Source organism: Bradyrhizobium sp. NDS-1 (assembly GCF_032918005.1).
In the GTDB taxonomy this organism is placed as follows: Bacteria; Pseudomonadota; Alphaproteobacteria; order Rhizobiales; family Xanthobacteraceae; genus Bradyrhizobium; species Bradyrhizobium tunisiense.
Window position 1 is genome coordinate 3,864,354 of record NZ_CP136628.1, and the last position, 57,671, is coordinate 3,922,024.

Below are 57,671 nucleotides of genomic sequence, written 5' to 3' on the forward strand. Positions count from 1 at the left end.
TCATTATCTGCGCGCCGAATTGCTCTACAAGCATCCGACCGGCCTCTATATCGGACCTAACGTCGAATGGGTGCCGAAGGCCTATTTCGTCGACAGCATGAATACGCTGACGACGGAGCCTTATGCATTGTTGGGACTGAAGGCCGGTTTTGACAACGGCGGTCCGTTCTCGGCCTACGTCGAGGGCCGCAACCTCACCAACCGAACCTATATTGCGAGCGCCAGCATCATCGATCGTGCGACTGCGGCGTCGACTTTGTTCGAACCCGGAACGGGGAGGGCAGTTTACACCGGAATGAGGTATCGATGGTGAGTGCTGCGGGTTCGCTGAGACAACCACGACCTTACGCGGTCGGTCAGATCAACCATGAGGAAACTAAAATGAGCAAGAGCCTGCAAACACTTTTCGCAATCGCCATTCTTCTGAACGGCAGCGCGGCCGCATTTGCCGACGACATCAAGGCCGGCGATCTCGTCATCTCGCAGGCATGGAGCCGCGCGACGCCGGGCGGCGCGAAGGTCGCCGGCGGTTATCTGACCATCGAGAACAAGGGCGCGGCAGCGGACAGGCTGGTCAGCGTGTCCGCCGATATCGCAGGCAAGGCCGAGATTCATGAGATGGCGATGGACAACGGCGTCATGAAGATGCGTGCGCTCGACAAGGGGCTCGCGATCGACCCCGGCAAGACGGTGAAGCTCGCGCCCGGGGGCAATCATTTAATGCTCCAGGAACTGAAAGGCGCGTTCAAGCAGGGCGACAAGGTGCCGGTGACGCTGCAATTCGAGAAGGCCGGCAAAGTCGCCGTCTCCCTCGATGTTCAGGGCGTCGGTGCGCAGGCGCCGGGTGGTGATGGACATTCAGGTCATATGGACATGAAGAAGATGCCGGATCATTCGGGAATGAAGATGAAATGAGACCGATCTGGGTTTTCGGGAGACTGAACATGAAGCGATCCTGCCTGTTCCTGATCACCGCGTTCGCCGCCTCGCCGGCGGCGGCGCATGTCTCGCTCGAGACCAAGCAAGCCGCGGTCGGCACGTCGTACAAGGCTGTGTTCACTGTGCCGCACGGTTGCTCGGGCTCGCCGACGGTGAAGATCCGCATTCAGATCCCGGAAGGGGTGATTGCGGTGAAGCCGATGCCGAAGGCGGGCTGGAATGTCGACGTCGTCGAGGGCAAATATGCCGGCGAATATGACTATCACGGCAACAAGCTGGCCTCCGGCGTCAAGGAGGTGGCTTGGTCCGGCGGCAAGCTGCCGGACAAGAACTATGACGAGTTCGTCATGCACACATTCCTGACCGACAAGCTCAAGCCGAACACGACGCTGTACTTCCCCGTCGTCCAGGAATGCGAAACCGGCATCAGCCGCTGGATCGAAATTCCGGCGGCGGGGGCAGGGCATTCGCATGAGGGCAAGTCGCCGGCGCCCGGCGTGAAATTGTTGCCAAAACCCTGATGCGCCTGCTCGCCGCGCTTGCGACGCTGCTCCTCGCTGCCGGCTTCGCCAGCGCGGCGTGGGCGCACGCCGCGCTGGTCTCGGTCGAGCCGGCGAGCGGCAGCATGCTCGATACTGCACCCAAGACGGTGGAGCTGCGCTTCAACGAGGCGGTGACGCCCGGCGCGATCCGGCTGATCGACGGTGCGGGCAGGACGCGGAACGATCCACGCGTCAGCGCATCGGGCGAGACGATTTCTGTCGCGATGCCGGCCGACTTGCCCGAGGGGACCGCGGTCGTCAGCTATCGCGTGATCTCGCAGGACGGCCATCCCATTACGGGATCGATGACCTTCTCGATCGGCATGCCGACGGCGACGAAACCGCCGGCCGCCGTGGATAACGGGTTGGCCGTGCTGATCTGGCTGACGCGGGTCGGCCTCTATGTCGGGCTGTTCGTCGGGGTCGGCGGCGTGTTCTTCGCGCGCTGGGTTGCGTGGTCGATGATCGGGATGGCTGTTCCGCGCCTTGCGCTCGGCCTCGGTTTTCCGAGCGCGGTAGCGTCCGTTGGCACGTTGGGGCTAGATCTCCTCGGGCTGCCCCCAGATGCTCTCTGGACGGCTGGTCCCTGGAAGGTCGCATTCGCGACCAGTGCGGGCCCTGCCTTGATGGTTGCCCTCGCGGCCATGCTGTCCGCATGGATGGCGCTGCGCAGCGCATGGTACGCGCGCGCTCTTGCGATGATCGCCTTCATCGGCGTCGGTCTGTCGCTCGCCATGACCGGGCATGCCGCAACGGCGCCGCCGGAGACGCTGACGCGGCCGGCGATCTTTCTCCATGGCCTCGGTGTTGCCTTCTGGATCGGCGCGCTGGCTCCACTCGTGGCGTTGGTGTCCAAGCCGACGACTGCGACGCTTCCGATCGTGAACCGCTTTTCCCGCATTGCCGCGCTCGCGGTCAGCGTGCTGGCCCTGACTGGCCTCGCACTCGCGATCGTGCAACTCGAAAAGCCGGGAGCGCTGGTCGCGACGAGTTATGGGCTGATCCTCTCGACCAAGCTCGTCCTGGTCACAGGATTGCTGGCGCTGGCCGCGCTCAATCGGTTCCGGCTGACTCCGGTTCTGGCCCGGAACGAGAACGGGACGCCCGCCCTCAAGCGATCGATCCTGCTCGAAAGCGTTGTCGCTCTCGCCATTCTCGCCGTGGTGGCCGGCTGGCGCTTCACGCCGCCGCCGCGGACGATCGTTCCGGAGGCACCGCTGGCGATCCACATCCACAGCGACAAGGCGATGTTCCAGGTCCTGGTCTCTCCGGGCAAGCCGGGGCTCGACGATTTCGTGCTCCAGCTCATGACCGGCGAGGGGATGTCGCTCAAGGCCAAGGAGGTGACGTTGACGCTGAGCCTGCCCGAACGCGGCATCGAGCCGATGGAGCGGAAGGCCACGCTGGGGCCGGACGGCTATTGGCATGCGCGCAAGGTGGAGCTTCCCTTTGCCGGCCGCTGGCGCGTGCGGATCGACGCGCTGGTGACCGACTTCGAGCAAATCACGCTCGAAGACGAACTCGACGTCCCATCGCCATGAGTCGCAGCTCAAGCTGAACCTGAAGCCCGACGGAGAAATGACAGGAATTCCGTTGCCTTAGCGGGTTTTCCTCATTCCCGGTCTTGTGTTTTCGCTCTCAATCCGGTTTCACTGCACCCGGTCACTGATTCCCAGAGTATTGCCATGCGGTTGTCGCGGTTCTTTCTGCCCATTTTGAAGGAAAATCCGAAAGAGGCGGAGATCGTCTCGCATCGGCTGATGCTGCGCGCGGGCATGATCCGGCAGGAGGCGGCCGGCATCTATGCCTGGCTGCCGCTCGGATTCCGCGTGCTGAAGAAGATCGAGCAGATCGTGCGCGAGGAGCAGGACCGCTCCGGCGCGCTGGAACTGTTGATGCCGACGCTCCAGCTTGCCGACCTCTGGCGCGAGAGTGGCCGCTACGACGCCTATGGCCCCGAGATGCTGCGCATCGCCGACCGCCACAAGCGCGAGCTGCTGTACGGGCCGACCAACGAGGAAATGATCACCGAGATCTTCCGCGCCTATGTGAAGTCCTACAAGAACCTGCCGCTCAATCTCTATCATATTCAATGGAAATTCCGCGACGAGCAGCGTCCGCGCTTCGGCGTGATGCGCGGCCGCGAGTTCCTGATGAAGGACGCCTATTCGTTCGACCTCAACGAGGCCGCCGCGCGCGTCGCCTACAACAAGATGTTCGTGGCTTACCTGCGCACGTTCGCGCGGATGGGGCTGAAGGCGATCCCGATGCGGGCCGAGACCGGCCCGATCGGCGGCGACCTCAGCCACGAGTTCATCGTGCTGGCCGAGACCGGCGAATCCGGCGTGTTCATCAATCGCGACGTGCTGGATCTGCCGGTGCCCGGCGAGGATGTCGATTATGAGAGCGACCTGACGCCGATCATCAAGCAATGGACGTCAGTCTATGCGGCGACGGAGGACGTGCACGACGCCGCGCGCTTCGAGCAGGAAGTGCCCGCAGATAAGCGGGTGAACACCCGCGGCATCGAGGTCGGCCAGATTTTCTATTTCGGCACGAAGTATTCCGAACCGATGAAGGCGCTGGTCGCCGGCCCCGATGGCGTCGACGTGCCGATCCATGGCGGCTCATACGGCGTCGGAGTCTCGCGCCTGCTCGGTGCCATCATCGAGGCCTGCCATGACGATGCCGGCATCAAATGGCCGGAGGCCGTTGCCCCGTTCCGCGTGTCGATTCTCAACCTCAAACAGGGGGATGCCGCGGTCGACGCAGCCTGCGAGAAGCTCTATGCCGAGCTCACCGCCAAGGGCGTCGACGTGCTCTATGACGACACCGACCAGCGCGCCGGCGCCAAGTTCGCCGCCGCCGACCTGATCGGGATCCCCTGGCAGATCATGATCGGCCCGAAGGGGCTCGCCGACGGCAAGGTCGAGATCAAGCGGCGAAGTGACGGCTCCCGCGAGACCATGTCGCCTGCCGACGCAGTCGCCCGGTTGGTCGGCTGAATAGTGTTCATCGCGCGATAGCGGGTCGGTAATCCGGCCACATTTGACCCCGAATCATGGGATTATCGAGCGATGGATGAGACCATGACCGAAACCGTGCAGACCGCGCCTTTTGCGCCATTCGAGTGGATGCTGTCGGGGCGCTATTTGCGGGCGCGCCGCAAGGAGGGATTCATCTCGGTCATCGCCGGATTCTCCTTTCTCGGCATCATGCTGGGCGTGGCGACACTGATCATCGTGATGGCCGTCATGAACGGCTTCCGCAAAGAGCTGCTCGACAAGATCCTGGGGCTGAACGGCCATATCCTGGTCCAGCCGTTGGAATCGCCGCTGACGGACTGGAAGGACGTCGCCGATCGCCTCAGTCAGGTCCAGGGCATCCGGCTCGCCGCGCCCGTGGTCGATGGCCAGGCGCTGGCATCGTCGCCCTGGAACGCCTCGGGCGTGCTGGTGCGCGGCATTCGCTCCGACGACCTCAACAACCTCACCTCGATCGCCAAGAACGTGAAGCAGGGCTCGCTTGAGGGCTTTGACGACGGGCAGGGCGTCGCGATCGGCCGGCGCCTCGCCGATCAGCTGTCGCTGCATGCCGGCGACAGCATCACGCTGGTGGCGCCGAAGGGCGCGGTCACGCCGATGGGCACGACGCCGCGCATCAAGCCGTACAAGATCGTTGCCGTGTTCGAGATCGGCATGTCCGAGTACGATCTCGGCTTCGTGTTCATGCCGCTCGCCGAAGCGCAGGCCTATTTCAACCGGAGCAACGACGTCACCTCGATCGAGGTGTTCACCGCCAACCCCGACAAGATCGACGCCTTCCGCAAGGCGGTGACGGAGGCCGCGGGGCGGCCGGTGTTCCTGGTGGATTGGCGACAGCGCAACTCGACCTTCTTCAACGCGCTCCAGGTCGAGCGCAACGTGATGTTCCTGATCCTGACCATGATCGTGCTGGTCGCGGCGCTGAACATCGTCTCCGGCCTGATCATGCTGGTGAAAGACAAGGGCAGCGACATCGCGATCCTGCGCACGATGGGCGCCTCGCAGGGATCGATCATGCGGATCTTCCTGATCACGGGCGCCTCGATCGGCGTCGTCGGCACGCTGGTCGGCTTCTTCGTCGGTCTCGTGATTTGCCTCAACATCGAATCGATCAGGCAATTCCTGTCCTGGCTGACCAGCACCGAGCTGTTCTCGCCGGAACTCTATTTCCTGTCGAAACTGCCTGCCGAGATCGACGTCGGCGAGACCACGGCCGTCGTCATCATGGCGCTGACGCTGTCGTTCCTGGCGACGCTGTATCCGTCGTGGCGCGCCGCACGCCTCGATCCCGTCGAAGCGCTCCGGTACGAGTGAGGGGCTGATGGATCAGCAGCAGGGGGCTGAAGATGTACCGGTCATTTATCTCCACGAGATAAAGCGGCAGTACTTGCAGGGCGAGGTGCCGCTGACGATCCTCGACGGCGCCAAGCTGGCGCTGTGGGCCGGTCAATCGGTCGCGCTGGTGGCGCCGTCCGGCTCGGGCAAATCGACCCTGTTGCACATCGCAGGGCTATTGGAAGCGCCCGATTCCGGCGAGGTCTATGTCTCGGGCGCGCCGACCTCGCAGCTGCCCGACATCGAGCGCACGCAGCTGCGCCGTACCGATATCGGCTTCGTCTACCAGTCGCACCGGCTGCTGCCGGAGTTCTCCGCGCTCGAGAACGTCATGATGCCGCAGATGATCCGCGGCCTCAAGAAGTCCGAGAGCGTCAAGCGCGCCAAGGAGATCCTTGGCTATCTCGGCCTCGGCGACCGCATCACCCATCGCCCCGCCGAGCTGTCAGGCGGCGAGCAGCAGCGCGTCGCGATCGCGCGTGCGGTTGCCAACGCGCCACGCGTGCTGTTCGCGGACGAGCCGACCGGCAATCTCGACCCGCACACCGCCGATCACGTCTTCCAGGCGCTGATGCAGCTCGTCAAGGCAACCAAGGTCTCGATGCTGATCGCGACTCACAACATGGAGCTCGCCGGCCGCATGGACCGGCGCGTCTCGCTGTCGAACGGCCAGGTGGTCGAGCTCGACTAGCAAAATGTGCGAAAACAACCCCATGCACAGTAGCCAAGTGCTTGGTTGGATTTAGGAAAAAATCGGCGACGGCGGCTCCGCCGCCGCCCGGATGCTCAAGGCTTGATCACCGTCATTTTGAACGGTCCGCCATTGGCGGCGGCATGGGCGACGGCCTCGTTGGCATGGTCGAGGTCGAAGGCCGTGGTCTCATATTCATCGAGCCGTAGCAGACCCGACCGCACCAGCGCGATCAGGCGGCTCGCGGCGTCCGGCGGATACATCCAGACGCCGTGGATGCTGATGCAGTTGCGCATGATCCAGGGGTAGGGCAGCTCGAGCCCCGGGCCGCCTGCCATGCCGACACCGCCCATCAGCACGACGCGTCCATAGGGGCGCACCGTCATGACCGCCGCCCGCACCACGTTGGTGCCGACCGAAGGCGGCATGATGTCGAACACGCAATCGATCGGCCCTGATGCGGCGCGCTTCATGCTTTCGCGGTCGTCGTGCTCATTGCCGGTGAGTTTCACCGGCTTCACGCGGGCGCCGAAGCGGCGGACGAGGTCGGCCAGGATCGTCTCGTTGCGGCCGGGGGCGACCACGCACGCCGCGCCCATCGCCAGCGCGACCGAGACGGCCGCGCTGCCGAAATTGCCGGTGGCCCCGCTCACCAGCACCGTCTCGCCTGCTTGCAGGTTGGCGGCGAGGAAGCCGCCGTAGGGCACCAGTAGCGTCCCAAGGGCACACCATTGCGTCGCTTGCTCCGATGTGATCGCGCCGAGGCGTTTGACGTTCTCGGTCGGCACGCGCATCTGCTCGGCGAAGGAGCCGTGGCGAAAATGCTGTTGCAGGAGCATGCCGCCGGGACCGGCGGCAGTCAGTCCTTGCAGCGCGATGTCGGGCGCAACGGCATCATCGCGCGAGCGCACCGTCGGGTCGCAGAACACCCAGTCGCCGATTGCGAGCCTGGTTGCGTCCGGGCCGATCGCGCGCACGCGGCCAATGCCGCCCGGACCCGGAATGATCGGCAAGTCGAGCGCGTAGTTGCGCTCTCCGCTGAAAACCTCGTTCATATAGGACAGCACGCGTGTGGCGACGACGTCGACGATGACCTCGCCGGTGCCGAGCACCGGTTCTGGGGCATTCTCGATCGCCAGCGGCGAACCGAAGGATTTGAGCACGGCAGCTTTCATGATGTTCACCTCAAAGTCGGGTGGAACCCATATGCGCTGGCTTGGAGGAGGCAAGAAGGCCTGGTATTATCCTAGTATTTCAGAGGCCCTCCATCGCGGGAGCGACAGCAATGGCAGATCCGCGCCGCGTCGAATTCGGCGATTTCCTCAGGTCCCGCCGGCAGAAGCTTTCGCCGAAGACGGTGGGGCTTCCGGCGGGCCGCCGGAGGCGCACCGCAGGGCTGCGGCGTGAGGAGGTCGCGCAACTCGCCGGCATCGGCGTCGACTGGTACATCCGCCTCGAGCAGGGCCGCACCGTCAGTCCGTCCGTCACCACCATCGACGCGCTGGCCCGCGCGCTCCGACTGAGCAAGACCGAGCACGCGCATCTGAAAGCGCTGGCTCGCGACGGGGCAAGAAGCCCGTTCACGCGCGAAATCGTGCCGCCGCCAATCCGGCGGATGATCGAGAGCCTGAAGCAGCCGGCCTATGTCACCGGCAGGCGCTGGGACGTATTGGCCTGGAACGACGCTGCCGATGATGTCTTCGCTTTCGGGCAATTGCCCGAGCAGGATCGCAATACGCTGTTGCTGGTCCTGACCAACAGGCAGACGCGAAAGTTCTACGGCGCGAGCTGGACCGACGTCGCCAAGAGCATGGTTGCGATGTTTCGCGCCACGCACGACGTTTGGGCCGGCGATCCCGCCTTCACGGAGCTGCTGACGCGGCTACGCCAGGGCAGTCCGGAATTCGTCAAATGGTGGGAAGCCCACGACATCCGCAGCACGATGTCCGGCCTCAAGACCATGAACCATCCGACCAGGGGCATGCTCCGGTTCGAGCACACCAGCTTCCAGGCCAACGACGACCCCGCGCTGAAGCTGGTGATCTACACGCCGGTGTCGGGCGTTGAGGCACCAAGCCGATAGTATTGGTCGGCCCGGCTGGGCGCCCGGGAACCCAAAAGCCATCATGCTGTTAACGACGGGCAGCTTGCGCTCGCCGCCTGCATCTGGATGTCGGGCAGCCTCGCGCTGCTCGATGCGTTATGTGGGTGAAGATCGTTTCATTGGCTCCTCGAGGAGACAGGAAGTGGCAGGGGAAGACCAATGACAACGGCGGCCGGGGAGACCTCGACCGATCGCAATGCCGTCCTGGCTGCACTTGGCGACTATATCCGAGAGATCAATAACCCTGACGATCTTGCCTACGCTGCGGCTGAGCTGCTTGGCCGGAGCCTGAGGGTCAGCAGGGCCGGCTACGGCACCGTCGATACGTCGGCCGAGACCATCACGATTGCGCGCGACTGGAATGCGCCGGGCATCAAGAGCCTGGCAGGGGTGCTTCGCTTCCGCGACTACGGCAGCTACATTGAAGACCTGAAGCGCGGCGAGACCGTCATCTGTGCCGATGCGGAGAAAGACCCTCGCGTCGGTGACCGTGCCCAGGCGCTCGAGGCCATCTCTGCGCGCGCGCTGGTCAACATGCCGATCTCCGAGCCCGACGGGGTCGTGGCGCTGCTGTACCTCAACAACGCTACGCCGCGAGAATGGAGCCCCGAGGAGCTCGAGCTCATCCACGACGTCGCCGAGCGCACACGGACCGCCGTCGAGCGGCGACGTGCCGAGGCGGCGGTGCGGGAGAACGAGGCGCGGCTGCTTTTTCTAGACGCCCTCAACAAGGAGACCGCGAGGACTCGTGATGCCGACGGGGTCATGGCGGTGACGACGAGGATGCTGGGTGAGCATCTCGGCGTCTCCAACTGCGCCTATGCCGACATGGATCCCGATCAGGACGGCTTCACCATTCGCGGTGATTGGGCTGCCCCAGGCGCGATGCATATTCTTGGGCACTACAGTCTGGCCGACTTCGGCGAGAAGGCGGTGCGAGAACTCGGCGCCGGCAGGCCCCTCATCATCAACGACAATTTGAAGGAGATCGCGCCCGAGGAGGCCGCAACCTTCCAGAATATCGGCATAGGCTCGACGATCTGCATGCCCCTGGTCAAGGAAGGGCAGCTCACTGCCCTGATGGCCATTCATCACCGCGGCCCGCATGGTTGGACGGCGCGCGAACTCGCCTTGCTCACCGAGGTCACCGAGCGATCATGGGCGCATATCGAGCGCGTCCGCTCGGAGCAGGCAGCCCGGGAAGCTGCCGAACGGCTGGTCCTGGCGAACAAGGCGGCCGGCATCGGCACCTGGGACTACGATCCGGTCAACGACGTCTTGCGGTGGGACAGTCGCTGCAAGGAGGTGTTCGGTCTCTCGCCGGACGCCGAGGTCAGCTACGAAGGGGCGTTCCTAAAGGGCATCCATCCCGACGACAGGCAGCGCGCCCACGAAGCCGTATCCGCCGCGCTCAGTCCTCATGCTCCGACGAGTTACAACATCGAATATCGCACCGTCGGTATCGAGGATGGCGTCGAACGCTGGATTGCGGCAACCGGCCAGGCCATCTTCACCAATGGTCAGGCTGTTCGTTTCATCGGGACGGTCCTGGACATCTCTGCGCAAAAGAAAACCGAGCGTCATCTCAGGATACTGAACGACACAGGTGCATCGGTCGCCCGCGAGCGCAACCTCGAAAAGATCGTGCAGATCGTGACGGATGCCGGCGTCGAGCTGACGGGCGCCCAGTTCGGGGCCTTCTTCTACAATGTTCTGACCTCGGATGGCGGCAGCTACATGCTGTATTCGCTGTCCGGCGTGCCGCGATCGGCCTTCGAGAACTTCCCGATGCCTCGCAATACGGCCGTGTTCGAGCCGACCTTCAAAGGCACGAGCGTGGTGAGGTCTGACGACATCCTGCAAGACCCGCGCTATGGCAAGAACACACCGCGAAAGGGCATGCCCGAGGGTCATCTTCCGGTTCGATCCTATCTCGCGGTCCCCGTGATCTCGCGGACGGGCGAGGTGCTTGGAGGGCTTTTCTTCGGTCATGCCGAGACGGCCATGTTCCAGCCCGAGCATGAAGCGGCGTTGCTCGGGATCGCCGGCCACGCCGCCACGGCCATCGACAACGCCCGGCTTCTGACCCGGCTCGAGACGCTCAATGCCGGGCTGGAGCAACGTGTCGCCGACGAGATCGCAGAGCGCATGAAGGCCGAGGAGCAATTGCGGCAATCCCAGAAGATGGAAGCCGTTGGGCAGTTGACCGGCGGGATCGCGCACGACTTCAACAACATGCTGGCCGTGATTCTCGGCAGCTTGAATCTCGCCAAGCGGCGGCTCGGCAAGGGAGAGGTCAACATCGACCGCTTCATCGAGGGCGCGATCGATGGCGCAAATCGCGCGGCCACGTTGACGCAAAGGCTGCTCGCGTTCTCGCGTCAACAGCCTCTGGCGCCCGAGGTCGTGGACCTCAACAAGATGGTCGGTGGGATGAGCGAGCTGCTGGAGCGCTCGCTCGGAGAGCTTGTTCGCCTCGAGGCCGTCCTGGCGGCCGGCCTTTGGCGCGTCAAGGCCGATCCGGCCCAGCTGGAAAGCGCTGTCATCAACCTTGCGGTCAATGCGCGCGACGCCATGCCGAAGGGCGGCCGGCTGACGATCGAGACGAGCAATGCTTCGATCGACCGGAAATACGCCCGCGAATATGCATTGTCGCCCGGGCAGTACGTTCTAATCGCCGTCACGGATAACGGCACTGGAATTCCGGCCGATGTGCTGGGGAAGGTGTTCGATCCGTTCTTCACGACCAAGGTCGTGGGCAAGGGCACTGGCCTCGGCCTCAGTCAGGTCTACGGCTTCGTGCGGCAGTCGGGTGGCCACGTCAAAATCTACTCGGAAGTCGACGTTGGCACGACGGTGAAGATCTATCTTCCACGCTTCGCGGGCGAGGAGGCGCCTTCAACGTCGTCGCAAGGCGTGACCCATCCTGGTGCAAGCCTTCAGAGCGAGACCATTCTCGTCGTAGAGGACGATGAGCGGGTTCGCAGCATCTCATCCGAAAGCCTGCGCGAGCTTGGCTATACGGTGGTCGAGGCCGCGAGCGCCAAGGAAGCGGTCAGGACGATCGAAAATGGCTTCGTTCCGGATCTGCTGTTTACCGACGTCGTCATGCCCGACATGACCGGCGCGGAACTTGCGGCCGAACTGTCGAAGCGATACCCGGATCTGAAGGTGCTGTTCACCACCGGCTATACGCGCAACGCGATCGTTCACAACGGCATGCTCGATGCCGGCAAGCATCTGCTTTCCAAGCCCTTCGCGATCGAAGACCTGGCCGCCAAGGTTCGCAATCTGCTCGACGAGGGTTGAAGACGTTTTGGGCGAGGCCCACGAGGAGGAAAGCGCGGTTTCTCGGCCGCGCCGCCGCGGCATGCAATGCGCCGGATGTCGACAGCAAGGCCAAGAGGAGCAGGATAGGGACGATCGTGGGATGTCGGACGCGCAGACGGAAGGTCTGCGCCGACGTTACGCCCGGCGGCTGTGCGCGCGACGATTCTGATAGGCGTAGGGGTCGTCGCTCTGTCCTGCGAAATACGGATTCGCGATGCAGGTCAGCGCGTCCCGATGCGGCTGCCCGACACTGTGCGTAAGCGTCGAACCTTGCTCGGACCCGGCCATCATCGCCAGTGAGGCGGAGCGGATGCCGAACACGCGCGCCGGTGCGCTTGTGCTCGACACGAGTCCAAATGTGGCAAGCGCGAGCGAAAATGTGGCGACAATGGGGATCTGCCTCGTCTAGGCATTTCAATTCTTCATCACGCGAACGTGCGCGCGACGTCGTTACGCGTATATGCACTTTATCTCGTCTCGCCTGGACGAGAACTACAGAAAACACTTGTTCCAAAGGGTTTCCAGCGCACGCTGAGAAATCTTCATTCATGAAGCGCGGGCCTTTGGAGCCAACTGTGTCGTCGAGGTTACAGCAATTCCGTCGATCGCTGTTATGACCACGGCACGGCCAGGGGGCCTAACGACGAAACTGGAACGGGACTCAAATGAAGAAGAATTTGTTGCTTGCCGCTGTGAGCCTTGTCGCGCTGAGCGCGACTGCGCCGGCGCTGGCTGCTGACCTCGCGGCGCGACCCTACACCAAGGCGCCTGCGATGGTCGCCGCGGTCTATGACTGGAGCGGCTTCTACATCGGTATCAACGGCGGCGGCGGTTCGTCGAGCGCGAAATGGGACCTGGTCGGTTTCGGCCGTGATGGTTCGCACGATGCGACCGGGGGCACCGTCGGTGGCCAGATCGGGTATCGCTGGCAGTCCGGCCAGTTCGTGTTCGGCTTGGAAGGCCAGGGCAACTGGGCCGACTTCTCCGGCAGCCATGTCGGCGCGATCTCCGGCTTCACCAACAACACCAAGATCGATTCGTTCGGTCTGATCACCGGTCAGGTCGGCTACGCCTGGAATAACGTGCTGCTCTACGTCAAGGGCGGTGCGGCTGTGGTCGGCACCAAGTACGACGCCTCTTTCGCGGGCGTGTCCCTGGCATCAGCCAACGACACCCGTTGGGGCGGCACGGTCGGCGCGGGCCTCGAGTTCGGTTTCGCCCCGAACTGGTCGGTTGGCGCCGAGTACAACCACATCTTCCTCGGTGGCAACGACCGCAACCTGACCGGCCCCATTGGTGTTTTGGCGGTCAACGTCAAGCAGGACGTCGACATGGGTCTCGTTCGCCTGAACTACAAGTTCGGCGGCCCGATGCTCGGCCGTTACTGATACCGATCGCTCTTTCAGCGTTCGTGGAAAGCCCCGGCCTTGCGCCGGGGCTTTTTTATTGTGTCAATTCCGCGAGTTAACCATTCCGTCGCGGGATGGTGGAGATCACTTGACTCCCGAGAACGAAATGAGAACAATGTTCTTCATACGTTCTAGCAAAGGAGCGAGATCATGTTCAAGATTTTCGTGGAAGAAGCGGCTGCCCTGGCCTCGATCACGCTGTTCGTGGGGATGATTGCGATCTGGGCCCAGGTCATACCGCAGCTTTGATTCCGCCCGTCTCGGGCAGGCGGTTTTGGAAACCTGTGCTCCTCCTTCGGTGGCCCTGGGGAAAAGCGGGAGGACGCGGTCAATCGGCCGCTGCGGCGTGGACTCTGACGCTGCGACACCTCACCATTGTGAGGCGAGTCGGCAGAGCAGGCAGATGGCGAGAGCATGATGCCTTGAAGAGCCGGCAACCGCTCCATCCCATCTGCAAGAGGCCGTCACGCGACCATGCCGAGCGCCGGATTTGTTCACCTTCACGTTCACTCGGCCTATTCGCTGCTCAAGGGCTCGATCAAGATCGCCAAGCTCGCCGAGCTTGCCAAGAAGGATCACCAACCGGCCCTGGCGCTGACGGACACCGACAATCTGTTCGGTGCGCTGGAGTTCTCCGACAAGATGGCGGGCTCCGGTATCCAGCCGATCGTCGGCTGCGAGCTGGCGGTCGATTTCGGTGATCAGGATCCGAACGCGCGCAACGCGATGGGGCCCTCGCGCGTGGTGCTGCTGGCGGCGCAGGAGCGCGGCTATCGCAGCCTGATGCGGCTGAACTCGCGCGCGTTCCTCGAATCGCCGGACAGCCATGCGCCCTTCGTCAAACTCGACTGGTTCGACGGGGAGACAGAAGGCCTGATCGCGCTGACGGGCGGACCGGACGGGCCGGTCTCGCTGGCGCTGGCCGGCGGCCATGCCGAACTCGCCGCGCAGCGCTGCGAGCGTCTGGCCGGCCTGTTCGGCGACCGCCTCTACATCGAATTGCAGCGCCACAACACCGACAAGGAGCGGCGTGTCGAAAGCGGCCTGATCGACATGGCCTACGCCAAGGGATTGCCGCTGGTTGCGACCAACGAGCCGTATTTCGCCTCGACCGACGATTACGAAGCGCATGACGCGCTGCTGTGCATCGCCGGCGGTCGGCTGATCGCCGAGACCGAGCGGGAGCAGCTCACGCCCGATCACCGTTTCAAGACCCGCGCCGAGATGGCGGTGCTGTTCGCCGACATTCCGGAGGCGCTGGCCTCGACGGTGGAGATCGCCGAGCGCTGCTCCTTCCGCCCCATGACGCGCAAGCCGATCCTGCCGTTCTTCACTGTCGGCGCCGCGCAGAGCTCGGACGCTGCAGCGGTCGAGTCGGCGGAATTGAAGCGCCAGGCGGAGGCGGGGCTTGCCAACCGCCTCAGCGTCCACGGCCTGTCCCAGGGCACCACGGAAGAAGACTACAACAAGCGCCTGGCGTTCGAGCTCGACGTCATCATGCGCATGAAATACGCGGGCTACTTCCTGATCGTGTCCGACTTCATCAAATGGGCGAAGAGCCAAGGCATTCCGGTCGGGCCGGGCCGCGGCTCCGGCGCAGGGTCGCTGGTCGCCTGGGCGCTGACCATCACCGACCTCGACCCGATCAAGTTCGGCCTGCTGTTCGAGCGCTTCCTCAATCCCGAGCGCGTCTCGATGCCGGACTTCGACATCGACTTCTGCCAGGATCGCCGCGGCGAAGTGATCAGTTACGTGCAGCAGCGCTACGGCCGCGACCAGGTCGCGCAGATCATCACCTTCGGGACGCTGCAGGCGCGCGGTGTGCTGCGCGACGTCGGCCGCGTCCTGCAAATGCCTTACGGGCAGGTCGACAAGCTCACAAAACTCGTGCCGCAGAATCCGGCCGCGCCGGTGACGCTGGCCGCCGCGATCGAGAGCGAGCCAAAGCTCCAGGCGTTTCGCGATGAAGATCCGGTGGTGGCACGCGCCTTCGACATCGCCCAGCGCCTGGAAGGCCTGACGCGCCACGCCTCGACCCATGCGGCCGGCATCGTGATCGGCGATCGTCCCCTGAGCGAGCTCGTGCCGCTCTACCGCGATCCCAAATCCGACATGCCGGTGACCCAGTTCAACATGAAATGGGTCGAGCCGGCCGGCCTCGTGAAGTTCGACTTCCTTGGCCTGAAGACGCTCACCGTGCTCGACGTCGCGTGCAAACTCTTGAAGCCGCGCAACATCCATGTCGATCTTGCGACGCTGCCGATCGACGATGCCGAGAGCTACCAGATGCTGGCCCGCGGCGAGGTGGTCGGCGTGTTCCAGGTTGAAAGCCAGGGCATGCGGCGCGCGCTGGTCGACATGCGCCCGGACCGTTTCGAGGACATCATCGCGCTGGTGGCGCTGTATCGGCCGGGCCCGATGGCGAACATCCCGACCTATTGCGCGCGCAAGCACGGCGACGAGGAGCCGGAATATCTGCATCCCGTGCTGGAGCCGATCCTGAAAGAGACCTTCGGCGTCATCATCTACCAGGAACAGGTGATGCAGATCGCGCAGGTGATGTCGGGCTACTCGCTCGGCGACGCCGACCTCCTGCGCCGCGCCATGGGCAAGAAGATCCGCGCCGAGATGGACAAGCAGCGCGACATCTTCGTCGCAGGCGCGGTCAAGAACGGCGTCCCGAAGGGACAGGCCGAGACCATCTTCGAGCTGCTCGCCAAGTTCGCGGACTACGGCTTCAACAAGAGCCACGCGGCGGCCTATGCGCTGGTGTCCTACCACACCGCCTACATGAAGGCGCATTATCCGGTGGAGTTCATCGCGGCGTCGATGACGCTCGATCTCAACAACACGGACAAGCTCTCCGAATTCCGCTCGGAGGCGCAGCGCCTCGGCATCAAGGTCGAGCCGCCGAACATCAACCGCTCCGGCGCGACATTCGAGGTCGGCGAGAAGACGATCTACTACGCGCTCGCAGCGCTCAAGGGCGTCGGCATCCAGGCGATCGAGCAGATCATCGAGGAGCGCACCAAGCGGGGATTGTTCACCTCGCTCGCCGACTTTGCCGCACGGGTCAATCCGCGCGCGATCAACAAGCGCATCATCGAAAGTCTCGCGGCCGCCGGCGCCTTCGACACGCTGGAGTCGAACCGCGCCCGCGTCTTCGCCGGCGCGGACTCGATCCTGGCCGCCTGCCAGCGCGCGCATCAAGCCGAAACCATCGGCCAGAACGACATGTTCGGGATGTCGGCGGATGCACCGACCATCATGCTGCCGCAGATCGAGCCGTGGCTGCCGGCCGAAAAGCTCCGCCGCGAATACGACGCCGTCGGCTTCTTCCTGTCGGGCCATCCGCTCGACGATTACGCCACCGTGCTGAAGCGGCTGCGGGTGCAGAGCTGGGCGGAATTCTCGCGCGCGGTGAAAACCGGCGCCACCGCCGGCAAGGTCGCGGCCACCGTGGTCTCGCGCATGGAGCGGCGCACAAAGACCGGCAACAAGATGGGCATCATGGGACTTTCGGATCCCACGGGCCATTTCGAGGCGGTGCTGTTCTCCGAAGGCCTCGCGCAATATCGCGACGTGCTGGAGCCGGGCGCCGCCGTGCTGCTGCAGCTCGGCGCCGAGCTCCAGGGCGAAGACGTCCGCGCCCGCGTGCTGCACGCCGAACCGCTGGATGATGCCGCCGCCAAGACGCAGAAGGGGCTGCGCATCTTCCTGCGCGACACCAAGCCGCTGGACTCGATCGCCAAGCGTCTGGCGAATCCCGACATCGCGGCATCGAACGGCGCCGCGCCAAAGATCGGCAGTCCGGCCATCGCGCCGCGCTCCAATGGCGACGGCGAGGTCTCGCTGGTGATGATGCTCGACCTCGAGACCGAGGTCGAGATGAAGCTGCCCGGCCGCTTCAAGGTCTCGCCGCAGATCGCCGGCGCGATCAAGGCGGTCGCGGGCGTAGTGGACGTGCAGCAGATCTGACGCTTGCGCGCATTGCCGCAAACCAAAGCTTAACTAACAAGGTCACGCATGGTTTCGAAGTCTGCCGGCTACAGCTATCAGTTGTTCCCGGCGGGAACCAAGGAAGACGAATCATGTGTGACAAATGCTCTGAAAATCTGGATCAATCGCTGGCGACGTCCCGGCGCTCGATGATGCTTCTTGCCGCCTCGGCGCTGGGCGCAGCGGCCTTTGGCGGGGGCGCATCGGCCAAGGAGGCGAAGGCGCCGCCGAAGCCCCAGAACGTGCTGTCGCCCGATGCGGCGCTCAAGCGGTTGATGGAGGGCAATTCGCGCTATGTGTCGGGTGTGTCGCGCCGGCACGATTTCAAGCACGAGCGCGAGGCACTGGTCGGCGGTCAGAATCCGTACGCGGCCGTGTTGAGCTGCGCCGATTCGCGTATCGCGCCAGAATATGCCTTCGACAGCGGACGCGGTGATCTGTTCGTGTGCCGCGTCGCCGGAAACTTTGCCGGCGATGAGACCGTTGCGAGCATGGAGTACACCGTCGCCGTGCTCGGCACGCCCCTGATCCTGGTGCTCGGCCATGACAATTGCGGCGCCGTCGACGCGACGATCAAGTCGCTGAAGGACGACAAGCCGCTGCCGGGGCACATCCCGACGCTGGTTTCCGCGATCGCGCCGTCGGTGAAGGCGGCGGCCCAGCAGAGCGGGAACGCGCTCGACAACGCCATTCGTCAGAACGTCCTCGACAACGTCGCCAAACTGAAGTCGGCCGCCCCGATCCTCAACGCAGCGGTCGAGCAGGGCAAGCTCAAGGTGCTCGGCGGCATCTATCGTTTGAGCACCGGGACCGTCGAGTTGCTTGCCCAGAGCTGAGCCCGACTCCCGGGCTACCGGAGCCAGGCGGCCGCGCCTCTGCCGTTGAAGGGCGGCCGCCAGGGCGGGACTTGAAGGAGCCTCGCGCAGTTTCCAGGCTGCGCCGAGGCTGGCTTGAGGGTGGCACAAGGCTGACCTCGGGCCGACGCCGGTCGCGGCGTGGCCACGCCAACGCCTCAATCCGCGCCTTTCGTTCAACCGCCGTTCAGGCGGCCGAGCGCCTCATGCGCGGTGGCACCTCAACTGGAATAATGGGCAAGTAAACCATGCGTGCGACGCTCAGGATCTTTATCTGCCTTTTCCTGCCGATCGTGATCGTTGCCGCCGGCGCGCCGGGACCAGTACGCGCCCAGCACCAGGAGAAGCGCATCGCGCTCGTGGTCGGCAACGGCGCCTACGCCAAGTCGCCGCTGGCGACGACCGCGAACGATGCCGGCCTGATCGCCCAGACGCTGCAGGCGGCGGGCTTCGACGTGGTCGGCGCGCGCGATCTCGACGGCGACACGCTGCGCAAGAGCTTTCGCGATTTCGTCCAAAAGGCGCAGGCGTCCGGACCTGGCACGGTCGCGATGGTCTATCTGGCCGGCTACGGCGTGCAGCTTGCCGGCGAGAACTATTTCATCCCGGTCGATTCCAACATCACCCGCGACACCGACATCCCGACCGAGGCCCTGCGCATCAGCGACTACGCGCGCCAGCTCGCCGCCATCCCGCTCAAGGCCAACATCGTCGTGCTCGACGCCGCCCGAGCGCAGCCCTTCATCGAGGGTGGCCAGCCGATCGCCAGCGGGCTGGCGCTGGTCGAACCCGACGCGAACATGCTGATCGCCTTCAACGCCGCGCCCGGCACGGCGGCGCCGGAGGAGGCGGGGCCCTACGGCATCTACGCCCAGTCGCTGGCGGAGATGATCCGCACCGGCGGCCTGCCGTTGGCCGAGGTATTCGATCGCGTCCGCCTGCGCGTCAACGAGGCCAGCAAGGGCGCGCAAGTGCCCTGGAACGAGCAGAAGATCACGGCCCCGTTTTCGTTCTTCGAACGTGGGCCGGACGCGCCGCCGGAGGCCGCGAACGACCAGGTCGCCGCGATCCGGAGTAAGCCGATCCGCGATCTCGGCGTGCAGGATGCCTATGCCGCCGCGCTCGAGCGCGACACGCTGCCGGCCTATGAGGAATTCCTCGCGGCCTATCCCGGTGATCCGCTCGCCAAGCGCGTCAGGGCGATCGCGGCGGCGCGCCGCGAGGCGATCACGTGGCGGCGGACCTACCGCACCGACACGCCGGAGGCCTATTGGTCGTATCTGCGCCGCTATCCGCGCGGGCCCCATGCGGCGGATGCGCGTCGGCGCCTGGCGATCCTCACCGCGCCGCCCGAGCCCCCGCCAACCTTCGCGATGATCGATTACGACGTGCCGCCACCGCCGGCGGAGGAGGTCTTCTATGTCGATCGCCCCGTGCTGTATTTCGGCGATCCTGATTTCGGCTTCGCGCCGCCACCGCCGCCGCCGGTCTATTATCTGCCGCCGCCGCCGCCGGATTTCGTCGTGCTGTCGCCGCCGCTGCCCGTGATCGGCCTGTTCGTGCTGCCGCAGCCAGTGTTCGTGCCGATCCCTGTGTTCGTCAGGCCGCCGGTGTATGTCGCGCCGCCGCCGAACAACATCATCTACCAGAACATCCACAACACCACGGTCATCAACACCGTGATCAATCGCCCGCCGCCTCCGCCGACGGGCGCGGGGCCCGCGCTCGGCAATCTGGCGCCGGCCGTCGCCGGCCGCGCCAACCCGGCGGGTCCGGCGGTGCCGCAGGCCGTCGTCCAGCGCGCTACCCTGATCCAGCAGGGCAAAGCGCCGATGCCGCCGAGCTCGACCATTCAGCCGACGGCAAGGCCCGGTATCGCGGCACCGGGGCCGGCCAATGTCGCTCCCGCCGCAATTGCGCAGCCGCCGGTCGGAGCCAAGCCGCCGCAGGCCAATACCTTGCCGGCGCCAAGCATTCCTGGCGCGCCACCGGCCGGGGCAGGGGCGGCGCCCGGCGCTGTCACGCCCGGCGGTACACCGAGCCCGACCGCCACGGCCCCGGCCGGCAATGCTGCCGTGACCCCGCAAGCACCGGCACCTGCCAAGCTGCCGCAGGCCGATAAGCTGCCGCAGGCTAATACGTTGCCGACGCCCGGCACCCCGGGGGGGCCGCCGCCTCCGGCAAGGCCAGGGGGCGGGCCCGGCGCTGCACCGTCGCAGGGCAAGCCCGTTGCGACGACCACGCCGCCCGCCGGCACGATCCCCCCGGCGCAGCCAAACGCTGCAACAACTCCGGCGCCTAACCAGCCGGTCCCGGGAGGTGCGCCGGCGCCATCCGCTGGGCTGCCCAGGCCCGGTGCATCGCCGCCATCCGCGACTGATCCCCGCGGCCGGCCGGGCGGCGCCCAGCCGGGCGTTTTGCCGTCCCCGAGCACGGCCGGTAGACCGGCGATCCCGACGCCGGTCAGGCCGGCGACGCCTCCACCGCCGCCCGTAGCAGCGCGGGAGCCTTCCAGGATTCAGGATCACCGGCCCGCTCCGCCACCGCAGGCGGCCAGGCCCGCCTCGCCCGCAGCGCCTCCGCAAGCTCTGGCCAGACCGACGCCGCCGCCACGCGTCGCACCACCTCCGCCGCCGCGTGCAGCGCCTCCGCCCGTAGCGGCGCGACCTGCAGCCCCGCCGCCTATGGCCCGGCCCGCACCGCCGCCTCCAATGGCGCGGCCGGCGCCACCACCGCCGCCGCCGATGGCGCGGCCTGCGCCGCCGCCACCTCCCGTGGCACGGCCGGCTCCGCCTCCCATGGCCGCCGCACCGCCGCGTATGGCAGCACCGCCGCCACAGCCAGCGCGACCGGCCGGACCGGCACCAAGGGGTTGCCCGCCCGGCCAGCCCAGGTGTTAGGCGATAGGTGTTAGGCGATGGGCGCTAGGCCATCGGTGCCAGCCATCGGGCGCCGGGAAGCGACCGAGGCTTTCAGGCGCCCGGATCGGCCGTTATTTCCTTGCTTCTGGCCGAAATGGCGCTATATAGCGCGCCATCTCACACGGAAACATGGCTCGCAAGGCCGTCCGGTGGCAACCGGGGCGAGGACGCTCCGTCTTGCTCACACGTTTCCGGAGGAACCAACCGGAGAATTAGAACGATGGCACTACCCGATTTCACTATGCGTCAGCTGCTCGAAGCTGGCGTGCACTTTGGTCACCAGTCTCACCGCTGGAATCCGAAAATGGCCCCCTTCATTTTCGGTGCTCGCAACAACATCCACATCGTCGACCTCGCGCAGACCGTGCCGATGCTGCACACGGCATTGCAGGCGGTCAGCGACACCGTCGCCAAGGGCGGCCGTATCCTGTTCGTCGGCACCAAGCGCCAGGCGCAGGATGGCGTCGCGGACGCTGCCAAGCGCTGCGCGCAGTATTTCGTCAATTCGCGCTGGCTCGGCGGCACGCTGACCAACTGGAAGACCATCTCGGCCTCGATCAAGCGCCTGCGTCACCTCGACGACGTGCTGGCCGGCGGCGATGCCAGCTCCTACACCAAGAAGGAACGCCTGACGCTTCAGCGCGAGCGCGACAAGCTCGACCGCTCGCTCGGCGGCATCAAGGACATGGGCGGTCTGCCTGACCTGATCTTCGTGATCGACACCAACAAGGAAGACATCGCGATCCAGGAGGCCCAGCGCCTCAACATCCCGGTCGCCGCGATCGTCGACACCAATTCGGACCCCAAGGGCATCACCTACGTGGTGCCGGGCAATGACGACGCCGGCCGCGCGATCGCGCTCTATTGCGACCTGATCGCGCGCGCGGCGATCGACGGCATCTCGCGCGCCCAGGGCGATTCGGGCATCGACATCGGTGCTTCGGCCAAGCCGATCGCCGAGGAGCTGCCGGCCGCTTCGTCGAGCGGCTTCCAGGGCCTTGCGGGTCCCCGCGGCACCGCCGACGACCTCAAGAAGCTCCCGGGCGTGTCGGGTACGATCGAGAAGAAGTTCAACGACCTCGGCATCTTCCATTACTGGCAGCTCGCCGAGCTCGATCACGACACCGCGCACAAGATCGGCGAAGAAGTCGGTCTGCCCAGCCGTGCGGATGCCTGGGTGGCCAAGGCCAAGGCGCTGACCGCGGAAGCGGAATAGTCAAAAAGAGCGATGGATTGGCCGGATAGGATCCGGCCACCGTTTCAGTTGACGCGAATCCCTGAGATGGACCGCGGCGAGGCGATCAGGCCGCGCCGCGGCGAACCGGCAGGCACAAAGGATTTTCAACGATGGCAACGATCACAGCTGCGATGGTCAAGGACCTGCGCGAGTCGACCGGCGCAGGCATGATGGACTGCAAGGCCGCGCTGACCGAGAACGACGGTAACATGGAAGCGGCGCAGGATTGGCTGCGCAAGAAGGGTTTGTCCAAGGCCGCCAAGAAGTCGGGCCGCGTCGCGGCCGAGGGTCTGATCGGCGCGCTCACCAAGGGCACCAAGGGCGTCGTGGTCGAGGTCAACTCCGAGACCGATTTCGTCGCGCGCAATGGTCAGTTCCAGGGCCTGGTCAAGATGATCGCCCAGGTCGCATTCGACGTCGGCGCCGATGTCGAGAAGATCAAGGCCGCCAAGGTCGGTGAGGTCACGGTCGAAGCCGCGATCAATGATGCGATCGCCACCATCGGCGAGAACATGACGCTGCGCCGCGCAGCTTCGCTCGAGGTGAGCCAGGGCGTCGTGGCCCATTACGTCCACGGTGCCGTCATCGACGGCGCCGGCAAGATGGGCGTGATCGTGGCGCTGGAATCGGCCGGCAAGGCCGACGAGCTCGCGGCCCTCGGCCGCCAGATCGCGATGCACGTCGCCGCCGCCAACCCGCTGGCGCTCGATCCGTCCGGCCTCGACCCGGCGGTCGTCAAGCGCGAGAAGGACGTGCTCGCCGACAAGTATCGCCAGCAGGGCAAGCCGGAGAACGTGATCGAGAAGATCGTCGAGTCCGGCCTCAAGACCTACTACAAGGAAGTCTGTCTGCTCGAGCAGGCCTTCATCCACGACACCGGCAAGTCGGTGGCGCAGGCGGTGAAGGAGGCCGAGGGCAAGGTCGGCGGCGCTGTGAAGATCGCGGGCTTTGTGCGCTATGCTCTCGGTGAGGGAATCGAGAAGCAGGAAAGCGACTTCGCAGCAGAGGTCGCCGCGGCCAGCGGCAAGAAGTAAGCGCCGGAACGTTCCTTCCGGCGTGCCGCCGGAAGCGGCGCCCGGACAAGGAAAGTGCTCATGACTGATCCGGTCTATCGTCGCGTCGTGATCAAGCTGTCCGGCGAATATCTCGCGGGACAGCAAGGGTTTGGCATCGATCAGCCGACCGTCGACCGGGTTGCGGACGATCTGATCGCGGCTCGCAAGCTCGGCACCGAGGTTGCGGTCGTGATCGGCGGCGGCAATATCGTGCGCGGCGTCGAGGTCTCGGCCCGCGGCGTGTCGCGCCCGACCGGCGACACCATGGGCATGCTCGCCACCATGATGAACTGCCTCGCGCTGGAAGCGGCGATCGAGCGCAAGGGCACGCCGGCGCGCACGCTGTCGGCCTTCGTCATGCCCGAGATTTCCGAGCTGTTCACCCGTACTGCGGCGCACAAATATCTCGCCGAGGGCCGCATCGTTCTGCTTGGCGGCGGCACCGGCAATCCGTTCTTCACCACCGATACGACCGCCGTGCTGCGCGCCGCCGAGATCGGCGCTCAGGCGGTGCTGAAGGCGACCAATGTCGACGGCGTCTACTCGGCGGATCCGAAGAAGGATCCGTCCGCGACGCGGTTCGACCGGCTGAGCCATTCGCAGGCGATCGAGGGCGGCTACAAGGTGATGGATGCGACCGCCTTCGCGCTTGCCCGCGAGACGTCGCTGCCTATCATCGTATTCTCGATCGCGGAGCCGGGGTCGATCGGCGCGATTCTGCGTGGCGGCGGCCACGGAACCATCGTCGCCGGCTGACGGCTCACGGGCGCGCCCTTCGGGAAGGGTGCCGAGCGGTCGCCGGGATTTTGAAGGAGAAACGTGATGCCCACGGGTAATTTCGACCTCAACGAAGTGAAGCGCCGCATGCAGGGCGCCGTCCAGTCCCTCAAACACGAACTCGGCGGTCTGCGGACGGGGCGCGCCTCCGCCTCGATGCTCGATCCGGTGCAGGTCGACGCTTACGGCACTCACATGCCGCTGAATCAGCTCGCCACCGTCAGCGTGCCGGAGCCGCGCCTGATCTCTGTGCAGGTCTGGGACAAGTCGATGGTCAAGGCGGTGGAGAAGGCGATCGTCGATTCCAATCTCGGCCTGTCGCCCGCGACCGAGGGCCAGGTGCTGCGTCTGCGCATCCCCGAGCTCAACGAGGAGCGACGCAAGGAGCTGGTGAAGGTCGCGCACAAATATGCGGAAGCCGCAAAGGTCGCCGCGCGCCACGTCCGCCGCGACGGTCTCGACGTCCTCAAGAAGCTCGAGAAGAATCACGAGATGTCGGAGGACGACCAGAAGCGCCACGCCGACGAGGTGCAGAAGGCGACCGACGGCACTATCGCCGAAATCGACCAGCTGCTGGCCGCCAAGGAAAAAGAAATCCTCACCGTTTAAGGCCGCCTTCATGTCCAACGCCGCCGCGCCCGCAACGGAAGGACCCGATCGGTCCGAGGCGCCCGCACATGTCGCCATCATCATGGATGGCAACGGGCGTTGGGCGGCCGCGCGCGGTCTGCCGCGTGCGGAGGGGCATCGCCGCGGTGTCGAGGCTCTGCGCCGCGTCGTGCGTGCCTCGCACGAGCTCGGCATCCGCTATCTCACCATCTTCTCCTTCTCTTCGGAGAACTGGTCGCGCCCGGCGAGCGAGATCGGCGATCTCTTCGGTCTGCTCCGCCGCTTCATCCGCAACGACCTGGCGAGCCTGCATCGTGACGGCGTCAAGGTCCGCATCATCGGCGAGCGCGAAGGGCTGGAGAGCGACATCTGCGCGCTTTTGAACGAGGCCGAAGAGCTGACACGCGACAACACGCGCCTCACGCTCGTCGTCGCCTTCAATTACGGCTCGCGGCACGAGATCGCGAAGGCGGCGCAGAAGCTCGCCCGTGAGGTCGCGGAAGGGAAGCGCGATCCTGATACGATCGACGCCGAGACGCTCGGGGCGCATCTCGATGCGCCCGATATTCCGGATCCCGATCTCATCATCCGCACCAGCGGCGAGCAGCGCCTGTCCAATTTCCTGATGTGGCAGGCCGCCTATAGCGAGCTCGTGTTCGTGCCGATCCACTGGCCCGATTTCGACAAGGCGGCGCTGGAAAGCGCGATCGCCGAATACGCCAGGCGCGAGCGCCGCTTCGGCGGTCTGGTCGCAAAGACCGCCTCGTGAGCGAACAAGATTCCGCACCGGCGGGCGCCAAGCCTGCCCCAAGCAATCTCGTGATGCGGGTCCTCGCAGCGCTGGTGCTGGCGCCGCTGACCGTTGCGATCGCTTATGCCGGCGGCTGGCTGTGGGCGCTGCTCGTCACTTTGGTCTCGATCGGACTGTTCGCAGAATGGCTGATGGTGGTGGGCGCGGGATCGGCCGCGCTGACCGGGGCAGGGACGGTGGTCATCGCGATGATGGGGGCCGCTGTCGCTTTTGGCGGGCTCAAGACCTCCCTCATCGTCGGCCTCGTCGGCGGCGCGGTCGTGACGCTGATCGCGCGCGGCAAGTTCATTTGGGCGGCGACCGGATTTGCTTATGCAGCGGCGGCGCTGCTCGCCTCGATCCTGCTGCGGAAGGATCTCGCCAACGGTTTCTCCGCATTGATGTTCGTGCTGCTCGTGGTGTGGGCGACCGATATCGGCGGCTATTTCGCCGGCCGCAGCATCGGTGGACCGAAGCTCTGGCCGCGCGTGAGCCCCAAGAAGACCTGGGCGGGCGCTCTCGGCGGCTTTGGCGCGAGCCTCCTGGTTGCGGTCGGCTTCGCCGCTTGCGGGCTCGGAAAGATGGCGCCATTGCTCCTCGTCAGCGCCATCCTCTCGGTGGTGTCGGCGCTGGGCGATCTGTTCGAATCCGCCGTGAAGCGGCGCTTCGGTGTCAAGGATTCCAGTCACTTAATTCCCGGCCATGGCGGGCTTATGGACCGTCTGGACGGCTTTGTCGCCGCCATCCTGGCGGCATGGATTATCGGCTTTCTCCGCCATGGTGTGCATAGCGCCGGAAGCGGTCTTATGGTTTGGTGAGGATATGAGCGCGGTCCCATTGCGTAATAACAGGCTTGCTGCGTCGTCCGTCCGCAGCGTCACGGTTCTCGGCGCCACCGGCTCGATCGGCGACAGCACGATGGATCTGCTGCGCGCCTCGCCAGAGCGCTACCGCGTCGAGGCGCTGACGGCGAACGGCAACGTCGAAGCGCTGGCAAAGCTTGCGAAGGAATTTTCCGCGCGTTACGTCGCTATCGCCGACACCTCCAAGCTCGCCGAGCTCAAGTCCGCACTGGCGGGAACGAGCACGGAATGCGGTGCCGGCGAAAGCGCGGTGATCGAGGCGGGCGCGCGTCCGGCCGATTGGGTCATGGCGGCCGTGAGCGGCGCCGCCGGATTGAAGCCGGCACTGGCTGCGGTCGATCGCGGCGCGCATGTGGCGCTCGCCAACAAGGAATGTCTGGTCTGCGCCGGTGATTTCTTCATGCAGCGCGCGGCCAAGGCGGGAGCCTGCATCCTGCCGGCCGATTCCGAGCACAACGCGCTGTTCCAGGCGCTCGCTTCAGGCAATCGCGACGAGCTCGTCCGCGTCATCATCACGGCCTCGGGCGGTCCGTTCCGCACCTGGAAGCCGGCGGATATCGAGCAGGCGACCCTCGCACAGGCCCTGAAGCATCCGAACTGGAGCATGGGCCAGAAGATCACGATCGATTCCGCCTCGATGATGAACAAGGGACTCGAGGTGATCGAGGCGTCCTATCTGTTCGCGCTCACGCCCGACGAGATCGATGTTCTCGTTCATCCGCAGTCGATCATCCACGGCATGGTCGAGTTTTCCGACTGCTCGGTGGTGGCCCAGCTCGGTGCGCCCGACATGCGCACCCCGATCGCGCACTGCCTCGGCTGGCCCGATCGCATCAAGGGGCCGGCGGCCAAGCTGGATCTCGCCAAGATCGGCCAGCTGACCTTCGAGGCCCCCGATTTCGAGCGCTTCCCCGGACTTCGGCTGGCTTACGATTCGCTCCGGACGGGGAAGGGGGCGACCACCGTCTATAACGCGGCCAACGAGGTTGCCGTCGCCGCGTTCATCGCCGGCAAGATCCGGTTCGGCGCGATTGCCCGGCTGGTGGAGGCGACACTGGACGACTGGATCCGCGGCGGGAACCCGGCGCCTCTGACCTCCGCCGACGATGCAATCTCTGTTGACCATGTTGCTCGAAATAGGGCTGCCGCCCTATTGCCTCAAATTGCCTTAAAGGCATCCTAGATGGTTCGCGGCCAGGGCCTTGCGGCGCTGGATGAGGGAATTCGATGATCGATTTTTTTGCTCATAGTTTCAATACGTTGAGCCATGGGGTCCTGGGCTACGCCATTCCCTTCCTGTTCGTCCTGACAATCGTCGTGTTCTTTCACGAGCTCGGCCACTTTCTGGTCGCGCGCTGGGCGGGCGTTCGCGTGTTAACTTTCTCGCTCGGTTTCGGACCCGAGCTGGTCGGTTTCAATGACCGCCACGGCACCCGCTGGAAGATCTCGGCCATTCCGCTCGGCGGCTACGTCAAGTTCTTCGGCGACGAGAGCGAGGCATCGACCCCGTCGGCCCAGACGCTCGAGGCCATGACGACCGAGGAGCGCGCCGGCAGCTTCCACCACAAGAAAGTCGGCCCGCGCGCCGCCATCGTCGCGGCCGGCCCGATCGCCAATTTCATTCTGGGTGCGCTGATCTTCGCGGGCATGGCGCTGTACTACGGCAAGCCGAGCACGATCGCGCGCGTTGACGGCGTCGTCGCCGACGGCGCTGCGGCCGCGGCCGGCTTCAAGGTCGGGGACGTCGTTGTTCAGATCGACGGCAAGCCGATCGAGAGCTTTGCGGACATGCAGCGAATCGTTGCGATGAATGCCGGTTCGGCGCTTGCCTTCCAGGTGAAGCGGGACGGTAGCATCGTCTCGCTGACGGCCACCCCGGCGCTGCTCGAGCGCAAGGATCCGTTCGGCAACAGCCACCGGCTCGGTGTGCTCGGCATCGAGCACAAGGCCCAGGCCGGCGAGGCCTCGACCGCGCCGGTCGGCGTCGGCGAGGCGCTCAAGATCGGCGTCGAGCAGGTCTGGTTCATCATCACCAGCACATTCAAGTTCCTGGGAGCGCTGTTCGTTGGTCAGGGCAATCCCAACGAGGTCAGCGGCGTCCTGGGAATCGCGAAGATGTCGGGGCAGGCGGCCAGCGCCGGGTTCCAGTTCGTGATCAATTTGTGCGCAGTGCTGTCGGTGTCGATCGGCCTGTTGAACCTATTCCCGATCCCGCTGCTCGATGGCGGTCACCTTATGTTCTATGCGGCCGAAGTGGCCCGCGGCCGGCCCCTGTCGGAGCGGACTCAGGAGATGGGGTTCCGAATCGGGCTCGGCCTGGTGCTGATGTTGATGGTGTTTGCGACCTACAACGACATCCTGCGGATGGCGGCATCCTGATGGAGGCTTTTTTGTGGCGTTGCTGTTGAGCAACGTCTTGGAATGAAATTGAAATCACGACGCTTTCGGCCGTTTGCGGCGTCGGCGAAATTGGCTACAAGCGGCCTCGACTTGGGGAATCTCCAGACCGGCGTTGGGGTTGGGTCTGGCTCGGAATGATAAGGGCGCGTTGCGCGATGAAGTTTGGACTGCGACTCCGGGGGGGCTTGCTCGCAACCCTGATCATGTTCGGCGCGCCGGTGGTTGCCCCGGTCGGGGCTGTTTTTGTGTCTTCGTCTGCGCTCGCTCAGACCGTTCAGTCGATTTCCGTCGAAGGAAATCGCCGCGTCGAGGTGGAGACGATCCGCTCCTACTTCAAGCCCGGTCCGGGCGGTCGCCTGGATCAAGGCGCCGTCGACGACGGCCTCAAGGCGTTGATCGAGACCGGCCTGTTCCAGGACGTCAGGATCAACCGCGGCGCCGGTGGCCAGATCATCGTCTCGGTGGTGGAAAACCCGGTGATCGGCCGGATCGCCTTCGAGGGCAACAAGAAGATCAAGGACGAACAGCTCACCGCTGAAGTCCAGTCCAAGGCGCGCGGCACCTTCTCCCGCGCCATGGTGCAGTCCGACACGCTGCGAATCGCCGAAATCTATCGCCGGTCGGGCCGCTACGACGTGCGCGTCACGCCCGAAATCATCGAGCAGCCGAACAACCGCGTCGATCTCATCTTCACGGTCGAGGAGGGCGTCAAGACCGGCGTCAAATCGATCGAGTTCGTCGGCAACGTTGCGTTCTCGTCCTATCGTCTCAGGGACATCATCAAGACGCGCGAAACGAACCTGCTGAGCTTCCTCGGCAGCGGCGACGTCTATGATCCCGATCGCGTCGAAGCCGACCGCGACCTGATCCGCCGCTTCTATCTCAAGCACGGTTTCGCCGACGTCCAGGTCGTGGCCGCGCTCACCGAATACGATCCCGAGAAGAAGGGCTTCAACGTCACCTTCAAGATCGAGGAAGGCTTTCAGTACCGCGTTGGCGCGGTCGAATTCCGCTCCAGCATTCCGAACTTCGATCCCAACTCGATGCGCGGCTATTCCCGCGTCAATGCCGGCTCTCTCTACAATGTCGAGTCGGTCGAGAAGTCGGTCGAGGAGATGCAGATCGAGGCCTCGCGGCGCGGCTATGCCTTCGCCGTGGTCCGGCCCGGTGGCGACCGCAACTTCGAGGCGCACACCGTCTCCGTCGTGTTCAACATCGACGAGGGCCCGCGCACCTATATCGAGCGCATCAATCTGCGCGGCAACACGCGCACGCGCGACTACGTGATCCGTCGCGAGTTCGACCTCTCCGAGGGCGATGCCTACAACCGCGCGCTGGTCGACCGTGCCGAGCGGCGCCTGAAGAACCTCGACTATTTCAAGAGCGTGAAGATCACGACGGAGCCCGGCTCGTCGACCGACCGCGTGATCCTGATCGTCGACATGGAAGAGAAATCGACCGGCGACTTCTCGGTCTCGGGCGGTTACTCCACGACGGACGGTGCGCTGGCCGAAGTCTCGGTTGCCGAGCGCAATCTGCTCGGCCGCGGCCTGTTCGCCAAGGCGGCCGTGACCTATGGCCAGTACGCACGCGGCTACTCGCTGTCGTTCGTCGAGCCGTATCTGCTCGACTACCGCGTCGCGCTCGGCCTCGACCTCTATCAGCGCCAGCAGCTGTCCAACAGCTACATCTCCTACGGCACCAAGACGATCGGCTTCTCGCCGCGCCTCGGCTTCTCCCTGCGTGAAGATCTGGCGCTGCAGCTGCGCTACTCGATCTACCAGCAGGAAATCACGCTGCCGGGCTATCTGGCGAACTGTAACAACGACCCGCTCTCCTCGGCGTTCAACCCGAGCCCGGCTTACGCCGCTGCCAATGGCATTAGTCTCGCCTCCACCAACGGCCTCGGCTGCTACAACGACGGCGAAGCCTCGCTGCCGGTGCGCAAGGAGCTTGCCAACGGCAAGACCCTGACCTCCGCGCTCGGCTACACGCTGACCTACAACACGCTCGACAACAACAAGAACCCCACCGATGGTCTGCTCGTCGACTTCCGTCAGGATTTCGCCGGCGTCGGCGGCGACGTCTCCTATCTGAAGTCGGTGATCGACGCGAAGTACTATACGCCGCTGGTGTCCGACATCGTCGGCCTCGTCCGCGTGCAGAGCGGCATGCTGAACAAGATCGGCACCGATCTGCGCATGCTCGACCACTTCCAGATGGGTCCGAATCTGGTTCGCGGTTTTGCCCCGAACGGCATCGGCCCGCGCGATCTGAACCCCTTCGGTAGCCAGGACGCGCTCGGCGGCACCAAGTACTGGGGCGCTTCGCTCGAACTGCAGATGCCGTTCTGGTTCCTGCCGAAGGAAGTGGGTCTGAAGGGCGCGGTGTATGCCGATGCCGGCGGTCTCTACGATTATAAGGGGCCGACGAGCTGGACCACGACCAACGAGGTCAATGCACCCGGCTGTATCCCCTCGAGCATCAATCCGTCCAGCACCGGAACCTGTACCGGCCTCGTCTACGACGACAGCAAGGTGGTTCGGTCCTCGGTCGGTGTCGGCCTGATCTGGCAGTCGCCGTTCGGTCCGCTGCGCTTCGACTACGCCGTGCCGCTCAGCAAGGGCAAGTACGACCGCACGCAGGAGTTCCGGTTCGGCGGCGGCACCACGTTCTAGTTCGATCAGCACGGCACGATCCGGATCGCTGGAGCCGGTTTCCGAAAGGGATCGTGCCATTCCAAGAGATGGGGCATGATGCGGCCTGACCGCTTCATGCCGAAGCCGGACCGCGACGGGGTGGAATGGCGCAGCCGATCTTCTTCACAAAGCCGCCTGCCTCAGCCCTGGCTGACATCGCTACGCTGATTCAGGCGCAGCTGGTCGATCCGGGCAGAGGCGGTAACGTCATCACAGGCCTTGCTTCGCTCGACGAAGCGGGGCCGATGCATTTGGCGTTCTTCGACAATTTGAAATACGCCGACGAGCTCAAGGCGACCAAGGCCGGCGCGTGCCTGGTGAGCCCGCGCTTCGAGGCCCAGGTGCCCGCGCATGTGGCTGTGCTGCGGGTGACGCAACCGTTCCGGGCCTTCGTCAGGCTCGCGCGGGAATGGCACGGCGATGCGCTCAGGCCGCAATCCTGGGTCGGCAATGACGGTATCGCACCGTCCGCGATCATCGATCCCACGGCCCGGCTCGAGGACGGCGTGATCGTCGATCCCCTGGCGGTGATCGGCCCGGATGTCGAGATCGGCAGCGGCACGGTGGTCGGCGCCGGGGCGGTGATCGGTCCCGGGGTCAAGATCGGCCGGGACTGCAATGTCGGTGCCCGTACCGCCATCCAGTGCGCGCTGATCGGCAACGACGTGCTGATCCATCCCGGCTGCTCGATCGGCCAGGACGGTTACGGTTTCATCTTCTTCGGCCCCGAGGGCCATCTGAAGGTGCCGCAGACCGGCCGCGTGCTGATCCAGAACAATGTGGAGGTCGGCGCCGGCACCACCATCGATCGCGGATCCTTGCGCGACACCGTGATCGGGGAGGGCACCAAAATCGACAATCAGGTCCAGATCGGCCACAATGTGACCATCGGCCGGAATTGCCTGCTGGCGGCTCAGATCGGTCTCGCCGGCAGCCTGACCATCGGCGACAACGTTGCGCTGGGAGCCAAGGTTGGCATCAACAACCACCTCAAGATCGGAGATGGGGCCCAGGTCACCGCGATGAGCGGCGTCAAGGACGACATCCCGGCTGGCGGACGCTGGGGTGGCTTCTTTGCCAAACCGACCAAGCAGTGGTTCAAGGAGATCATCGCGGTGGAGCGCCTGGTGCGCGACAGCAAGGCCGATGCGAAGGACGAGGGACGGGAATGACGGCGGAATCACCTGTTAAGTTCGAGCTGGTGGATATCAACGCCATCCTCCAGACCCTGCCGCACCGCTTTCCGATGCTGTTGATCGACCGCGTGATCAACATCCGCGCCGACTACAGCGGCATCGGCATCAAGAACGTCACCTTCAACGAGCCGGCCTTCCAGGGGCATTTCCCGGAGCGCCCGGTCTATCCCGGCGTCATGATGATCGAGGCGATGGCGCAGACCGCTGGCGTGATCGGCATCAAGTCGGTCGAAGGCACGGAGAAACCGCGGGCGGTTTATTTCCTCACCATCGACAAGTGCAAGTTCCGCAAGCCCGTGCTGCCCGGCGACACCATCGAGTACCACATGCGCTCGGTCGGCCGCCGCAAGGCCATGTGGTGGTTTCACGGCGATGCCAAGGTCAACGGGCAGGTGGTTGCGGAAGCCGATGTCGGCGCGATGCTGACGGACTGAGCTGGCGCGGGCCGGGGCTCACGCGTTGCAATCGTAGCGGCCGCCGGCCGCCTCGCGCCTAATATGCCGGTTGAAGAACTGGCCCATGGACGGCGCGCCCAGGAGGCGGTCGACCGTCTCGGCCGCGACGCCGCAATAGCGCGCATAGAAGCCGCCGGTCGCGACGACGAGGTCGTGCTGCGCGCGGTCGTAGCAGACACGTTGAAGCACCGTGCTGCGACTGATGTCGCGGCACTCGAATGTCGCGAGGTCGATCGGGCGGCGATCGCCGGTCTCGACCATCTCGGACACGATCGGTCCGGCTGCGAGCTGTACGAGCAGAAATGCCAGGGCCCTGACCACGCGTGCTGAAGCTCCACATGAAGGTGTTGAGGCGCCGGGAAGGCGCCTCATCCGAACCTTGAAACAGGCAGAGATGATACGTCACTGGACAGATCGGGCATAGTCGCGCTAACCACCGGAAAACTAAGCGACTTCAACACATAGTCAGCGCTTCCTAACGAGTAAGATTGGCTTGATGAGCACAATTGATCCCACCGCACGGGTCGCGGACGGCGCCGTGATCGGCGAGGGCACCGAGATCGGACCCTATTGCATCATCGGCCCGCATGTCGTGATCGGCGCGAACTGCAAGCTGATCGGGCATGTGCACATCACCGCGCAGACCACGATCGGCGACGATTGCACCATCTACCCGTTCGCCTCACTCGGCACGCCGCCGCAGTCGCTCAGCTACCGGGGCGAGCTGACACAGCTCAAGATCGGTTCGGGCTGCACCATCCGCGAATCCGTGACCATGAACGCGGGGACCGTCGCCGGCGGCGGGGTCACCACGGTTGGCGACCGCGGCTATTTCATGAATTGCAGCCATGTCGGCCACGATTGCCATGTCGGCAATGACGTCATCTTCGCGACGTCGGCAACGCTCGGCGGTCATTGCGAGATCGGCGACTTCGTCTTCATCGGCGGGCTGTCCGCCGTGCATCAGTTTACCCGTATCGGGCCGCAGGTCATGGTCGGCGGGGTGTGCGGCGTGCGCGACGACATCATCCCGTTTGGCCTCGCCAACGGCCAATATGCGGTGCTGGAGGGCCTCAACCTGATCGGGATGAAGCGGCGCAAGTTCACCAAGCAGCGGCTGGCGACCGTGCGCGGGTTCTACCAAAAGCTCTTCCACGGCCCCGGCACCTTCGCCGAGCGACTGGAGGCATCAAGGCCGCTCGCGGGCGAGGATCCGGCGATCGCCGAGATCCTCGACTTCATCGGCAAGGGTAAGCGCCCGCTCTGTCTTCCTGCCATCGCGAAGTGATGTCGAGATGGCCGCGGGCATGACATCGGCGGCTTCTGAGACGTCTTCGCCGGTCGGCATCGTCGCCGGCGGCGGCGCGATGCCGTTCGCGGTTGCGGACTCGCTTGCGACGCGCGGCATCACGCCGGTGCTGTTTCCGCTTCGGGGGGCCTGCGATCCGGCGCGGGTGGAGAAATTCCGCCACCGCTGGATTTCGGTCGGCCAGCTCGGCCGCGCGATGCGGCTGTTCCGCGAGGAGGGCTGCCGCGACCTGATCTTCATCGGCACGCTGGTGCGGCCCTCGTTGACCGAAATAAGGTTCGACGTCACGACGCTGCGCCTGCTCGGCAACGTCATCCGCGCCTTCCGCGGCGGCGACGATCATCTCTTGTCCGGTGTCGGCCGCATCCTTGAGCAGGGCGGCTTTCGCATGGTCGGCATCAAGGACGTCGCGCCCGATCTGCTGATGCCCGAGGGCTGCATCAGCCGCGCCTGGCCGAACGACAACAGCAAGACAGACATCGAGCGCGGCCGTGCGGTGCTGACCGCGCTCGGGCCGTTCGATATCGGCCAAGCCGCCGTTGTGATCGACGGACATGTCGTGGCGGTCGAGGACATCGAGGGCACCGACGCGCTGCTCGCGCGCGTCAGGCGGCTGCGCGAAGAGGGGCGCATCCGCGCCGCCGCGGGTCGCGGCGTGCTGGTGAAGGCGCCCAAGAGCGGCCAGGACCTGCGCTTCGATCTGCCGACGATCGGCCCGCGCACGCTCGAAGGTGTTGCCACCGCAGGTCTGGCCGGCATCGCCGTCATCGCCGGCAACACCATCGCCGCCGAGCCGCAGGCGATGATCGCGCTGGCCGACGCGAAATATCTCTTCGTCATTGGTCTGCCGGCGTGATGCAGTCGCGCGATCCCAAGCGCAAGATATTCCTGATCGCCACCGAGGAATCCGGCGACCGGCTCGGCAGTGCCTTGATGAAGGTGCTGCGCCAGCGCCTCGGCGACGGCGTCGAATTCGCAGGCGTCGGCGGCCGCACCATGGCGCGCGAGGGGATGGAATCGCTGTTTCCGATCGAAGAGCTCTCGATCGTCGGCTTCGCCGCGGTCGTGCAGCAATTGCCGAAGATCCTGCGGCTGATCCGCGAGACGGCCGACGCCGTGCTGGAGGCCGCGCCGGACACGCTCGTCATCATCGACAGTCCCGATTTCACCCATCGCGTCGCCCGCCGCGTGCGCGCGAAGAATCCCGCGATCCCCGTCGTCGACTATGTCTCGCCGCAGCTGTGGGCATGGCGGCCGGGACGGGCGCGGACCATGCTCGGCTATGTCGACCACGTCCTTGGTCTCCTGCCGTTCGAGCCGGAGGAATACCGCAAGCTCGGCGGACCGCCGTGCAGCTATGTCGGCCATCCCTTAGTCGAGCAATTGTCCTCGCTGCGGCCGAGCGCCGAGGAGCAGGCGCGCCGTAACAGCGAGCCGCCGGTGCTGCTGGTGCTGCCCGGCAGCCGTCGCAGCGAGGTCAGGCATCATCTCGAAGTGTTCGGTGCAACGCTCGGCCGCCTGAAGGCGGAGGGGCGCGCGTTCGAGCTGATGCTGCCGACCATGCCGCACCTCGAAGCCACCATCCGTGAGGGCATCGCGAGCTGGCCGGTCAAGCCGAGAATCGTGACCGGCGAGAACGAGAAGCGCGCCGCCTTCCGCATCGCTCATGCGGCGCTGGCCAAATCCGGCACTGTGACGCTGGAGCTCGCGCTATCTGGCATTCCGATGGTGACGGCCTACCGCGTCGGCGCCATCGAGGCCTTCATTCTGCGCCGCGCGATCCGCGTCTCCTCGGTGATCCTCGCCAATCTCGTGATCGGAAGGGACGTCATTCCGGAGTACTTGCAGGAGGAGTGCACGCCGGAGAAGCTGGCGCTCGCGCTTCATGACGTGCTGACGGATTCTCCGCTGCGGCGGCGACAGGTCGACGCCTTCGCCCAGCTCGATCAGATCATGTCGACCGGCAACAAGTCACCGAGCGTGCTGGCGGCCGATATTGTGCTCGCCACGATGCGGAAAGGCAGGGGCGTGAGCTAAGGCGTATCGTCAGTTCTATGCTTCTGAAACCGATGGAATTCGAATTGCGCCTGGTCACAAGCCAAGTGCGATCTCGGCCCATTGCAACATGCGGTCGCTATTGAGGAACGCCAGGACCGTCGGCTCCGCGAATGCGGGCGCGTCCGACCCGACCAAAGCCACCGCTGCCACCATGTCACAGCGCTGATTGAAAGCGAGTGAAAGTGCGGCTTTGCTATTCCCTTCGATGCGATAGGTCCGACTGCGGCCGCGCATCGGACCGACGATGATCTCGCGGCCCGCCCCGGTCGGCGTTGCCTTGCCGACCAGCGCAAGGTCGCCCATCTGGTCCAGGTCGGAATCGTCGGCGACGCCCGTGGCGCAATTGCAAAAGCCCAGCTTGGCGCGAACGTAGAGCTGGACCTCGGTGCCGCAATCAGCGGCCTTGCAGCGGAACGCCTTTCCTCTCCCCCAGGGATCTGCGCCGAAAGGCCAGTCGGTTTCCGTCCACACCGGGCGGACCTCACCGTACGCCGCTGTTGCGCGTGCCGGTTCGCCGGATCGCAAGATCCAGACCGCCGCAGCCGCGCAGAGCAGGGCGGTTGCTGCGCTGATCGCAACGAATTTGCTCGCCAGGCGCATGGAAGCCATCGCGGCACTTTTGCTAATTCTGAGCCATGAAGTTTCGTGCGGCCGCGAGGTCCGCTCGCGCAGGGTCGCCATCGCGGGCCATGTCCACGACTTTCCGGTAGTACTGGCGTGACTTCACGGCGTCCCCCGCCTTCGCGGCGGCGTGAGCGGCTCCGACCGTCGCGCCAAAGCGGTTCGGCTCCTTGCGCATGGTGCTTTCGAACGCAGCCAGTGCCTCATTGGCCTCGCCACGCTCGAGCAGCATGGTGCCGTAAAGCTCGCGTGCCGGGGCAAGCGGTCCTGGCGTCACGATGGATTTTTCGGTCTTATCTTCGGCATCGGCGGCCAGGCGCATCGCCTCCAACGCTTCCGCCTGCTTTCCTTGGGCATTGAGCTGCCAAGCTGTGGCCACCTGCCGCTGAATGTCGACGATCTCGGCCCAATAGGCGTCCTTGTCCTGCTGCAGCTTGTCCCGCAGCTCCGCCAGCTTGGCGATGTCCGCCGTTGCTGCGTCGGCATTGCCGGAACGCGCGGCGCCCATGGCGCGGGCGAAATAGGTGATCGCATCGACGTAGGCAAACCGGCTCGGCTCGACCTTCAGCGCGGCCGCGCCCTGCCAATCGCCGCGCTCGACCATGTAACGCGCCTGGCTGGCCGCTATCGCGTAGGGGCCGGCGCGGACGGCCGGCGCGTAGCCCGTGGTCGCAACCATGTCCGCAATGACGTCGCGGGCTCGGCTGTCCTGCGCCAGCTGGAGCAGGGCGTAGACCATATAGTCGTTGGCATGCAACTGCTCGCCGGCGTCCTTGCCCTCCTTGGCGGCCTTGGCGGAACGGCTATTGGCCTCGATGGATTCGTTCCAGTAGCCGACGCGCGTGAAGATGTGCGATGGCATATGCAAAGCGTGCGGCGCTGCGGGCGCGATCTCGGAATAGCGCTTCGCAGCATCGAGACCTTTCTCCGCGATCGCGGGATAGTCGTAGAGGTGGATCAAGTAGTGTGCCACGCCGGGGTGCCGCGGCTGCCGCTTGAAGATCGGCTCCAGAATGGCAGCGCCCTTGAGCTGGTTGGCATAGGTCTTGTCGTTTGGCGATGCCGTGACATTCAGTGTGATGGCGTAGGCGATCTGCGCCTCGTCATCATCGGGATAGCGCGCGGCGACGGCTTCGGCCGCCTTGAGATAGGCCTGCGCGCGTTGGCCAAACGTCGTCTTTTCGTCTCCCGAATAGAAGGCGAGCAACGCGTCGATATAGTCGCGTTCGCGTTCACTCTTGGCGCCGAGCGCCTTGGCCTTCTGCAGCGCGGCGGCGCCCTCAGTGAGGTTTTCCTTCGGCGCGGGAAAATGCGGGTTATAAAGCAGGCTCAAGGCAATGCCCCAATAGGCGATCGCGCATTCCGGATCGGCCTGCAACGTCTCCTGGAAAATCTCTTTCGCTGGTCGGTACCAGAACGAGTGCTGATAGCGCATGCCGCGGTCAAAGCGGCGCTGCGCGACCTCGTTGCAAGTGGTCCGGAAGTGCACCTTGCCAAACTGCTCTTCGGTCCCGTCCTCTGCGCGGGCTGCAGGCGTGGTTGGGATCGAGGCCAGGGTAGCGAGGACGAGAAGAGAGGCGGTTCTCAAGACGAGCGCGCGCATCGTGCCCTCCGTTTTCTCCAGAAAATTTGGCTGGACGGCGCCGATAAGGATCGGGCCGCCGAAGTTTCGTAATTCTGAAATTAGCGATGGCAATCTTGTCGTGGGGAGGATTTGCCCATTCGCGATGCGAGTCAACAGTAACTGGCAGCTTGTGTAGGGAAGCAAGCCTGTCAGACCCATCCGGCCGTAAGGCTCTCGGTCACCGAGGGGTGCCAGCGCAGAAGCAGCTATTTGTGGGGAGGCAGGGCGGGTGGGTCGCTCCGCAAAACGCGGATCACGTGATTGAATGCTGTCTCTCGTTTGGCCGCGAAGTAGGCAGGGGCGACGTCTCTTATTGGCTCAAGGGCGGCATGCATCGTCGTCAGCTTGACGTCTCCCTGGGAAAGCAACCCGGATGAGCAAGAAGTGCACGCCCCTACGCAACGCCGCCATCCACCCGAAAACACTGTCCAGTGATGCGCCGGCTTTCGTCGGAGGCGAGGAACAGCGCCATGTTGGCGATGTCCTCGGGCGTCACGGCATCGGGAACGGCCTGACGCGAGCGCATCTCGGCGATGACCCGATCGTCCGGATACCACAGCCGGCGCTGGCGCTCGGTGATCACCATGCCCGGCGCGATCGCGTTGACGCGAATGCGGTCGGGACCGACCGACCGCGCCAGCGAATTGGTGAAGCCGACGATCGCCGCTTTCGCCGCGGCGTAGACCGGCAGCGCCGGCGCGCCGCGCATCCAGGCGATCGAGGACATGTTGATGATCGAGCCGCCGCCGCGCGCCTGCATCTGCGGCACCACCGCTTGCGCGGCGAAGAAGACGTGCTTGAGATTGACGCCGATCATCCAGTCGAACTCGGCGGGTGTCACCTCCGCCAGCACCTGGCGCTGGTCGTTGGCGGCGTTGTTGACGAGCACCGCGGCGTCACCGAGCGATCGCTGGATCTCCGCCAAGCCGGCGCGCAACGCGTCGACGTCCAGCAGATCGCAGGGCACGAACAGCGGCGTGGTCTCGGTAGCTTCAGCCACCTCGTCAACCAGCGCTCTGCCCGCCGTCTGGTCGATATCGAGGAAAGCGACCCGGGCGCGCTGGGCGGCGAAGGCGCGCACGAAGGCGGCACCGATGCCGCTGGCGCCGCCGGTGATCAGCACCACGCGGTCGGCGAGGCCTGAATAGGTCGTCTTGGTCATGCGATCAGTCGCTCCGTCTCGGGGTCGAACAGGCAAACGCGGCGGGTGTCGAGCGCGAAAGAGGCGGACGCGCCGGGCACGGGCCGGATATCGGGCGAGATGCGCGCCATCGCCGGCTCACCTCCGAGCCGCAGCGAGACCATCGTCTCGGCACCGGTCGGCTCGACCATTTCCACGGGTGCCTCGACGAGGACGGGCGCGTCTGTCGAAAAGGCGCGGCTGCTCTCGGCAATGCATTCCGGCCTGATTCCGAACACCACCTCCCGCCCGACAAAGGACGCTGCACCGTCATAGTCCCTCAGGCGCAGACGGATCTCGTCCGGCCGGCCCGCGCCGATCACGACCACCAGCCCGTCATTTTCGGTCTCGAGCCGTGCCGGCATGGTGTTCATCGGCGGCGAGCCCATGAAGCGCGCGACGAACAGGTTGGCGGGATAACGGTACACGGTATCGGGGTCGGCGAATTGCTGCACGCTGCCTTGATGCATCACCGCAATTCGCGTCGCCATCGTCATCGCCTCGATCTGGTCGTGGGTGACGTAGACGATGGTGGCGCCGATGCGCTGGTGCAGTCGCTTGATCTCCATCCGCATCTCGACGCGCAGCTTGGCGTCGAGATTGGACAGCGGTTCGTCGAACAGGAAGAGCAGGGGATCGCGCACCAGCGCGCGCCCCATCGCCACGCGCTGGCGCTGGCCGCCGGACAATTGCGAGGGTTTGCGGCCGAGCAGCGGCTCGATCTGGAGCAGTCTTGCGACATTCGCGACCGCAGTGTCCTGCGCGGCCTTGGGCACGTGGCGGCATTCCATGCCGAAGGTGATGTTCTGGCGCACCGTCATCGAGGGATAGAGTGCGTAGGACTGGAACACCATGGCGATGTCGCGGTCCTTGGGCGGAACGTCGTTGACGACGCGCCCGCCGATCTCGATCGTTCCCGCGCTCGGTCGATCGAGGCCGGCGACGATGTTGAGCAGCGTGGACTTGCCGCAGCCTGATGGGCCGACCAGGACGGTGAACTCGCCGCTCTCGATGTCGAGCGCGATGTCCTTCAGCACCTCGAGATTGGCGTAGCGCTTCGACAGGGCGCGAATGCTCAGTGCTGCCATGGCAATCCCATCATTTCACGGCCCCGGCCGTGAGGCCGCGGACGAAGTACTTACCGCCGAGGAGATAGATCAACAGAGTGGGCAGCGCTGCGATGATCACCGCTGCACTCTGCACACCATGCTGCGGGATATCCGCGACAGCCGCAGACAGCGCGATCAAGGCGGCCGTGACGGGCTGCTGCTGGCCGGTCGTGAATGTCACGCCATAGAGGAACTCGTTCCAGATATGGGTGAACTGCCAGATCACCGTGACGATCAGGATCGGACCCGAGAGCGGCAGGATGATGCGCCAGAAGATGCGGAAGAAGCCGGCGCCGTCGATTCGTGCGGCCCTGATCAATTCAGGGGGAATGGCGACGTAGTAGTTCCGGCAGAACAGTGTGGTGAAGGAGAGGCCCTGGATGGTGTGGATCAGCACCAGACCCGCCAACGTGTTGATGAGGCCGATGTCCCGCAGGACGATGGTCCAGGGCAGCAGACGCATCTGCTGCGGAAGAAAAAGGCCCAGGGTCACGATGCCGTAGATCCAGTTGTCGCCGCGGAAGCGCCAGAGCGACACGGCGTAGCCGGCGATCGCACCGAGCAGGGTCGAGAAGATCGTTGCGGGAATGGTGACGAGCGCCGAGTTCAGCATGTACGGCCGGATGCCGGCGCAGGTCTCGGCGACGCAGAATCCGCTCCAGGCGGTTGCGTAATTGCTCCAAGCCCATTGCTGCGGCCAGCCGATCATCGAGGCCTGCGCGATCTCCTCGTTGCTGCGGAGCGAGTTCAGCACCACAACGACCAGCGGCGCGAGCCAGGCCGCCGCGATCAGCGACACGGCGAGATAGATCAAGATCCGGCTTGGCGCGAAGGAACGGTCACGCATGGGCGGCCCGCCGTCGCTGGATATATCGCCACGCCGCATAGGGCAGCAGCACCGCAAGCAGAATGAGCAACATCAGCACCGCCGCCGCCGCGCCGCGGCCAAGCAGGCTGCGCTGGAACATCAGGTCGTAGACGACGAGCGCCGGCAACTGGGTCGCGATTCCCGGACCGCCATTGGTGAGCGCGCGGACGAGGTCGAACGTCGAAATCGCGAACTGCAACTGGATCACCACCACGGTGATGGTGATCGGCCACAGCGACGGCAGGATGATGCGCCGGTAGATGCGGGCCGGTCCCGCGCCGTCGATCTGCGCGGCCTTGATGATGTCGACGTCGACGGAGCGAAGGCCGGCGAGGAAGAGTGCCATGGCAAAGCCGGAGGATTGCCAGATCGCGGCGATGACGATGGTCCAGATCGCCATGTCGCGGTCGATCAGCCAGTCGAACTTGAAGGAGGTCCAGCCGAGATCGTGGACCAGCTTCTGGATCCCGAGGCCGGGATTGAGCAGCCAGCTCCAGACCGTGCCGGTGACCACGAAGGACACCGCGAGGGGATAGAGGAAGACGGAGCGCAGCACGTTTTCGCCGCGAATGCGCTGGTCGAGCAGGATCGCAAGGATGAGGCCGGTCGTCGCACTCAGCACCACGAAAGCGATGCCGAACAGCAGCAGGTTATCGAACGCGATCTGCCAGTTCCGCGATGCCAAGACGGCCGAGTAATTGCGAAGGCCCACCCAGCCCGAGACCGGGACGAGGGTGGATGGTGTGAAGGAGATCCAGATCGTCCACAATGAGAACGAGACGAGGTGCGCGGCGGACAACAGCAGCGGCACCCAGATCATCAGATATTCAGGCAGCCGGCGCACCCATTCAGGAAGCGCCGGCCGGCCCGGTCTCATCGCGGCCGCATTGTTCAACGTGCGCCCTCGACGGCCTCGGCGAGACGAGTGGCCGCCTGCTCGGGCTTGATCGTCTTGTTCTTCACGTATTCCGTGATCACGTCGATCATCGCTGCGGTCATGCCGTTTTCCTGCGCCATGTTGTGCGCGAGGCTGAGGACCGCCTGATTGCTGGCGATGGCGTCCTTCAGGGCCTTTGCGGTCGTTCGTTGCCCCTCGGACCAGCCTTCACCTGACAGATCGACATCGGTGCGTACCGGGATCGATCCCGTGATCTGCGAATACATGGTCTGGATTGCGGGATCCATGACGAGCTGGGCCATCAGCGTCTGACCGGCCTGCAGGTCCGCCTCCTTGCGCTGCCAGAAGATGAAGGCATCGGCATTCAACAGGAAGACCGGCTTGCCGTTGTCACTGGGGCCTGGCGCAATCATGAAGTCCTCAAACTTGAACCCGGCATTGCGCAATACGCCTTGCGCCCATCCGCCCATGATCATCATGCCCATGTCGCCGTCGATGAAGCGCTTCAAATTGGTCGAGAAGTGCTGGGCGCCGACATTGGGGTCCATCCAGTCGGCGATCTTGCGCAGCTGCGCGAACGCAGCCTTGATCTCAGGACCCTCCAGAGCCTTCTTGTCGAGATTCATGATGGCGGCGCGGTAAGCAGCGGGATTGATGCCGGCGAGAGCGGCCTCGAATTTTTGCCCGTCGTCCGGGCGGGTGCCACCGTTGGCGATGGGAGCGGCGACACCGCCTGCCTTCATCTTTTCCGCGAGGTCGTTGAACTCCGCCCATGTGACCGGAATCTTGTCGGCCTTGGCCTTGTCCATCGCGCGTTTGGACAGGAACAGCATATTGGTGCTGTAGATCTGTAACGGTAGGGCGATCCACTTGCCGGCCGGCTTGTGCAGTTTCGCAAGGTCAGGCGCGACGACCTTTTCGTAACCGGCGGCTGCGACGACGGCGTCGAGATCGACGGTCGGGGCGATCTTCGACCAGGCTGCGATCTCCGGACCTTTGAGTTGCGAACAGGCCGGGGGATCGCCGGCCATGATCTGCGCGCGCAACTTGTTCATCATCTCGGTGGTGAAGCCGGGGACGGGCGAATGCTGCCAAACCCCGCCTTTCTCCTCGAATTTCTTGCCGAGCGCGGTGATGGCAGCCCCGTCGCTGCCGGCGGACCATTGCGAGATCGCGGTCAGGCGCGGCTTGGCCGCGCCTTGCGCCCGGGCAAAGGCGGGCAGTGCGAGCGCGGCGGCAGATCCAGCGAGCAGACGGCGCCTTGTTGTCGTGATCGGCATGGCAGTTCCTCCCGGTGTGAAGTTCTTTGCACAGGCATTGGCGCGTACGGCGCGCAGGCTCAGGGCATGTCAGGCCGCCTCCGTCGAGCTGGCCGGCATGCCGCCGCGGCTGGCGAGACAAAAGGCGGCGAAGGCGAGCGCAGCCTGCGGATCGTTGCCGGTCGAGGGCGGAACGAAGGCGAGGGACACTTGCGCCAGTTTACGGCCGCCCAGCAGGCAGGCGTCAATTCCTTCGACCACAGCGTTGCGATCGTCATCGGAGAGAAGCGACGGCCAGCCGCTGATCGCGACGCCGCCGCACGGCTTGACGTTCAACGTATTGCCGATCGCAAGGCCAAGCCGGAACAGCCGTCGCCGCAGCTCCTGGCGCACGCGCGACGAGAGCGGGATCGTGGTCACCCATTCGCTGCCGAGCTCGAGCAATTCGGCTTCGGCAATGCCAAGGAGCTCGGCCAGGGCAGGAAGCGACGTGTATGCCTCGACGCAGCCGTGGTGGCCGCAGCGGCAGCGTGGCCCGTCGGGACCGAACACCATGTGGCCGAGCTCGACCGGCTGCAGGGCGTCGGCCTCGGTTGGATCGTCCATCCAGGCGCCGGCAACGCCCTGGCTGACGAAGACGAACAGATGGGTGTCGCTGAACGGATAGTTTTCCGTGCGGCAGCGGTGAAAGGTGGCGTGCGCGACGACCGAATTGGTGAATGCCAGCGGCACGCCGGCGAACATCTCGCCGAACATGTCGCTGATGCGTGCGACGTCGCAGGGAATGATCGGATTGGCCGATATGCTCAGACGACCGAGGCCGGGAATGGAGACGCCGATCTGGGAGAGGGTGATGCGGCGGCGCCGCGTCCAGTCGCGCAGCAACGTCATCGCTTCGCGAAACGCCCGGCCGACGGTCTCGGCGGTCGGCGTATTCGGCAGCGGCACACGCTCGGTGTAGTGCAGTTCGCCCGACAGGGCGCCCACGCCGACGCTGAGCCGCTGAGCGGTCAGCTCGAAGGCTGCGAGGGCGACCGAGCCATCGAGCGACACGAGACCGGTCGGGCCGCCGACGTAAGGGGCAGGGCGCCGCACCTCCTCGATCAGGCCTTCGGCCTTCAGGTCGAACAGGATGCGCGACAGGCTCGCCTCGGACAGGCGCACGGCCTTGGCCAGCGGCGGGCGAAACGATCCGCCCGACTGTAGCAGATGAGTCAAAATGGCAGCGCGCGTCTGCCGCCGACTTCTCGGCTGCTCCGGCATTTCCGTCCCTGTCGTCATTCTTACTTAGTGTAAGAATGCGCGCGGTGCGTTTCGACTGTCAAGCGTTCGGCGGCGCGATGCCTGGATTTGTTGTTGTGCGTGGCAGCAAAGCGTGGATGCACAAACAAAAACGGCGCCATCTTGCGATGGCGCCGTTTCGTTGGACACTTCCGTCCGATCTTACTTGCGATCCTTGATCGCGACGTAGTCGCGGCGAGTGACGCCGGTGTAGAGCTGGCGCGGACGGCCGATCTTCTGCTGCGGATCCTCGATCATCTCGCTCCACTGGCTGATCCAGCCGACGGTACGGGCGACCGCGAACAGCACGGTGAACATCGAGACCGGGAAGCCCATCGCCTTCAGCGTGATGCCCGAATAGAAGTCGACGTTCGGGTAGAGCTTGCGGTCGATGAAGTACTGGTCGCTGAGCGCAATCTTCTCCAGCTCCATCGCCACCTTCAGCATCGGATCGTCGCCATGGCCGGTCTCCTTGAGCACGGCGTGACACATCTTCTGCATGATCTTGGCGCGCGGATCATAGTTCTTGTAGACGCGGTGGCCGAAGCCCATCAGGCGGACTTCGGAGTTCTTGTCCTTCACCTTGGCGATGAACTCGGGGATCTTGTCCACGGTACCGATCTCGGCGAGCATCGCGAGCGCGGCTTCGTTGGCGCCGCCATGCGCCGGGCCCCACAGGCAGGCGATGCCGGCGGCGATGCAGGCAAACGGGTTGGCGCCGGAAGAGCCGGCGATGCGCACCGTCGAGGTCGAGGCGTTCTGCTCGTGATCGGCGTGCAGGATGAAGATCTTGTCCAGCGCGTCAGCCAGCACCGGGTTGATCTTGTAGTCCTCGCACGGCACGGCGAAGCACATGTTGAGGAAGTTCTCGGAGAACGTGAGCGAGTTCTTCGGATACACGAAGGGCTGGCCGACGGTATACTTGTAGGCCATCGCCGCCAGCGTCGGGATCTTCGCGATCATGCGCATGGACGCGATCATGCGCTGCTTCGGATCGTTGATGTCGGTGCTGTCGTGATAGAACGCGGCGAGCGCGCCGACCGAGGCCACCATCACCGCCATCGGATGGGCGTCGCGGCGGAAGCCCTGGAAGAAGCGGGCCATCTGCTCGTGCACCATCGTGTGATGGATCACGCGGTCGTCGAAATCCTTCTTCTGCGCGGCAGTCGGCAGGTTCCCGTAGAGCAGGAGATAGCAGGTCTCGAGGAAGTCGCCGTTCTCGGCGAGCTGCTCGATCGGGTAGCCACGGTATTCCAGCACGCCGGCGTCGCCGTCGATATAGGTGATCTTGGACTGGCAGCTCGCGGTGGAGGTGAAGCCGGGATCATAGGTGAACAGGCCGGACTGGCCGTAGAGCTTGCCGATGTCGATGACATCAGGCCCGACGCTGCCGCTATGGATCGGGAGATCGTAGTTCTTGTTTCCGACCGTCAGCGTAGCGGTCTTATTGCTCGGTTTTGCGTCCATCGTAGGTCCCCGATGTATGGTGAAACGGGCCGGAGCCGGAGGCCCCTTGCGAGATGATGGGGCAGGCCGGAAGTTCCAGAAGGTACGGGGGAGATGGGTATATTATTGCTGTGTGCGCTGCAAGATCACCCCACGCATGGTCGACTTACGTCGTAGCCTGGTCCTTGAGCCGGGCGAGGCTTTCCTGGCGTCCCAGGACGTCCAAAACCTCAAATATACCAGGCGATGTCGTTCGTCCGGTCAGCGCAGCCCTGAGCGGCTGGGCGACCGCGCCAAGCTTGAGACTGTTTTCCTCGGCGAAAGCGCGCAGCGCAGCTTCAGTGGTGGCGCCGCTCCAGGTCTCGACTTTCTCCAGTGCGGAATGAAGCTGCCCGATCAGCTTGCGGTTCTCTTGTGTCAGCAGCGCCTGCGCCTTGGGATCGAGCTCCAGGGGGCGGTCGGCGAAGATGAAATAGGCGCCGTCGATCAGCTCGATCAGCGTCTTGGCGCGCTCCTTCAGGGCCGGCATGGCTTTGAGAAGCTGTGCGCGCGTGCTGTCGTTTAACTTGGCCTTAAGCTCGTCGCGGCTGGGCACGAGATGGTCGAGCACGTCCTCGAACATCTTCACGAGTGATTGATCGTCGGCGTGGCGGATGTAGTGGCCGTTGAGATTTTCCAGCTTGGCAAAATCGAAGCGGGCAGCGGCGCGGCCGACGCTGGCGAGGTCGAACGCCGCGATCATCTCCTCGGTCGAGAAGATCTCCTGGTCGCCATGGCTCCAGCCCAGCCGGACGAGGTAATTGCGGACCGCGGCCGGCAGGTATCCCATGGCGCGGTAGGCATCGACGCCCAGCGCGCCGTGCCGCTTGGACAGCTTCGAGCCGTCAGGGCCGTGGATCAGGGGAATGTGGGACATGCTCGGCAGGGTCCAGCCCATCGCATCGTAAATCTGCTTCTGGCGGGCCGCGTTGATCAGATGGTCGTCGCCGCGGATCACATGGGTGACGCCCATGTCGTGGTCGTCGACCACCACGGCGAGCATATAGGTCGGGTTGCCATCGCCGCGCAGGAGGACGAGGTCGTCGAGGTTTTCGTTCTGCCAGACCACGCGGCCCTGGACCTGATCCTCGATCACGGTCTCGCCGGTCTGCGGCGCGCGCAGGCGGATGGTCGGTTTCACGTCGGACGGGGCGGTCGCGGCATCGCGGTCGCGCCACATGCCGTCATAGAGGCGGGTGCGTCCTTCAGCGCGCGCCTTCTCGCGCATGGCGGCGAGCTCCTCGGCGGTCGCGTAGCAGCGATAGGCCTTGCCGTCGGCGAGCAGCTGCTCGGCGACCTCGCGGTGACGGGCGGCGCGGCTGAACTGGTAGATGACCTCGCCGTCCCAGCCGAGCTCGAGCCATTTCAACCCGTCGAGGATGGCGCCGATCGCGGCTTCGGTGGAGCGCTCCCGGTCGGTGTCCTCGATCCGCAGCAGCATCTTGCCGCCATGTTTCTTCGCATAGAGCCAATTGAACAGCGCCGTGCGGGCGCCCCCGATATGGAGGAAGCCGGTCGGCGAGGGAGCGAAGCGGGTGACGACGGAATCGGTCATTCTTGGCGGGGCCTATGCATGGGAAGCGGTGGTGTATAGCAGGACCGGAGCATAACTAAAGCCCGTCGGCGGACCTCGTGGGCCTTGGCGCGGCCACGCGAATTTGGCAGAAGGACCGCTGATTTCCCGACAGGATTTTCGTAATGACAGAACCGGTGGCTGCTGAGGTTGGGCGCGATTTCATTCGTGACATCATCCAGGCCGACCTCGATCAGGGCAAATACAAGGAGATCGTGACCCGGTTCCCGCCGGAGCCGAACGGCTATTTGCATATCGGCCACGCCAAGTCGATCGCACTCAATTTCGGCATCGCCCAGGAGTTTCCGGGCCGCTGCCATTTGCGCTTCGACGACACCAATCCGGTCAAGGAAGAGCAGGAATACATCGATTCCATCCAGGCCGACGTGCGCTGGCTGGGCTTCGACTGGGGCAAGAACCTGTTCTTCGCCTCGGATTATTTCGACCGCCTGTACGAATGGGCGGAGAAGCTGATCCGCGACGGGCTCGCCTATGTCGACGACCAGACCCAGGAGGAAATCCGCACCTCCCGCGGCACGCTGACCGAGCCCGGAAAGAACTCGCCGTTCCGCGACCGCAGCGTGGAGGAAAATCTCGACCTGTTCCGGCGCATGAAGGCCGGTGAATTCCCGAACGGCGCGCGCGTGCTGCGGGCTAAGATCGACATGGCGGCCGGCAACATCAATCTGCGCGACCCCGTGCTGTACCGCATCCTGCACGCGCATCATCCGCGCACCGGCACCAAATGGAGCATCTATCCGAGCTACGATTATGCGCACGGCCAGTCGGACGCGATCGAGGGCATCACGCATTCGATCTGCACGCTGGAGTTCGAGGACCACCGGCCGCTTTACGACTGGTTCATCGAGAAGCTGCCGGTGCCGTCACAGCCGCACCAGTATGAGTTCGCGCGGCTGAACCTGACCTACACGCTGCTGTCCAAGCGCGTGCTGACCCAGCTCGTGCGCGACGGCCATGTCGCAGGCTGGGACGATCCGCGGATGCCGACCATGGCGGGCATGCGGCGCCGCGGCGTGCCGCCGGCAGCCTTGCGCGAGTTCGTCAAGCGCATTGGGGTTGCGAAAGCCAACAGCGTGGTCGACGTCGGCATGCTGGAGTTCTGCATTCGCGAGGAGCTGAACCGCACGTCGCAGCGGCGCATGGGCGTGCTGCGGCCGCTCAAGGTGGTGATCGAGAACTATCCGGAAGGGCAGACCGAGGAGCTCGAGGCGATCAACCACCCGGACGATCCCAGCGCGGGCACGCGGAAAATCACGTTCGGCCGCGAGCTCTATATCGAGCAGGACGACTTCATGGAGAACCCGCCGAAGAAGTTCTTCCGCCTGTCGCCGGGCAACGAGGTGAGGCTGCGCTACGCCTATTTCGTCAAGTGCACCGGCGTGATCAAGAACGACAAGGGCGAGGTGGTGGAGCTGCGCTGCACCTATGATCCCGCGACCAAGGGCGGTAACGCGCCCGACGGCCGCAAGGTCAAGGCGACCATGCACTGGCTGCCGGCGGCGACATCGGTGCCCGCGGAGATCCGCATCTACAACCAGCTGTTCTCCAACCCCAGCCCGGATGCGTCGAATTTTGCGGCCGATCTCAATCCGAATTCGCTGGAGATCCTGTCCGACGCACGGATCGAGGCATCGGTCGCGGAGAGCAATTCGACCGAGCCGATGCAGTTCGAGCGCCAGGGCTATTTCGTGCGCGACAAGGACTCGACGCCCGGCAAACCAGTGTTCTCGCGCACCATCGGCCTGCGCGACACGTTCGCGAAGGAAGTCGCCAAGGGCGAGCCGCCCAGGCAGGGCAAGTCCAACGAAACTGCGCCCCAGCAGGGCGAGGTCTCGGAAGCTAGTACTCCGGTCGGAAAGGGCCGTGCGATTCCGGGCGACTCACCGCTGGCCAGCGTCCTTAGTGACGTTCAGCGAGCAATTAGCGTTGGACTCTATTACCCCGCTCTCTTAGCCGCACTGACGCTTCCCGAGATTTGCGTCGGACTGACACTTGATGCAAAGGACTTCGTAAAGAAAAGCCACTACGTGGACTTTGTGAATAGGTACACGACGCCTTCGAGCCTGGGGACAGACGGTGAGAACTGTTACCATCTTCGTGGTGGACTTGTTCACCGCGGAAATCTAGCTGGTCACCCCTACGTCGGATGTACACATGTGATATTTGTCAGCCCTCAAGCTAGGGCAACGATGCACGCGCTCTCACTTGTGGTCGGCGAAAAGCAAGCAGCAATGTTTGACTTGGTTTTGTTCTGCAATGAGATGATCACTGCTGTCCAGAGATGGTACGAGAAACATCACGCGGACGCTAAGGTCGAGGCAAATATGAAGAATCTTATTCGCTTCTGCCCTGATGGACTTGCGCCCTTCGTTAAGGGGCCAATTGTAGCGAGCGGATCGTGAATATGCGGTCTACGAGCGGTATCTAACGGCAGCTTGCTATGTCAGATGAAGCCGACGCCATTGTTTCCACCATCATCGCGAAATGGTGCGCCGGTTTCGCGAGCCTCGATGCGGCCGCGCTCTCGTCGCTGTATTCGAAGAACGCGTTCTTCTTCGGCTCCAATCCAAAGCTCTATCGGGGCAGGAACGGCGTGGCCGAGTATTTCGACGGCTTGCCGCGGTGGCGCAAGCCGAGCGCCGTGTTCTCCGACGTGAACGCAGCGCAGGCCGGCCCTGATCTGATCAACATGGCCGCGACGATCTCGTTCGATCTCGCCGGCGAGCGGGACGATCTCATCGTGAAGATGAGCTGGGTGATCATCCGCGAGGACGGCGAGTGGAAGATCGTCAATCACCACGCCTCGTCGCAGGCGCCGCTGATCTGACGCGACTCCATCGGTTTCGTCATTCCGGGGCGCGCCACTTGGCGCGAGCCCGGAATGACGACTCGTGCCGTAGGGTGGGCAAAGGTGCAAAGCGCCGTGCCCACCATCTCTCGGTGACGAGAAAAACTCGTGGGCACGCTTTGCTTTGCCTACCCTACGGCACCTGCCAAGCAGCAGCACACGGCATCGTCATTCTCGTGAGAGAACAGACGCGCATCCTGCGCGTTGAGGTGGGTCCAACAAGGAACCCACCATGCAGAACATCGCAGAGCATATGGAAGTCATCGGCGCCGACGGCGTCCATGTCGGTACCGTCGACAAGGTCGAAGGCAACCGGATCAAGCTGACCAAGAAGGACAGCGGCCAGGGCAGCCACAAGGGCCATCATCATTTCATCGACAAGGGCCTGGTCGCCGACGTCGAGGGCAACAAGGTCCGTCTCTCGGCCAAGGCCTCGGTGGCCGTGACCATGGAAGAGGAAAAGTAGGGCGCCCTCTCGCGTTCCCGATCTGTACCGCTATTCGCCCGACCGCACGTTCCGGTAGCCTTGGCGGCAATCGCGTCGCGTAGGGTGCAGGGAAGATGGCGGAGCCGGGCCGGCCAGTACGGTCCCAAGGTATTGCCGGGACGTGGCCGGTCGGCCGTGCTGCGCCCGCCGGCGGCTTTGTTCCGGCGGGCTTTGGCATCTGGCCCGCGATCGTCGAAACAATCCGCGCATGGGCCCGCGCCGAGGCCGGTCCCGGGCGTCTGTTGCCGTGGGTGCCGGTCGCCTTCGGCGGCGGCATCGCGTTCTATTTTGCCGCCGATCATGAGCCGGTGCTGTGGGTTGTCGCGACGACGGCGATCGTGCTGCTGCTCGGCGCGATCCTGTTACGGCGGAGCCGGCTGTTCGCGCCCGCGATCATGATCGCTGTGGTCGCCGCGGGCTTTGCCGTGGCGACCTGGAAGACGGCGCGCATCGCCCATCCGGTGCTGGCAAAACCGCTCTATTCGGTGTCGCTGTCGGGCTTCGTCGAGACGCGCGATATCCGCGAGCGCACCGATCGTTTCGTGCTGCGCGTCACCGCCATGGAGGCGCAGCGCAGCGACGTCAAGCTGGAACGCGTCCGCCTCTCCGTGCGCAAGGGCACGGCGCCCGAGGTCGGCAGCTTCGTGCAGCTCAAGGCGCGGCTGATGCCGCCGCTCGCGCCGGTCCGCCCCGGCAGCTACGATTTTTCACGCGACATGTTCTTCCAGGGTATCGGCGCCTCCGGCTTCGTGATGGGCGCGATCACGGCTTCTGTCCCGCCGGATGCCGGTGGCCTGCGGCTGCGCTATGCCGCTTTCATGCAGGGCCTGCGCGATGCCATCGACGCCCGCATCCGCTCAACGCTCGAGGGCGACAACCGCGCGATCGCGACGGCGCTGCTCACCGGACGGCGTGATGCGATTTCCGCGCCCGTGAACGATGCGATGTTCATCTCGGGACTCGGACACGTTCTTTCGATCTCGGGCTATCACATGGCGGTGGTCGCGGGCGTCGTCTTCTTCGCGGTGCGCGCGTTGCTGGCCCTGATCCCGGGCCTCGCAGTCGGCTTCGCCATCAAGAAATGGTCGGCCGCAGCCGCCCTGGTGGCGGCCGCGTTCTATCTTCTGCTGTCGGGTGCGGAGGTCGCGACGCAACGCTCGTTTTTCATGACCGCCGTGGTGCTGATCGCGGTGATGGTCGATCGCCGCGCCATCACCTTCCGCACCCTGGCCGTGGCGGCGCTGATCGTGCTCGCGGTTGCGCCCGAGGCGCTGGTGCATCCCAGTTTTCAGATGTCCTTCGCCGCGACGCTCGGGCTGGTGGCGCTGGTGCAGATCGGCATGCCGAACCTGCTTGCCTCGCCTGATCATTCGGCGACGGCGCGCGTCGCGCTGTGGGGCGGCCGCGAGATCGCGATGCTGTTCCTGGCCTCCCTGATCGCGGGGCTTGCGACCACGCCCTATGCCGCCTTCCACTTCCATCGCGTCACGCCCTACGGCGTGCTCGCCAATCTCGGTGCGATGCCGGTGGTCTCCGCACTGGTGATGCCGGCAGGCCTGTTGGGATTGCTCGCGGCGCCCTTCGGGCTCGACGGCGCGTTCTGGTGGCTGATGGGGATTGGCATCGACTGGATGGTTGCGGTCTCGCGCTGGGTGGCGGCCTTGCCGGGCGCGGTCGGCCGCATTCCAGCCTTTGGCATCGCGCCACTGATTGCAGCAAGCCTCGGCATCATCGTGATGGGTCTGCTGCGGACGCCCCTGCGCTGGTGCGGTGCCGTGGTGCTGCTGGCCTCCATCGCCTGGGGCCTGTCGGTGCGGCAGCCCGATATCCTGATTGCAGGGGATGGCGCGAGCGTCGCGGTGCGCGGCGGGGACGGGCGGTTGCACCTGATCAGGACGGGCAAGGACAATTTCCTGCTGAAGGAGTGGCTGGCGGCCGACGCTGATCCGCGCGATGCCGGCAGCAGCGCGCTGGCCGAGGGCGTGTCGTGCGACGAGTCCGGCTGCGTGACGCCGCTCGCCGACGGGCGGCTGGTCGCGCTGGCCTCGCGCATCGACGCGCTGGCGGACGATTGCAGCCGGGCTGCACTGGTGGTGGCGTCGCGGCCCGCGCCGCCCGATTGCGCGGCAATGGTGGTCGATCGGCAGCGGCTCGCTCGCCAGGGTGCGCTGGCCCTGACGCAGCGTGGCGAGGGTTTTTCCGTGCAGGCGGTGAGGGCGAGAGGCACGAACCGCCCGTGGTTGCCCGCCGGTGCCGGCGAAGGTGATTTCGACGGCAGCCTTGCGCCGAAGGTGGCGCTCCGCAACCGGGACGCTACGCCGTCGGAGGCTGACTTGCAGGCCGACGATTGATTGCGATTTACAGATACCAGGCCAGCACGGCTTCCAGCCTTGCGTTGTCGATGACCGGCAGGGCCACCATCCGGCTCAGCCCGGCTACGCGGGCCTCGGAGCCGGCGATCGAGCTGTCATGGGTGAGATCGTCGTCGAGCGCCGGCATGCCGGTGGCCCATGCGCCGCCGATGCTGCCTTCGCCCCTGCCGATGGATCTACCCGCGTAGAGCGCGGCAAGGTCGGTCTGCGCGCTGCAATCGCCGGCGCGAAAGACCAGCACTGAGCGGGCCTCGTTCGGGACCCAGATCTCGAAGCGTCGCGCAATCGGGGTTGCCTGCGCGGAGAGCAATGTCAGAACCCACGTCTCGGTGCCGGTTCGGTAGGGCACGCCGACCCCCAAATTGATCCCGATCTTGGCCGCGTCCTCCCAGCGCAGGAAGCTCTTGGCGTCGTGCAGGTCCTTGATGATCAGCGGCAGACCCGCCTTCCAGGTGCGTCCGGGCAGGCCGAAGCCGCGCGGAAACCTGGTGTGGCGGGAGTTGAATTCGAACATGTCCGCCATGCCGTAATAGCCGTTGACGAGCGCCATCTCGTGGGAGCGATCGGGATCGTTGTGCCAGAGTTCGATCGCGCCGACATGCGCCTCGTCGTCCCCGCAGAACAGCACCATCACGGCTTGCAGGAATTCGCCCGCGAACACCGGCACCGCCACGCCGCAGGTGAGGCCGGCCGCGACGGCCTGCTCGGTCCGTTTGAAATAGGAGTTGGCGAAGGTCGTGAGGATGACGGGATGGCCAGAGGCCCAGGCCTTGCCGGGAAGTCCCTCGTCATATCCGAAGTGCAGGTCCTCGCTCACGGACTTGAACGCGGACAGCCCTTCGCCGTAGAGGCCGCCGCCGAATTCCAGACGCCTGCGCGTCCGGTCGGGCACCCAGAGTTCAACGACGCGAATGAAGGTCTTCATCGAGCGTGTCCGCCGCCTCAAACCACGACAGCATCGGTCATTTGGCTGCGGAGCGGACGTTCAAAATTCAGGCAGGACGGCTCAAACTTCGTGCGGCGCCGGGCGGGCCGATCGATGTTCGTGAAAACACGAACCATGCCATCTCGCCGGCGTCTGCCGGCGATGGCACTTCAATCCTGGCGGCATCCAGTTGTCAGTCGAGGTGGCGTCAGCCGATCGGCAGGCGCGTGACCGGCGACCGGCTGTCGTCGATGATCTGCGGCTTGTGCTCGCGCTCGCCGACGGGCTGGGTCACCGGCAATTGCAACACGGTGGCACGCTGGCCTTCGACGAGTTGTGTCACAAGCACGTATTTACCGTCAGGGAATTCGATCGCGTCGTGGTGGCGATCGGGAATGTGCGGATCGATCTTGCCGAACTTGCCGACGCGCGAATTGACGGTGCGCGTCCAGATCCAGCGATTGTCGTAGCGGACGTTGTCGGCGAAGGCGAGCTCCGTCCCGGGCAGCAGACAGACGGCCACGGTCGGATCGGCGGCAGAAGCAAAGCCACGCGTCGAGGTGCCGCGGAACGTTGTCGACACGATCGTCTCGCCGACTTCGGCGGGGCGCGATGCAACGGCATGCAGGCTGTAGTCACACATCGGGTGCTCCTCATTCGAAGATAGCAACCCGCGCCTCCCTCGGAGGCGCAAGCCTCTATCAGAGTGGAAGCACGCAACGCTCTGCTTGGTTGTAGGCAAATCTGCGGCTGGTCTGCGGGACGCGATCAAATTATCTTTTCGAATCCGACAGGAACAAAGCTCACATCAATGCATTCGGCGAGGACCAACGTCAGCGGCGCGCGGGCGCCGATGCGTCATGTCTGCTCGAGGACTCGAGACCGCGAAGCAATGGGGGCTTGTGGCGACACGCCGAGGCGTCGCCTCTGAAGAGGGGCCGGACAATCTGCGCAAGACCAGAAGATTGTCCAGCAGGAGCGGATCAGATCCGCTCCAGTCGGAATCATGGGTATCGAATGACCGCCGAGGGCTCTCAGTACTTCCGGTAAAGCCCGATCAGCTTGCCCTGAATCTTCACGCGGTTCGGCGGCAGGATGCGCACCTCATAAGCGGCATTGGCGGGCTCGAGTGCGATCGAGGCGCCGCGGCGGCGGAAGCGCTTGAGCGTGGCCTCCTCGTCGTCGATCAGCGCCACCACGATGTCGCCGGTATCGGCGCTCTCGTTGCGCTGGATCAGCGCCATGTCGCCGTCGAGGATGCCGGCCTCGACCATGGAATCGCCGCGCACTTCGAGCGCGTAGTGCTCGCCGGAGCCGAGCATGTCGGGCGGCACGCTGATGGTGTGGCTGCGGGTCTGCAACGCCTCGATCGGCGTGCCGGCCGCGATGCGGCCCATCACGGGCACTGCGACGGGCCGCTCGCCCTCGTCGACGGGCGGGCTGGAGCTCGCGCGCACCTTGCCGAGATTGCCCTCGATGACGCTCGGCGTGAAGCCGCGCCGGTTGCCGGCCGCAGCCTGAAGCTCCGGCAGCTTGATGACTTCGATGGCCCGAGCGCGGTTGGGCAGGCGGCGGATGAAGCCGCGCTCCTCGAGCGCGGTGATCAGGCGGTGGATGCCCGACTTCGAGCGCAGGTCGAGCGCATCCTTCATCTCGTCGAAGGACGGCGGCACGCCGCTTTCCTTCAAACGTTCACTGATGAACCGCAGAAGCTCGTATTGTTTGCGCGTTAACATCTCGACCTAAGTCCCCCGGTTGATGCCGTTCGATTCCGAGACGATGAATTCAGCGATAAGCCGCTACATGCTCGAAACAAATCATGAACGGACACTATATGTTCGATACATGTTCCGCAACTGCTTAATTTACCGTGAACAGGGGCGAGTTCGCGGAATGCGTGTGGCCGCGCAGTTCAGACGGGGAGGCGCAGCACCTCGCAAGGGCTGCCCGCCTCGGCCTTCGGCGCGAACGGCGGGCGCACGAGAAGTACCTGTGCTGCAGCAAGATTCGCAAGCAGAGAGGAGTCCTGATGGCTAACGGGAACGGCGACGAGCGCGCCGTCGTCGCGCAGCTCCAGGCGCGCGCGCAGATAATCCTCGCGCTGGTCGTTGGCGCCGAGATCGCGGCCCAGTACGGCCCGCTCGCGGCGATGATGAATCACCGAACGGCCCGACAGCGCGCGAATCAGCGGCACCATGAACAGGAAGGCGCACACATAGGAGGACACCGGATTGCCGGGCAGGCCGATCACGCGCATCGCGCCGAGCCGTCCGTGCATCATCGGCTTGCCGGGCCGAATCGCGATCTTCCAGAACGCCATTGAGATGCCTTCGTCCCGGAGCGCTTGCTGGACCAGATCGTGGTCGCCGACAGATGCGCCGCCCGTCGTGACCAGGATATCGGTTTCGGTCTCGCGGGCGCGGCGGATGCCGGCGGAGGTGGCTGCAAGCGTATCTGCGGCAACACCGAGGTCGATGGTCTCGGCGCCCTCGCTGCGGGCGAGC

46 protein-coding genes and 1 pseudogene (2 of these 47 cut by a window edge) are annotated in these 57,671 nt (G+C 64.8%); 31 read left to right on the forward strand and 16 right to left on the reverse strand.

The genetic code is table 11. The features are described 5' to 3' along the window. The 7 genes from RX330_RS18260 to RX330_RS18290 all read left to right on the forward strand — a co-directional run. Positions 1-313: the end of a TonB-dependent receptor family protein gene (locus RX330_RS18260; protein ID WP_317239330.1), read on the forward strand. It extends 1,895 nt beyond the left edge of the window; 313 of the gene's 2,208 nt are visible here — the last part of the coding sequence; its start codon lies off the left edge, out of view; its stop codon occupies positions 311-313. A gap of 68 nt (positions 314-381) precedes the next feature. Next, a complete protein-coding gene (locus RX330_RS18265) occupies positions 382-915 on the forward strand; it encodes a copper chaperone PCu(A)C (protein WP_317239331.1) in 534 nt (177 codons plus the stop codon). Positions 916-944: 29 nt separating this feature from the next. After that, positions 945-1,460 carry a YcnI family protein gene (locus RX330_RS18270; RefSeq protein WP_317239332.1) on the forward strand — a complete coding sequence of 172 codons (516 nt, stop codon included), beginning with the start codon at positions 945-947 and terminating at the stop codon, positions 1,458-1,460. Then, complete coding sequence (locus RX330_RS18275; RefSeq protein WP_317239333.1) at positions 1,460-3,022, forward strand: copper resistance protein CopC; 1,563 nt, start codon at positions 1,460-1,462, stop codon at positions 3,020-3,022. Before RX330_RS18270 ends, RX330_RS18275 begins: the two co-directional genes overlap by 1 nt. 144 nt (positions 3,023-3,166) lie before the next feature. Then, a complete protein-coding gene (gene proS, locus RX330_RS18280) occupies positions 3,167-4,486 on the forward strand; it encodes a proline--tRNA ligase (RefSeq protein ID WP_212089979.1) in 1,320 nt (439 codons plus the stop codon). Between the two features lie 72 nt (positions 4,487-4,558). Continuing rightward, complete coding sequence (locus RX330_RS18285; protein ID WP_212089981.1) at positions 4,559-5,839, forward strand: lipoprotein-releasing ABC transporter permease subunit; 1,281 nt, start codon at positions 4,559-4,561, stop codon at positions 5,837-5,839. 7 nt (positions 5,840-5,846) lie between these two features. Next, positions 5,847-6,551: an ABC transporter ATP-binding protein gene (locus RX330_RS18290; RefSeq protein ID WP_212089983.1), complete on the forward strand. Its 705-nt coding sequence runs from the start codon at positions 5,847-5,849 to the stop codon at positions 6,549-6,551. A 95-nt stretch (positions 6,552-6,646) separates the two neighbouring features. On the opposite strand, the gene RX330_RS18295 is transcribed toward RX330_RS18290, so the two are convergent. After that, complete coding sequence (locus RX330_RS18295) at positions 6,647-7,726, reverse strand: zinc-binding alcohol dehydrogenase family protein (protein WP_317239334.1); 1,080 nt, start codon at positions 7,724-7,726, stop codon at positions 6,647-6,649. 110 nt (positions 7,727-7,836) lie between these two features. Between RX330_RS18295 and RX330_RS18300 the strand changes: the two genes are divergently transcribed. The 17 genes from RX330_RS18300 (at position 7,837) to fabZ (ending at position 33,228) form a co-directional block, all read left to right on the forward strand. Beyond that, positions 7,837-8,634 (forward strand): helix-turn-helix transcriptional regulator, encoded by a 798-nt coding sequence (locus RX330_RS18300; protein WP_317239335.1) that lies wholly within the window; start codon positions 7,837-7,839, stop codon positions 8,632-8,634. 180 nt (positions 8,635-8,814) lie between these two features. Continuing rightward, a complete protein-coding gene (locus RX330_RS18305; RefSeq protein WP_317239336.1) occupies positions 8,815-11,964 on the forward strand; it encodes a GAF domain-containing protein in 3,150 nt (1,049 codons plus the stop codon). Positions 11,965-12,650: 686 nt separating this feature from the next. Beyond that, a complete protein-coding gene (locus RX330_RS18315; RefSeq protein WP_212089990.1) occupies positions 12,651-13,373 on the forward strand; it encodes an outer membrane protein in 723 nt (240 codons plus the stop codon). Positions 13,374-13,868: 495 nt separating this feature from the next. Next, the gene (gene dnaE, locus RX330_RS18320) at positions 13,869-17,372 is read left to right on the forward strand and encodes a DNA polymerase III subunit alpha (protein WP_317239337.1); all 3,504 of its coding nucleotides are present in this window, start codon (positions 13,869-13,871) and stop codon (positions 17,370-17,372) included. 113 nt (positions 17,373-17,485) lie between these two features. After that, positions 17,486-18,229, forward strand: a complete 744-nt coding sequence (locus RX330_RS18325) for a carbonic anhydrase (RefSeq protein ID WP_317239338.1) — start codon at positions 17,486-17,488, stop codon at positions 18,227-18,229. A 266-nt stretch (positions 18,230-18,495) separates the two neighbouring features. After that, a complete protein-coding gene (locus RX330_RS18330; RefSeq protein ID WP_317239339.1) occupies positions 18,496-21,147 on the forward strand; it encodes a caspase domain-containing protein in 2,652 nt (883 codons plus the stop codon). Between the two features lie 241 nt (positions 21,148-21,388). Continuing rightward, on the forward strand, positions 21,389-22,384 hold the full coding sequence (locus tag RX330_RS18335; protein WP_212089996.1) for a 30S ribosomal protein S2: 996 nt from the start codon (positions 21,389-21,391) through the stop codon (positions 22,382-22,384). A gap of 131 nt (positions 22,385-22,515) precedes the next feature. Beyond that, positions 22,516-23,439 carry a translation elongation factor Ts gene (gene tsf, locus RX330_RS18340; protein ID WP_317239340.1) on the forward strand — a complete coding sequence of 308 codons (924 nt, stop codon included), beginning with the start codon at positions 22,516-22,518 and terminating at the stop codon, positions 23,437-23,439. Positions 23,440-23,499: 60 nt separating this feature from the next. Continuing rightward, positions 23,500-24,216 (forward strand): UMP kinase, encoded by a 717-nt coding sequence (pyrH, locus tag RX330_RS18345; protein ID WP_212090048.1) that lies wholly within the window; start codon positions 23,500-23,502, stop codon positions 24,214-24,216. Positions 24,217-24,282: 66 nt separating this feature from the next. Beyond that, on the forward strand, positions 24,283-24,846 hold the full coding sequence (gene frr / locus RX330_RS18350) for a ribosome recycling factor (RefSeq protein WP_212090051.1): 564 nt from the start codon (positions 24,283-24,285) through the stop codon (positions 24,844-24,846). 10 nt (positions 24,847-24,856) lie between these two features. Beyond that, positions 24,857-25,615, forward strand: a complete 759-nt coding sequence (locus tag RX330_RS18355) for an isoprenyl transferase (protein WP_212090064.1) — start codon at positions 24,857-24,859, stop codon at positions 25,613-25,615. Then, positions 25,612-26,454, forward strand: coding sequence for a phosphatidate cytidylyltransferase (locus RX330_RS18360; protein WP_317239341.1), 843 nt, complete (start codon positions 25,612-25,614; stop codon positions 26,452-26,454). The genes RX330_RS18355 and RX330_RS18360 overlap by 4 nt, the downstream gene beginning before the upstream one ends. A gap of 4 nt (positions 26,455-26,458) precedes the next feature. Then, on the forward strand, positions 26,459-27,682 hold the full coding sequence (gene dxr, locus RX330_RS18365; RefSeq protein ID WP_317239342.1) for a 1-deoxy-D-xylulose-5-phosphate reductoisomerase: 1,224 nt from the start codon (positions 26,459-26,461) through the stop codon (positions 27,680-27,682). 44 nt (positions 27,683-27,726) lie between these two features. Beyond that, positions 27,727-28,878 carry an RIP metalloprotease RseP gene (gene rseP, locus RX330_RS18370; RefSeq protein WP_212090074.1) on the forward strand — a complete coding sequence of 384 codons (1,152 nt, stop codon included), beginning with the start codon at positions 27,727-27,729 and terminating at the stop codon, positions 28,876-28,878. A gap of 176 nt (positions 28,879-29,054) precedes the next feature. Beyond that, on the forward strand, positions 29,055-31,577 hold the full coding sequence (gene bamA / locus RX330_RS18375; protein WP_212090077.1) for an outer membrane protein assembly factor BamA: 2,523 nt from the start codon (positions 29,055-29,057) through the stop codon (positions 31,575-31,577). Positions 31,578-31,702: 125 nt separating this feature from the next. Beyond that, positions 31,703-32,770, forward strand: coding sequence for a UDP-3-O-(3-hydroxymyristoyl)glucosamine N-acyltransferase (gene lpxD / locus RX330_RS18380; protein WP_212090081.1), 1,068 nt, complete (start codon positions 31,703-31,705; stop codon positions 32,768-32,770). Continuing rightward, positions 32,767-33,228 (forward strand): 3-hydroxyacyl-ACP dehydratase FabZ, encoded by a 462-nt coding sequence (gene fabZ / locus RX330_RS18385; protein WP_018320213.1) that lies wholly within the window; start codon positions 32,767-32,769, stop codon positions 33,226-33,228. Before lpxD ends, fabZ begins: the two co-directional genes overlap by 4 nt. An 18-nt stretch (positions 33,229-33,246) precedes the next feature. On the opposite strand, the gene RX330_RS18390 is transcribed toward fabZ, so the two are convergent. After that, positions 33,247-33,570, reverse strand: coding sequence for a KTSC domain-containing protein (locus tag RX330_RS18390; protein WP_317239343.1), 324 nt, complete (start codon positions 33,568-33,570; stop codon positions 33,247-33,249). 175 nt (positions 33,571-33,745) lie between these two features. On the opposite strand from RX330_RS18390, the gene lpxA reads away from it, so the two are divergent. From lpxA to lpxB, 3 genes are read left to right on the forward strand one after another with little or no spacing between them, the layout of a single operon-like run. Next, positions 33,746-34,537: an acyl-ACP--UDP-N-acetylglucosamine O-acyltransferase gene (lpxA, locus tag RX330_RS18395; protein WP_317239344.1), complete on the forward strand. Its 792-nt coding sequence runs from the start codon at positions 33,746-33,748 to the stop codon at positions 34,535-34,537. Positions 34,538-34,556: 19 nt separating this feature from the next. After that, on the forward strand, positions 34,557-35,414 hold the full coding sequence (locus RX330_RS18400; RefSeq protein WP_317243924.1) for an LpxI family protein: 858 nt from the start codon (positions 34,557-34,559) through the stop codon (positions 35,412-35,414). Then, complete coding sequence (lpxB, locus tag RX330_RS18405) at positions 35,411-36,595, forward strand: lipid-A-disaccharide synthase (RefSeq protein ID WP_317239345.1); 1,185 nt, start codon at positions 35,411-35,413, stop codon at positions 36,593-36,595. Before RX330_RS18400 ends, lpxB begins: the two co-directional genes overlap by 4 nt. A 54-nt stretch (positions 36,596-36,649) precedes the next feature. On the opposite strand, the gene RX330_RS18410 is transcribed toward lpxB, so the two are convergent. The 10 genes from RX330_RS18410 to gltX form a co-directional block, all read right to left on the reverse strand. After that, a complete protein-coding gene (locus RX330_RS18410; RefSeq protein WP_317239346.1) occupies positions 36,650-37,297 on the reverse strand; it encodes a hypothetical protein in 648 nt (215 codons plus the stop codon). Continuing rightward, positions 37,239-38,840 carry a hypothetical protein gene (locus tag RX330_RS18415; RefSeq protein WP_317239347.1) on the reverse strand — a complete coding sequence of 534 codons (1,602 nt, stop codon included), beginning with the start codon at positions 38,838-38,840 and terminating at the stop codon, positions 37,239-37,241. The genes RX330_RS18410 and RX330_RS18415 overlap by 59 nt, the downstream gene beginning before the upstream one ends. Positions 38,841-39,255: 415 nt before the next feature. After that, complete coding sequence (locus RX330_RS18420) at positions 39,256-40,023, reverse strand: SDR family NAD(P)-dependent oxidoreductase (RefSeq protein WP_317239348.1); 768 nt, start codon at positions 40,021-40,023, stop codon at positions 39,256-39,258. Continuing rightward, the gene (locus RX330_RS18425) at positions 40,020-41,129 is read right to left on the reverse strand and encodes an ABC transporter ATP-binding protein (protein ID WP_212090104.1); all 1,110 of its coding nucleotides are present in this window, start codon (positions 41,127-41,129) and stop codon (positions 40,020-40,022) included. The genes RX330_RS18420 and RX330_RS18425 overlap by 4 nt, the downstream gene beginning before the upstream one ends. 10 nt (positions 41,130-41,139) lie before the next feature. Beyond that, a complete protein-coding gene (locus tag RX330_RS18430) occupies positions 41,140-41,997 on the reverse strand; it encodes a carbohydrate ABC transporter permease (protein WP_317239349.1) in 858 nt (285 codons plus the stop codon). Beyond that, on the reverse strand, positions 41,990-42,895 hold the full coding sequence (locus RX330_RS18435) for a carbohydrate ABC transporter permease (protein ID WP_317243925.1): 906 nt from the start codon (positions 42,893-42,895) through the stop codon (positions 41,990-41,992). Before RX330_RS18435 ends, RX330_RS18430 begins: the two co-directional genes overlap by 8 nt. A gap of 14 nt (positions 42,896-42,909) precedes the next feature. Then, entirely contained in the window at positions 42,910-44,196 is a 1,287-nt protein-coding gene (locus RX330_RS18440; RefSeq protein WP_317239350.1) for an ABC transporter substrate-binding protein, read from the reverse strand. 69 nt (positions 44,197-44,265) lie between these two features. Next, positions 44,266-45,438 carry an ROK family transcriptional regulator gene (locus RX330_RS18445; protein WP_317243926.1) on the reverse strand — a complete coding sequence of 391 codons (1,173 nt, stop codon included), beginning with the start codon at positions 45,436-45,438 and terminating at the stop codon, positions 44,266-44,268. A gap of 180 nt (positions 45,439-45,618) precedes the next feature. After that, on the reverse strand, positions 45,619-46,923 hold the full coding sequence (gltA, locus tag RX330_RS18450; protein WP_212090119.1) for a citrate synthase: 1,305 nt from the start codon (positions 46,921-46,923) through the stop codon (positions 45,619-45,621). A gap of 145 nt (positions 46,924-47,068) precedes the next feature. Further along, a complete protein-coding gene (gene gltX, locus RX330_RS18455) occupies positions 47,069-48,496 on the reverse strand; it encodes a glutamate--tRNA ligase (RefSeq protein ID WP_212090122.1) in 1,428 nt (475 codons plus the stop codon). Positions 48,497-48,639: 143 nt separating this feature from the next. Here gltX and RX330_RS18460 point away from each other — a divergent pair. The 4 genes and pseudogenes from RX330_RS18460 to RX330_RS18475 form a co-directional block, all read left to right on the forward strand. Next, a pseudogene (locus RX330_RS18460) lies at positions 48,640-50,313 on the forward strand (glutamine--tRNA ligase/YqeY domain fusion protein); the annotation flags it as partial. Positions 50,314-50,975: 662 nt separating this feature from the next. Continuing rightward, entirely contained in the window at positions 50,976-51,362 is a 387-nt protein-coding gene (locus tag RX330_RS18465; protein WP_317239351.1) for a nuclear transport factor 2 family protein, read from the forward strand. Between the two features lie 253 nt (positions 51,363-51,615). Continuing rightward, a complete protein-coding gene (locus RX330_RS18470) occupies positions 51,616-51,849 on the forward strand; it encodes a DUF2171 domain-containing protein (protein ID WP_212090132.1) in 234 nt (77 codons plus the stop codon). 95 nt (positions 51,850-51,944) lie between these two features. After that, positions 51,945-54,221 (forward strand): ComEC/Rec2 family competence protein, encoded by a 2,277-nt coding sequence (locus RX330_RS18475; RefSeq protein WP_317239352.1) that lies wholly within the window; start codon positions 51,945-51,947, stop codon positions 54,219-54,221. Between the two features lie 7 nt (positions 54,222-54,228). On the opposite strand, the gene RX330_RS18480 is transcribed toward RX330_RS18475, so the two are convergent. The 4 genes from RX330_RS18480 to glp form a co-directional block, all read right to left on the reverse strand. After that, entirely contained in the window at positions 54,229-55,167 is a 939-nt protein-coding gene (locus RX330_RS18480; RefSeq protein WP_317239353.1) for a GAF domain-containing protein, read from the reverse strand. Positions 55,168-55,375: 208 nt separating this feature from the next. Continuing rightward, a complete protein-coding gene (locus tag RX330_RS18485; RefSeq protein WP_212090141.1) occupies positions 55,376-55,810 on the reverse strand; it encodes a hypothetical protein in 435 nt (144 codons plus the stop codon). Between the two features lie 391 nt (positions 55,811-56,201). After that, the gene (gene lexA / locus RX330_RS18490) at positions 56,202-56,903 is read right to left on the reverse strand and encodes a transcriptional repressor LexA (protein ID WP_100230812.1); all 702 of its coding nucleotides are present in this window, start codon (positions 56,901-56,903) and stop codon (positions 56,202-56,204) included. A 176-nt stretch (positions 56,904-57,079) separates the two neighbouring features. Continuing rightward, positions 57,080-57,671, reverse strand: partial view of a gephyrin-like molybdotransferase Glp gene (glp, locus tag RX330_RS18495; RefSeq protein ID WP_317239354.1) — the 3' portion only. The gene runs 620 nt beyond the window's last position; the window shows 592 of its 1,212 coding nt (coding positions 621-1,212); the start codon falls outside the window, past its right edge; its stop codon occupies positions 57,080-57,082.

Excerpts from the sequence above, each read along its gene's own strand:
- RX330_RS18265 (WP_317239331.1), top strand. The coding sequence starts at position 382 with ATGAGCAAGAGCCTGCAAACACTTTTCGCAATCGCCATTCTTCTGAAC.
- RX330_RS18270 (WP_317239332.1), top strand. The coding sequence starts at position 945 with ATGAAGCGATCCTGCCTGTTCCTGATCACCGCGTTCGCCGCCTCGCCG.
- RX330_RS18275 (WP_317239333.1), top strand. The coding sequence starts at position 1,460 with ATGCGCCTGCTCGCCGCGCTTGCGACGCTGCTCCTCGCTGCCGGCTTC.
- proS (WP_212089979.1), top strand. The coding sequence starts at position 3,167 with ATGCGGTTGTCGCGGTTCTTTCTGCCCATTTTGAAGGAAAATCCGAAA.
- RX330_RS18285 (WP_212089981.1), top strand. The coding sequence starts at position 4,559 with ATGGATGAGACCATGACCGAAACCGTGCAGACCGCGCCTTTTGCGCCA.
- RX330_RS18290 (WP_212089983.1), top strand. The coding sequence starts at position 5,847 with ATGGATCAGCAGCAGGGGGCTGAAGATGTACCGGTCATTTATCTCCAC.
- RX330_RS18295 (WP_317239334.1), bottom strand. The coding sequence starts at position 7,726 with ATGAAAGCTGCCGTGCTCAAATCCTTCGGTTCGCCGCTGGCGATCGAG.
- RX330_RS18300 (WP_317239335.1), top strand. The coding sequence starts at position 7,837 with ATGGCAGATCCGCGCCGCGTCGAATTCGGCGATTTCCTCAGGTCCCGC.
- RX330_RS18305 (WP_317239336.1), top strand. The coding sequence starts at position 8,815 with ATGACAACGGCGGCCGGGGAGACCTCGACCGATCGCAATGCCGTCCTG.
- RX330_RS18315 (WP_212089990.1), top strand. The coding sequence starts at position 12,651 with ATGAAGAAGAATTTGTTGCTTGCCGCTGTGAGCCTTGTCGCGCTGAGC.
- dnaE (WP_317239337.1), top strand. The coding sequence starts at position 13,869 with ATGCCGAGCGCCGGATTTGTTCACCTTCACGTTCACTCGGCCTATTCG.
- RX330_RS18325 (WP_317239338.1), top strand. The coding sequence starts at position 17,486 with ATGTGTGACAAATGCTCTGAAAATCTGGATCAATCGCTGGCGACGTCC.
- RX330_RS18330 (WP_317239339.1), top strand. The coding sequence starts at position 18,496 with ATGCGTGCGACGCTCAGGATCTTTATCTGCCTTTTCCTGCCGATCGTG.
- RX330_RS18335 (WP_212089996.1), top strand. The coding sequence starts at position 21,389 with ATGGCACTACCCGATTTCACTATGCGTCAGCTGCTCGAAGCTGGCGTG.
- tsf (WP_317239340.1), top strand. The coding sequence starts at position 22,516 with ATGGCAACGATCACAGCTGCGATGGTCAAGGACCTGCGCGAGTCGACC.
- pyrH (WP_212090048.1), top strand. The coding sequence starts at position 23,500 with ATGACTGATCCGGTCTATCGTCGCGTCGTGATCAAGCTGTCCGGCGAA.
- frr (WP_212090051.1), top strand. The coding sequence starts at position 24,283 with ATGCCCACGGGTAATTTCGACCTCAACGAAGTGAAGCGCCGCATGCAG.
- RX330_RS18355 (WP_212090064.1), top strand. The coding sequence starts at position 24,857 with ATGTCCAACGCCGCCGCGCCCGCAACGGAAGGACCCGATCGGTCCGAG.
- dxr (WP_317239342.1), top strand. The coding sequence starts at position 26,459 with ATGAGCGCGGTCCCATTGCGTAATAACAGGCTTGCTGCGTCGTCCGTC.
- rseP (WP_212090074.1), top strand. The coding sequence starts at position 27,727 with ATGATCGATTTTTTTGCTCATAGTTTCAATACGTTGAGCCATGGGGTC.
- bamA (WP_212090077.1), top strand. The coding sequence starts at position 29,055 with ATGAAGTTTGGACTGCGACTCCGGGGGGGCTTGCTCGCAACCCTGATC.
- lpxD (WP_212090081.1), top strand. The coding sequence starts at position 31,703 with ATGGCGCAGCCGATCTTCTTCACAAAGCCGCCTGCCTCAGCCCTGGCT.
- fabZ (WP_018320213.1), top strand. The coding sequence starts at position 32,767 with ATGACGGCGGAATCACCTGTTAAGTTCGAGCTGGTGGATATCAACGCC.
- lpxA (WP_317239344.1), top strand. The coding sequence starts at position 33,746 with ATGAGCACAATTGATCCCACCGCACGGGTCGCGGACGGCGCCGTGATC.
- RX330_RS18400 (WP_317243924.1), top strand. The coding sequence starts at position 34,557 with ATGACATCGGCGGCTTCTGAGACGTCTTCGCCGGTCGGCATCGTCGCC.
- RX330_RS18410 (WP_317239346.1), bottom strand. The coding sequence starts at position 37,297 with ATGGCGACCCTGCGCGAGCGGACCTCGCGGCCGCACGAAACTTCATGG.
- RX330_RS18415 (WP_317239347.1), bottom strand. The coding sequence starts at position 38,840 with ATGCGCGCGCTCGTCTTGAGAACCGCCTCTCTTCTCGTCCTCGCTACC.
- RX330_RS18420 (WP_317239348.1), bottom strand. The coding sequence starts at position 40,023 with ATGACCAAGACGACCTATTCAGGCCTCGCCGACCGCGTGGTGCTGATC.
- RX330_RS18425 (WP_212090104.1), bottom strand. The coding sequence starts at position 41,129 with ATGGCAGCACTGAGCATTCGCGCCCTGTCGAAGCGCTACGCCAATCTC.
- RX330_RS18430 (WP_317239349.1), bottom strand. The coding sequence starts at position 41,997 with ATGCGTGACCGTTCCTTCGCGCCAAGCCGGATCTTGATCTATCTCGCC.
- RX330_RS18435 (WP_317243925.1), bottom strand. The coding sequence starts at position 42,895 with ATGAGACCGGGCCGGCCGGCGCTTCCTGAATGGGTGCGCCGGCTGCCT.
- RX330_RS18440 (WP_317239350.1), bottom strand. The coding sequence starts at position 44,196 with ATGCCGATCACGACAACAAGGCGCCGTCTGCTCGCTGGATCTGCCGCC.
- RX330_RS18445 (WP_317243926.1), bottom strand. The coding sequence starts at position 45,438 with ATGCCGGAGCAGCCGAGAAGTCGGCGGCAGACGCGCGCTGCCATTTTG.
- gltA (WP_212090119.1), bottom strand. The coding sequence starts at position 46,923 with ATGGACGCAAAACCGAGCAATAAGACCGCTACGCTGACGGTCGGAAAC.
- gltX (WP_212090122.1), bottom strand. The coding sequence starts at position 48,496 with ATGACCGATTCCGTCGTCACCCGCTTCGCTCCCTCGCCGACCGGCTTC.
- RX330_RS18465 (WP_317239351.1), top strand. The coding sequence starts at position 50,976 with ATGTCAGATGAAGCCGACGCCATTGTTTCCACCATCATCGCGAAATGG.
- RX330_RS18470 (WP_212090132.1), top strand. The coding sequence starts at position 51,616 with ATGCAGAACATCGCAGAGCATATGGAAGTCATCGGCGCCGACGGCGTC.
- RX330_RS18475 (WP_317239352.1), top strand. The coding sequence starts at position 51,945 with ATGGCGGAGCCGGGCCGGCCAGTACGGTCCCAAGGTATTGCCGGGACG.
- RX330_RS18480 (WP_317239353.1), bottom strand. The coding sequence starts at position 55,167 with ATGAAGACCTTCATTCGCGTCGTTGAACTCTGGGTGCCCGACCGGACG.
- RX330_RS18485 (WP_212090141.1), bottom strand. The coding sequence starts at position 55,810 with ATGTGTGACTACAGCCTGCATGCCGTTGCATCGCGCCCCGCCGAAGTC.
- lexA (WP_100230812.1), bottom strand. The coding sequence starts at position 56,903 with ATGTTAACGCGCAAACAATACGAGCTTCTGCGGTTCATCAGTGAACGT.